Here is a 56,538-nt window from a genome sequence, read left to right on the forward strand (position 1 = left end):
GGCGAGAACGCCGAGTTCATGCGCCAATACCTCAGCGGCGAGCTGGAGCTTGAGTTCAACCCGCAGGGCACCCTGGCCGAGCGCATGCGTGCTGGCGGTTGCGGCATCCCTGGCTTCTACACCAAGACCGGTGTCGGCACCGTGATCGCCGAAGGCAAGGAAGTAAAAACCTGGGGCGGCGAGGACTACATCCTTGAGGAAGGCATTTTTGCCGACCTTTCGATCGTCAAAGCATGGAAGGCCGACGACACCGGCAACCTCGTCTTCCGCAAGACCGCGCGCAACTTCAATCCGCCGGCCGCCATGTGCGGACGTGTCTGTGTCGCAGAGGTGGAAGAGATCGTGCCGCGCGGCAGCCTCGACCCCGACAATATCCACCTGCCCGGTATCTATGTGCACCGGATCGTGCAGGGCGCGCATGAAAAACGCATCGAACAACGAACCACGCGCAAGCGGGAGGACGCATAATGCAGAGTGAAGTCAAAGGTTGGGACCGCAACCAGATGGCCGCCCGTGCGGCTCAGGAACTCGAAGACGGAATGTATGTGAATCTCGGCATCGGCATCCCGACGCTGGTCGCCAATTACGTCGGCGACAAGGACATCACTCTTCAGTCAGAAAACGGCATGCTGGGCATGGGCCCCTTCCCCTTTGAGGGCGAGGAAGACCCCGATCTGATCAACGCTGGCAAACAGACCATCACCGAACTGGCGCGCACGTCCTATTTCGACAGTGCGACCTCCTTCGGCATGATCCGCGGCGGCAAGATCGCGGCGGCCGTGCTGGGTGCCATGGAAGTGGCCGAAAACGGCGACCTGGCGAACTGGATGATCCCCGGAAAGCTGGTCAAGGGCATGGGCGGCGCCATGGATCTTGTCGCAGGCGTAGGCCGCGTCATCGTCGTGATGGACCACACCAACAAACATGGCGAGTCAAAGGTGCTCAAGGAATGTACCCTGCCCCTCACCGGAAAAGGTGTCGTCGATCTGATCATCACGAATCTTGGAGTCCTCGAGGTGGAGCACAAGGGCCTTCACATCGTCGAACTCGCCCCCGGCGTGACTCGCGAAGACATGATCGCAGCGACCGAGGCAACCATTGTCTGATGTCTGACTTTCTGACGATCCAGGGCCGCGTGCACCATTTCGACCTGCGCCCAGGGACCGCGCGCGTGCCGATCGTGTTTGTCAACTCGCTTGGCACCGATCTGCGCATCTGGGACCGCGTGATTGCCGCCCTCCCTGCAGAGTGGACCGTTCTGACCTATGACAAATCCGGGCATGGCCTGTCTCAGGGCGGCGCGCGAACCATGGAAGAATTCGCATCCGATCTTGCGGCACTGATGGACGCAAATTCTCTTGAAGGCGCAATGGTCTGCGGTGTGTCTGTGGGTGGCATGATCGCACAGGCGTTGGCAGCGTCCCGGTCGGACCTGGTCGCTGGATTGGTGCTCTGCAACACCGCACATCGGATCGGCACGCCAGAGAGTTGGGAGGAGAGGATCGCCGCGCTGGACACCACCGGCCTGGAGGCGATGGCTGACGGCATCATCGAACGCTGGTTCTCGCCAACCTTCCGCCGCGATCATCCGCAGGCGACAGCCGGGTACCGGATGATGCTGGCCCGCACCCCGTTGGCAGGCTATCGCGCGGTCTGTGCGGCCATCCGGGACGCGGACCTCACGGAGGCGACGCAGCGCCTCACCTGTCCGACGCTCTGCGTCGCGGGGACTGACGATCGGGCAACCCCGCCCGATCTCGTTCAGGCATTGTCGCAGCTTATCCCCACTGCAGGTTTCACCTGCTACGACAATGTGGGCCACCTGCCCTGCATTGAGGCCCCTGATAGGCTCGCACGGGACATCCAGACCCATATGGCGGCCCTGCCATGATCTCGGTGTTCGAACACCCATGGCTGGGTGGGCTGTTTGGGGATGACGAGGCTGCCGCCCTCTGGTCGCCAGAGGCGCAATTGGATCATTTCCGCGCATTCGAAGCGGCCCTCGCACGTGCGCTGGAGCAGAGCGGACTGGTTCCGTCAGGGCACGGAGCGGCGGCGGCCTCGGTCATCGAGACCGCAGATATCGACCTGCAAGGCCTCGCACGGGGTACTGGTACCGATGGCTTGCCAATCCCAAATCTGGTCAAGCAACTGCGCGCTGTGGCAGGCGATTATCGTGCCGCCGTTCACACCGGAGCCACCTCGCAGGATGTCATGGATACCGCGCTCTCGCTAACGCTAAAAACCTTGACCGACCTGTTGCAACTCCGGTTGAAAGAGCTCGATGCAACGCTTGGCGGACTGACTCAAACCCAAGGCACAAACGCCCTGATGGGCCGCACTCGTATGCAGGCTGCCCTGCCCATCACCGTCGCGGATCGCCTTGCGTCCTGGCGGCAACCGCTGGCATCCCATGTCGCCGCTCTGGAGGGCTTGCGGCCACAAGTTGAGCGATTGCAGCTTGGTGGCGCAGTCGGAACGCGTGGCGATTTCGGTGAAGCGGGGCCACAAATTGCCGCGCAGATCGCAAAGGAACTTACGCTTATCGATGGCCCTGTGTGGCACACGGACCGCTCGGGCGTTGCGGCCTATGCCGGTTGCCTGTCGCTGATCACTGGCAGCCTTGGCAAGATCGGACAGGACGTGGCGCTGATGGCGCAACAGGGCATCGACGATGTCACGCTGACGGTAGGCGGTGGCTCCTCGGCCATGCCGCATAAGTCCAATCCAGTTCTGGCAGAGCTTCTGATGACGCTGGCGCGTTTCAACGCGACCCAGCTTTCAGGGGTGCATCACGCGCTGGTGCATGAACAGGAACGCTCCGGTGCGGCATGGATGCTCGAATGGATGATCTTGCCGCAGATGTCTGTAACAACCGCCCGCGCGCTCACAGCCTCACAGGCATTATGCGCGCAAATCAGAGCTGTTGGGAAGGCATGAAACAAACTAAATTTCAAACCCTATGCGGGTATCGAGAGTTTACACAAAAAGCATCCAGGCCGAATAAAGAGCCAGAGAAAGGGAAGCCCGGGTGCCGGGCTTGAAAGGATAGAGAGAGCCTCATCCGGGTCCGGCGTGACAAGGAACCTGACCATGGCCAAGACCACGACCCGACCGAAACCTGCCACGGCGAAGAAAACCGAAGCGACAGGATCGGCAACGCCTGACGGCGCTGCCGACATCCGGATGATCCCGCTCGACCAGCTGGAGCCGAGCCCCCTCAACGTTCGTAGAGTCGCGACAAGCGCCAGCGACGACGCCGAGCTTCTTGCCAGCATCCGCGAGACCGGTATCAAGCAGAACCTGGTGGTACATGCGCTGTCTGAGACACGGTTTGCCGTCGATGCGGGCGGTCGCCGCCTCAAGGCACTGAAGCAACTCTCCGAGGACGGCGTCATCCCCGTCGAACATCCTGTGCCCTGCCTCGTCGAGGATGAGCGCAACGCCATCCTCACCTCCGCCACAGAAAACCTCCAGCGTGCGGCGATGCACCCGGCGGACCAGTTCGAGGCTTTCGACAAGATGATCGGCGAGGGCCGCAGCGAGGACGAGATCGCGCTGAAGTTCGGCGTCTCCGTCGACCTCGTTCGCCGACGCTTGAAACTCGCCCGCGTGGCTCCCGAGATCATCGAGCAGTTTCGCGTGGGCGACCTGACCCTCGAATGCGTGATGGCCTTTACGTTGACTGACGATCACGATCGCCAACTGGCGGTCTGGAACGCGGTGAAGGGCGGCTATCACATCCATCCCCAGAGCATCAAACGCCAGCTGACCGAGACGGCGCATTCGGCGAACTCAGGCCTCGGGCGCTTTGTCGGCATCGAGGCCTATGAGGCGGCGGGCGGTGTTCTGCTGCGCGATCTCTTCGATGATCGTGCCAGCGCCCATATGGAGAACCCCGAGCTCCTGGAGCGTCTCGCCATCGAGAAGCTGCAGGCTGCGGCCAAACCCTTCGAGGCGGCTTGGAAATGGGTCGAGGTGCATCTTTCGGTGGACTACGGCGCGTTTCGCAGTTTCGGGCGGATTTATCCGCAGGACATAGCGCCCGACCCGGGCCTGCTTGCCGAAGAGGAACGTCTGATCGCGCGCGAGGAAGAACTGGCGGCGCAGAATGACGGCGAGGATTGGACCGACGTCGAAACTGAGGAATACTACGCCATCGAGCCGCGCCTTCGCGAGATCGAGGCCCTTCAGCGCGAACGGCAAGCTTACGCAGACGAAGATCGCGCTATCGCCGGTGTCGTTCTGACCATCGGTCATGATGGGGTGTTGCGCGTCGAGAAAGGCCTCGTGCGACCCGAGGATATTCCAGCCGCGCCCGAACCGGACGATACCACCGCAGATGCGGATGGCGCCCCCTCCCCTGCCCGCCCACAGGTGACGCCGCCGACCTCCTCTACGCCGTTGCCGAGCTCCGACCCGGCCGCGACATTGCGAAAGGCCGACGGAATTTCGGCGAGCCTCGCCGACGATCTGCGGGCAACCCGTCAGCACATCCTGCGGGCGCATCTGGCGGCGGATTTCGAGGTGGCGTTCGACGCGATGCTCTATGCGCTCTGCGAACAGGCTTTAGGGCGGTCCTACACCAACGAGGCGCTCGACATCTCGATCCGTCCCTTCCAGGCGCAGAACCGCGAGGTGCTGCATACAGATACGGTCGCCCAGAAGATGCTCGAGGCGCTGGAACAGGACCTCGCCACCGACTGGATGAAGCTGGAGAAACCCGATGACTTCCGGGCAATGTCAGCGCTGCCGATCGAAGACAAACAGGCGCTTTTCGCCTGGGCGACGGGTCTGGCGGTCAAGCCACAGCTCTCCTCCGACAATCGGCCTTCCCCGATCATCGAGGAGATTGGCGCGCGGCTGGATGTCGATGTGGCGGCTTGCTGGCGCCCGACTGCTCAGAATTACTGGGGTCGGGTAAACAAAGGCCATGCAGTAGCCATGGCGCGCAAGCTGATCGGCGACGACTACGCCGAGGAGCGCAATCGCGAGCGAAAGGGCGATATCGCGGCCGCGATGGAGCGGGCGTTCGCGGAAACAGCCAGCGAGACGGAAGGTTTCGACGCGGCGACGGTCGCTAGGACGACGCGTTGGCTGCCCGAGGGGATGGTGTTTGCCGGTGCGACGGAGGCCGACGCCAAAATGACTGGCGATGCGCCCGAGGCCGAGGAAGGCGACGTGCCCGCGGCAGATCCTCTGGCCGAGGTGGAGAGCGATGAACCATCGTCCTTGCCCGCATTTCTCAGCGGGGATGCGGCCTGACGAAGCAAGCACCGGTCCGATTACCACATGAGCCCTGGGCCGTCCTCACATCGAGGGCGGCCCTTTCCGGCTGACGGGTTGCCTACAGCCGATATCGGATCGGCTGGCCCGTCCCGGAGATATCCCATGACCACCGCACTCGATCTCGATCCCGTCCAGGAAGCCGCACGCATCGCTGCGCAGAACGATGCGTTTCGACGTTCCATCCTCGGCACTACCCCTGTCGCGGATGCCCCGCAGGGCCAGTTCGTGATGACACGCGGCGTCGCGGCGCTTGGCCCCGACGCCCAACTGGAGCTCACCCGCCGCGTTGCCGCCTTCGACGCTTTCAATGCCGACAGCGACCCGCAAGGATGGCACGAGATGGGCGTCATCGACCTCGAAGGCACGACGGTCTGGTTCAAACTCGACCTCTATGACGTCGACTACACGTATGGGTCGCCAGAGCCCTCTGATCCTGCGCAGTCGCGCCGGGTTCTGACCCTGCTTCTGCCGTCGGAATACTGACGGCTCCAATCCCCACTAACCGCCCCGGATCGCCCTTGCACAAAGGGCGGTCCTTTCGGGCTGGCGGGTTCCAAAGGGCGCGATGATCGCGCCTTGCCTGCCGCCGGAGACCAAAGATGGCCAAGACACTCGAGTACCAGATCACCCTCTATCCCGCACATCGCGATGGCGCCTTCGTCGTCACCCAGTTCCAGATGATGGGGAGCTACCCCGAAAAGCGCATCCAGGCCGCGGGCATGGATGACCTGGTCGACAAGGTGACGCAGTTCGCAATGGAGCATGGCGAGAGCTGCAGCGCTTCGGTGCGTTGTCTCGCCCCGCGCAAACCGCCTGGGTTCAAGCGCGCGACCGAGAACCTCTATTTCAACCTGGTTGACCGGACGGCTGAGAAACGCGGCGACGCCGCGGCCTGAAGCCCCCCACAGGAAACCTCCGGGGCGCGCGGCCTCGCGTAGCGGTCGCCCTCCCCTTCCCTCAATTCCAAAGGATCAAAGACATGACACAAGTGAATGATTTCTACGCGCAGATGCTCGAATCTCAGAGACGTGCTGCAGAACAGCGGGTCGAGACCCGCGCCGCCCTTCTCTCCGAGTTGCGCGCCCTCGGCGTGACGAACATCGAGGTGCAATACGAAGGCTACGGCGATTCCGGCAATGTCGAGGACGTTGTCGTGACGCCTGACACGATCACCCTCACGGAAGAGCTACGGCGGCGTGTCGAGGACTTTGGCTGGGATTTTGCCTATGCGCTCAGCCCCGGATTCGAGAACAACGAAGGCGGCTATGGCGAACTGACTTGGGCGCTCGAGGCGGACAAGATCGATGTCAGCCACTCGAACCGCTATATCGAGACCAACACCACCGAACATGAGGGGCACTGACATGGCACATCCCCTCCACCACGCAGAAAGCTCAGCTCGCCGTTTTGGCGGTGTGCCAGAGGATTACCAGCATGTGCATGACTGGTTTGACTCATCAAAAGAGCACCTAGGTCTCTTTGTTCACAGAGCCCAAAAACATCATACAGTCGGGATCTATGATGCCGAACGTCACTTCGGCCACAGCCTGACCAACAGCGCGGGCCGGGTCGTCCCGATCCGCTGGATCGGTGAGCAACATGTGCGCGAGGACTGCCAGGGGCGTATCCCGTCGCTTGCGGACTGGCTCGGGCGCATTCAGCCGGAACCATGGATGGCCAATGGCCGGATCGACAATGACCCGACACAGATCGGCAGCGATCCTCGCGCAGTTTGGGTCGCAGCGGTCTCCAATCACCAGACCATTCTCGGCTTCGAGGATTGGCTGCTGAAGGTCTCGGTCGAGCACGTCCAGCATCGCGAGAACCGCGCCGCCGCCTGATCCATGGGGGCAATGACGCCAACGCCCCTCGGAAAGCACTCTGATCGATCCGCTCGAGCCACTACCGGCCGGGCGGGTCGATTTCGTTTCAAGAAAGGACATCGATATGCACGACCCTGTCTATGAGGAGGCCCACCGCGGCCACACCATCAAGATCTACCACGACCCCGACGCTGAGAGCCCGCGGGAGTGGTCCAACCTCGGCACGCTGATTTGTTGGCACCGCCGATACCGCCTGGGTGACAGCCACTCCTTCGACAGCCCCGAGGCGTTCTTGCGCGATCTCGCCGGCATCTCGGAGCAGCGTGACCTCTCGATGGATCGCCTCCAGGAACGCGCCGAGCGTAACGCCATCCTGTTGCCCGTCTTTCTCTACGATCATTCCGGCCTCGCGATGAACACGATCGGGTTCCATTGCCCGTGGGATTCCGGCCAGGTCGGTTACATCTACGTGACGCTCGAAGCGGTTCGGAAAGAATTCGGCGTGAAACGCGTCACCAAGGCACGGCGCGAAAAGGCCGAAGACATCCTGCGCGGTGAAATCGTTAGCTACGATACCTATCTTGGCGGGCGGGTCTACGGCTATGTCATCGAGCATAACGGCGAGGAGCTCGACGCCTGCTGGGGTTTCTTCGGGCATTATGAGCTGGACTGCCTGTTCGAGGCGCGAGCATTTGTAGACCATCTTATTTTGAGAGAGGTACACAGACCCGCCGCCGAACAAGGCGCAAGTCCACCCCCGAGTTGAAACGCGCGCAATACTCATATATCTTATCTATGCATATTTTGGAGATGAGCATGGCAAGCACAAGCGTGACACTTGGCCCCCATTGGGATGAATTCATCGCCCTGATGCTTAAGGAGGGGCGTTACGGGTCAACCAGCGAGTTGATCCGTGCCTCTCTGCGCCTGATGGAGGAGCAGGAAGGTCAGCGCGCGCGTCTTCGGGTTGCGTTGATGGAAGGCAAGCGCTCGGGCGACGCCGGACCGCTTGATATGGATGCGATCAAGCGCGAGGCGCGGAGCCGGTCCGGCGCTTCTGATGCGTGAAATCCATCACTCCGAGGCGGCAAAATCCGATCTCGTCGACATCTGGATCGAGACATATCGACAGTGGGGCGAGGCGCAGGCGGATCGCTATCTCGACGACATCGAGCATGCCCTGAAGGGGCTGATCGCCAACCCCCAATTGGGGTCTGACTGTTCCGATCTTTTGCAGGGTGCACGCAAATTGATCACGGGTCGGCACCTCGTTTTCTACGAGGTGGATACGGATAGAATTTTCGTAATCCGGGTCCTGCATCAATCCATGGACGTGCCGCGACATTTGCGGCCGTCCTGACACCGGACCATTCCAATCGGGGCTTTGCCATGAAAGAGCGAAAGGCAGGGCGGGAGGGGTGACCCCTCCCGGGTGAGAGAGTGCGCGCGGGGCTTGGGGCCAACCCTCAAACCCGGAGATTGCCGATGAACGCTCACCCCCATTCCGTTCCGCTTGCGCCCGAGGCCGAGCCCCCTGCCCTGCCGGATACCTCGCGCTTCGCCCACAACCTGATCCAGGCTGGAACTGCCCTCGTCCCCTTGTTCGAGGCGGGAAAGCCCATCGACGCCGCCGCTCTTCGCGCCGCGATGGGGGAGGCCTTCGGCGCCAGCGACACCAGCGGCGCCTGGGTCTGGAAGGACGCCTATGAGGCGACCGAGATCGCGCAGATCCTGATGCTTTCGCGCTACGGCGCATTGATGCAGCGCCAGGCCGCCTCACCGCAGGCCTTCCTCACCATGATCGAGCGCCTCGCCAGTCTGGCCCCGTCCCACACGCGGCGCTCGGAAGACAGCGTCCGTCTGCAACAATTCTCGACCCCTCTGCCCCTTGCGGCCATCGTGGCCCAGGCGGCGGGGTTCCGCGCTGAAGATCTGGTGCTCGAGCCCTCTGCCGGCACCGGCATGCTGGCGATCTTCGCCCGGATTGCAGGCGCTCGACTGGCGCTGAATGAACTCGCCGACTCCCGCCGGGCCTTGCTGGGACATCTGTTCCCGGAGGCTGTCCTGTCTGATCACGACGCCGCGGCGATCGACGACCGCCTCGACCGGTCGATTTCGCCCTCGGTCATCGTGATGAACCCACCCTTCTCCGCGGCCAACCATGTCGAGGGCCGGTTTCGGCAGGCGACCAGCCAGCATGTGCTTTCCGCCCTGGCGCGCCTCGCGCCGGGTGGGCGGCTTGTCGTCATTACGGGCGAGAGCTTCCGCCCCTCTTTGAGCAGCTTCCAACCGACGTTCCAGCGGATCACCTCAAGTGCCGATGTGGTGTTTTCCGCCGCCATCAACGGCAAGGTCTTCGCGCGGCATGGCACCACGATCGACACGCGGCTCACGGTGATCGACAAGCGCGCGGCGGGCGAACCAGAGAACGCACCGGTCGATATTGAGGCCGCCTATCATCCGATCTGCGCGACCACAGCCGATCTCCTCTGCGCGGTGCTGACCCATTGCCCGGAGCGGTGCAGCCCTCCGTCCTGCCCCACCAGCGCGGCATTGGCTGTGCCGAACCACCAGACCCGCACCAACCTGCATGCCCTGCGTAATGCCGCCCGCCAGGAAACCCGCGCCCTCGCCGTGGAGCGCGCCAAGCACCCGTTTGACGACATCGAGACGGCACCGCTCGACTACCTGCCGAAAGTCTGGAGCGAACCCGACGGCACGCTGCAGGACACGGTCTACGAGGCCTATGACCTTCAGGCGATCCGGATCGACGGCGCAGCGGAGCATCCGACCGCACTTGTCCAATCCGCCGCCATGGCATCGGTCCCGCCGCCCGTGCCGACCTATCGTCCCATCCTGCCGAAGAGCCTTGTGGCGGACGGCCTTCTCTCCGCGCCGCAGCTCGAAAGCGTCATCTATGCGGGTAATGCCCACGAGACGCATCTCAAAGGCTGGTTCAAGCACAGCGAGATCGAAGGCCAGTTAATGGCGGCTTCCGAGGGTGACGAAAGTGCCTTTCGCCTGCGCAAGGGCTGGTTCCTCGGCGATGGCACGGGTTGCGGCAAGGGGCGGCAGGTCGCGGGCATCATCCTCGACAATTGGCTGCAGGGTCGCCGCCGGGCGGTCTGGGTGTCAAAGAGCGACAAGCTCATCGAAGATGCGCGGCGCGACTGGATGGCGCTCGGCGGGCGCGAAAGCGATATCGTGCCGCTCTCGAAGTTCCGCCAGGGCAGCGACATCCGCCTGCCCGAGGGTATCCTCTTCGTCACCTACGCGACGCTGCGTTCGGCGGAACGCGAGGGCAAGGCCTCCCGCCTTGAGCAGGTGACGTCCTGGCTCGCGGACGGGTTCGATGGGGTGATCGCTTTCGATGAAAGCCACGCCATGGCGAATGCCGCCGGAGAAAAGTCCGACCGCGGTGACAGACGCGCGTCCCAGCAAGGTCTTGCCGGACTCGCTCTGCAGAACGCCATTCCGGATGCGCGGGTTCTCTATGTCTCGGCCACCGGGGCGACGGTCGTCGGCAATCTCGCCTATGCCTCCCGTCTTGGTCTCTGGGGTACCGGGGATTTCCCCTTCGTGACGCGGGCCGAATTTGTCGCCGCGATGGAGGCCGGGGGCATTGCTGCCATGGAGATGATCTCGCGCGATCTGAAGGCGCTTGGTCTATATCTCGCGCGGTCCCTCTCCTATGCCGGGGTCGAATACGAGATGCTGGTGCATGAGCTCTCACCCGCACAGGTCGCGATCTATGACAGCTACGCCGATGCGTATCAGATCATCCACACCAACCTTGAAGCAGCCCTTCAAGCGTCTGGCATTGCCTCCGAGACCGGCACCTTGAACGCCCAGGCGAAATCCGCCGCGCGGTCTGCCTTCGAGAGTAACAAGCAGCGCTTCTTCAACCATCTCATCACCGCCATGAAGTGCCCCTCGCTGATCCGTGCCATCGAGGCGGACCTGGCGGCAGGCCATTCGGCGGTGATCCAGGTGGTGTCGACCAGCGAGGCGGTGATGGAGCGCCGGCTCGAGGATATCCCGTCGTCGGAGTGGGACGACCTGCAGGTCGATTTTACGCCGAGGGAGAACATCATGGACTACCTGATGCACAGCTTCCCGACGCAGCTTTTCGAGCCCTACACCGACGAGAATGGCGATCTGCGCTCGCGCCCCGCCCTCGATGGCGCTGGCAACCCGATTATCTGCCGAGAGGCGGAGCGGCGGCGGGAAGATCTGATCGAACATCTTGGGGCGCTGGCCCCGGTGCAGGGCGCGCTCGACCAGATCCTCTGGCATTTCGGCGGGGAGGCTGTGGCCGAGGTCACCGGACGCAAACGCCGCATCGTGAAGACGCGTGAGGGGCGGCTCAAGGTCGAGAACCGACCTGCCTCCTCCAACCTCGGAGAAACCCAAGCCTTCATGGATGATGCCAAGCGCATCCTGATCTTTTCCGATGCCGGTGGGACAGGGCGCAGCTATCACGCCGATCTCGGGGCAAAGAACCAGCGCTTGCGCGTGCATTACCTGCTTGAGCCCGGCTGGAAGGCCGACAACGCGATCCAGGGGCTCGGGCGCACCAATCGCACCAATCAGGCGCAGCCGCCGCTCTTCCGCCCCGTCGCCACAGACGTGAAGGGGGAGAAGCGGTTCCTCTCCACCATCGCCCGCCGCCTCGACACGCTTGGTGCCATCACCAAGGGGCAACGCGAGACCGGCGGTCAGAACATGTTCCGCGCCGAGGACAACCTCGAGAGTCCCTATGCCCGGGCGGCGCTGCGGCAGTTCTTCTACAAGCTGCGCGCAGGCAAGATCGAGGCCTGCTCTTACGCCAGGTTCCAGGAGATGACCGGGCTGACGCTGGATGAGGCGGATGGCACCATGAAAGAAAACCTGCCGCCGATTCAGCAGTTCCTGAACCGCTGCCTCGCGCTCCGCATCGACATGCAGGACGCGATCTTCGAGGCCTTCGGCGGGTTCCTTTCGGCCATCATCGAGGACGCGCGTCAGGCAGGCACGCTGGATGTCGGCCTTGAGACCCTGCGCGCCGAGAAGTTCGAGATTGTTGATCGCAAGGTCATCTTCGAGCATGAGGCGACGGGGGCAACAGCCACTGCGCTGACCGTGGAGCGTACCGATCGCAACGATCCGCTCACTCTGCCCAGGGTCAAAGCCATCTGCGCCGATACAAAAGGCTCGACGCTCTGTTGGAACAAGACCTCCAAACGCGCGGCGCTGATGGTGAAGGCGTCGGCTTTCATGGATGAGGACGGCGTGCCGATCCTGCGGGTGAAGCTCCTGCGGCCCATGGCGACGGAGATCCTCGCCCTCACCGAGTTTTCGAAATCGCACTGGGAAGAGATCGATGATGCGATGTTCGAGCAGCTCTGGCAGGCCGAGGTCCAGGCAGTGCCGGAGTTCACGACCTCGAAGATCACGCTGATCTGCGGCCTCCTTCTGCCGATCTGGGACCGGCTGCCCGCCGACAACATGCGCATCTATCGCCTCCAGACCGAGGACGGGGAGCGCGCAATCGGTCGCTTGGTCAGCCAGGCGCAGCTTCTCAGTGTCTATGCGCGGCTCGGACTCGATTGTCAGATCGAGATGACGCCGCAGGAGGTTTTCGCAGCGGTCATGGACGCGAGGACGACCCTGGGCCTGCTCGGCGGCTACCAGCTGCGCCGGTCACTGGTCATGGGTCAGCCGAGGCTTGAACTCATCGGCGCGTCGGGCGCGGCCCTGCCCGGTCTGAAGGCCTTGGGCTGTTTCACCGAGGTGATCCAATGGAAAACGCGGGTATTCATCCCTGTGGACAGCATTGACGTGCTGGCGCGGGTTCTCGCGGAGTATCCTGTTGGCGCCAGTGCAGCGGGGGCCGCCGCATGAGTGCGCGGCGCAGTATCGCGGACCTCTCGGCCGATCTGGCAGACCGGGCCGAGAGTTTCTGTCGCCAGTATTTCCCCGAGGGGTGCAAGCAGGGCAACTATTGGCAGGTTGGCGATACCTCGGGCGCAAAGGGGCAGAGTCTCGCCATCCGGCTCGAGGCGGAAGGCGGGCGCAAGGCCGGGTCCTGGCAGGATTTCGCGACGGGGCAATATGGCGACCTGATCGACCTGCTGCATGAACGGCTTGGGTCGGTCACGCTCAAAGAGACGCTTAGGGAGGCCCGGTCTTTCCTCGGCGAGGCCCCCTGCCCTGTCGTATCTCGTGAAACCCAAAGGGCTGAGCGCCCGGATGTGGACTCAAGCAAACGTATCGCGCAGGCGCGAAAACTCTTTGCCGTTGGCAAGCCGGTGCTTGGCACCCTGGCAGCCACCTATCTGCAGGGGCGCGGGATCACACGGCTTGGACCTGCCCTCCGTTATCACCCGCGGGTCTTCCTGCGGCAGGGCGAGGACGATCTCGATCCGCCGCAAAAATCCCCTGCCCTGCTGGCGAAGATCACCGACAATCGGGGCCAGATCACCGGATGCGCGCGCACCTATCTCGACCCGTCCACCGGCGGTTTGGCTGTGATCGAGAGCCCGAAACGGATCCTCGGGCAGCTGCACGGCCATGCCATCCGCTTCTGGTCCGGCTCATCTCGCAGCGATCTCATCGTCGGAGAAGGTCTCGAGAACACCCTCTCGGTTGGCACGGCTCTCCCCGAGTTCGATCTCGCCTCCTGTCTCACTGCCACCCATCTTGGTCTCTTCATTCCGCCGCCGGGGATCAAGCGCATCTGGATCGCGCGGGACAATGACGAAGTTGGACGGAACGCATCAATGAGATTGCGTAACCAACTGGAATCGCTTGGAATGGCCTGTGGCGAACTCGTGCCGCGTTTGGGCGATTTCAACGACGATCTGCGGGCATTTGGCAGAGATGCGCTGCGCCGGTCCCTGTTAGAGGCCATGAAAGCACAAGGTCTGGAGATCGAGGACGGGTGACCGCCAACTTCCTCAGCGAAGTTTGAAAGGGCAAAGGTTCCGTGGGTTAGATCTGATCCCGTTTGGACTAGGGGAGCGATGGACCAGCGGGTCGGAGCAGAGTGCTCCTCGCCCGGGCAGCAATGCGCCCCGCACCAGAAAATTCCCCTGAGCCTTCGGCTCATTCCTCGCGGGAGCAATTTTCCGGCCCGCGGCGCATTCTCCGCTGCGCTCCGATCCTGACGGATGCGGCCCGGTCGCCGCCGGTCCTGTTATCGCCCCATCCAAATCGGGTCAGATCAAACAGAGGAACCAGACAATGCCCCATCAGACAGATATCCAAGAGGAAACCGGCGTGACCTCCGCCATCCTCGACCACCTGGCACTTCACGGCGCGACCCCCGGGCCCGGCGAGACCGATCATCGCCCCCTGCCCCAGCCCGACGAAGTCCAACTCGCCATGGCGACGCTCTTTGACACCACCATCGGCCTCCTCACGGGCAGCCAGTTGGAAGACAATCTCGAAGAGATGCTCTGGTCCCTCACCTCGATCTTCCATCGTCGGCTCACCCATATCCAGAAGCTTCTCGACGACAACGAATTCGAAGTCCGGGAAAGTCTGGCCATCCAGGACGGCTCCGAGGTCGCCTCGGTCGAACTCGAGCGCCTCCAGATGATCGGGCTCAAACTCTGGGACCATCGCGACGCCTTCGAGCAGATGCGCGATCTGGCCGTGGACCACTTCTCGGCCGCCACCGGGTCTCCCTGGCTCCCCCGCACCGGATCCAAGGTCTCGCATCGCGGCCTCACCTCTGCCGTGGTGGACAGCCGGGCCTATCTCTCGGCCAAGCGCCGCAAGGAGACCGAGGTGCACTGCCCTGAAGGCACGCGGATCGCCTTCTCGGGCGGAGACTATCAGGCCTACGATCTGATCTGGTCCGTCCTCGATGCCACCCACGCCAAGTATCCCGACATGGTGCTGCTGCACGGTGGCACGCCCAAAGGTGCCGAGATGATCGCGGCCCGCTGGGCAGATACCCGTGGCGTCACCCAGGTGGTCTTCAAGCCCGACTGGAAGAGCCACGGCAAGGCAGCTCCCTTCAAGCGCAACGACAAGATGCTCGAGACCATGCCGCAGGGTCTGATCGCCACCCCCGGTTCGGGCATAACCGAGAACATCGTCGACAAGGCCCGCAAGCTCGGGATTCGCATCAAGAGGATCGGGGCTTAGGCCCCGGTTCACGCGCCGCGCAAGAGATCCTGCACAACGGAAGGCTTCTTGGCAATCAGGGCCAGCAGAACCTGTGCCGGGCCTGTCGGCTGCCGGCGCCCGTGTTCCCAGTTCAGCAGCGTGCCTTTCGCGACGCCAATGCTCTTGGCGAACTCCGCCTGGGACAGGCCCGTCCGTTGCCGGACTTCGGCGACATCGACTTCCGCGACGAAAACTTCATGGACCTTCGCGCCGGCCAAGTCGCCATCTGCGAAGGCTAGCGCCTCCTCCAGCCCCTTGGTGATGGATTCGAATGCACTCATGTTGCGTCTCCATATTTTGCGACAAGCTCCTTGCTCATCTCTACCGCCGCGGCCTGCTCAGACTTCGACAGGTTGGCTTTCTCATTCTTGGCAAAGACCGTAATCAGAAAGATCGGCATATGGGTCCCGCCAAAGACATACACCGTCCTGAAGCCGCCGCTCTTGCCGCTCCCCTCTCTCGGGATGCGGACCTTCCGAAGTCTGCCGCCAAGAGAAACGCCAGCTTCCGGATTGGCGGCGATGAAGTCGATCGCGGCTTCGCGCTCAGGGTCCAACATGATTGCCTTGGCGCGCCTCTGGAATTCGGGCAGTTCGATCACTGTCTGTAATCGCGTCAATGTCAGTTCCATATAGGTTTCGGCTGCATATGTGTCAATGACGTATAGCATGGGCACTGGAAGGGCAAGCCGGCGACGGTTGCCAGAGCTAGGCAGTATGCCCTGTCCGTTGGTAGCGGCGGCCCTTGGCCAAATATCCTGTCGCATTTTCTGACCAAACCAAACAGCCGGGCTGTCATTTCGGGCGATTGGATGGTTGCGGTGTCTCGTGGCGACCCGGCCTTTGGTTCGATGCTCTGTTCGCCTTGAGCACTCATCTGCATCGTGGGTGCTTCAGCAAAGACAATCGGCACGGTAGTGACCCTGGGGGATGCGACTTTGACGTATGGACTATGTCTAGTCTCCGGTGAGTTAGAAAAGAGCCAAGGCCCTCGCGGCATTCTCCCTCAGCTGTTCACCCACCTTCATTCGCGGCCACCGCACTTTTCCCGGTGTCTGAGTTGCATGACATGCTGGTCGCAGATGTCGTCCCGTCCACAAAGGTTGTCGCCGATCTTTTTCCCCTGCCCCTGCGGGTCATTCCGCGCGGAGCAAAAAGACCGGCGCCTGCCCCTCTCCGCTGCGCTTCGCCTTCGGTGTGGCCGGGCCTTGGCCAGCTGCAAGGTGACCATCATTGCAACGCAAACAAGGAGAAGAGCAATGACTACGAACTGCATCAAATTCACCAGCGCCGACATCGAAACCGCCAAGGGCGTCGGCTCCATCTCGACCCTGACCTTCGACCTCGACATCACGGTCGAACCCGTCGCGAGCTCGAACCCGATGGCCCCCACGCACCGCGTCCTCGGCCGCTCCCCGCGCGGCAAGCTGGTCGAGTGTGGCGGCATCTGGAAGAAGCAGAACAAGGAGACCGGCGCCGATTACTACACGCTGACCATCCGCGACCACGGCTTCAACGCCAACCTCGGGAAGGCCGCGAACCAGGACGATCTGTCCCTGCAGGCCGTCATCCCCTGGGGTCCCAAAGACGCCGCCTAAGCCAAGGGCCAGACCGCTTCGGCGGTCTGGCTTTTTCTCGTTTCGAGGTTTTTGCACGCGTGCAAAATCAACTCGGCGGCTCAGGTTGCTGTCCGTATTTTCAATCGGTGTAGCCCATATTGTGCGCCGGAAATCCTGTAGGCGTACAATATCTGTACATTTCCTCAAAAACCGTGCTATTTACAACTCGGAGCGATTCCTTGAGAGAGTCGAAATGAGAGCGGTGTAATGGGCGGCAGTATAGAACAGTTCCTTCAAGAGCTCGAGCGGGGCCTTGGCCGGACCATGGTCTCGGTCAACAAGGAGTTGACGATGCGTGAGCGCATCAAGCGCTCTTGGTCGATGCGCCAATGTGCTCGCTTCCTGAACATTAGCCATCAGCATCTGACGAAGTTCGCTAAGGACAATGAGGATTTTCCTGCCGGCAAACATGTAGGGCGCGAGCGTGTTTTCACCCTGACGGAGCTGATGCACATCCGGGCTTTGATGGCTGCCTCAGCAAAGCGGCCTGAGCATTTTCTTGCTTGGCGCAAACTCGACGATCCTTTGCCCATCATTTCATTTGCAAGTCAGAAAGGTGGAACTGCGAAGTCGCTTAGTGCTGCGCACTTCGCTCAGTACCTGAGCCTGCACTACGGCATGCGAGTCGGCGTCATGGACGCTGACCCCCAGAGCACGATCACGCTGTACTTTGTCGGCGGCGAAGAAATGCCAACTTTGCCAGATGACGAAACTCCGACGATGGTTGACTTCGCGGGGCTGTTTCAGACCGACGAGTCCATCCCTTACACTGACTATGATGCGGAGACGCTTGACGGGTTCTTCAAGAAAACCTCCTGGCCGGGCGTGCGGCTAGTACCTGCGCATGGCGAAACCTCCGAAGGCGAAATTCAGATCGCGAGGTTGTTGCGAGCGGGCACCCCGGAAAAGCGGTTCTACAGGTTTCTAAGAGATTCCATAGATCGTTGGAAAGAGGGGCATCCACCGGTCACCCGTCCAAATGAGCTTGTGAGCAACGGTAAGGTCGACCAAGCGAAGCTTGAAAGTGCCCTTAACGAGACCTTGGACTGCATCATTATCGACTATCAGCCTGCGCTGACACTGTTCCAGCTGAACAATGTGATGGCGTCTACTTCGTTGATTATCCCGCAGACGATGAAGGGGTTCGACATTGCGACCTTGTCCACCTTTGTGACTGGTCTCCTCTCCATGCTGCGCCACATTTTCGCGACGGATCGGATCGATATGGGCGGTGCGGCGCATATGCTGTTGCCCACGATCGTTCAGAGAACAAATGAGCAAGATCTCACACAGGTCGGCAACCTGCTCGAAAACTGCCCAGATGAGGTGCTGCCGGTATTCTATCTTCGCTCCGATGCTATTTCGAACGCGTCGGACGTTTATCAGTCCGTCTACGAGTACGACCCAGATACGCCAGGCAAGCGAAAAGGCATCAACAGGTTCATCGAGAATGCTGACGCAGTGAATGACGCCATCGTCTCACGCCTCTGGCCTGGTCTTGAGCGTGGCTATGCCGAGGATTGGATGCAAAACTTCTACAATTTCGAGGAGGAAGCCGAATGAAGCGAACATTGAGCAGCTCGGTCCTCAAGAAAAAGTCTGCGCGCCCAGATGAGGATGTGTCTGCGGCTCCTGGATCTGGTGCAAGCGAACAGGTCCACGAAGACGAAGCGAAACTGGTTGGTGGGGTTAAGCCAAGACTGGGCGGCTCTGGCAGTGCTTGGAAGGCCGGAGCACTTTCAGACGCCAGCCAGATGCTTCACGTTGAGCGCGCACAGGTCGTGGAGCGCATTCTCGCGGGTCGACATGAGTTGCAGATTGATCCGTCTCAGATTGTGGACGTGATTGGATCGGACCGGCGTGAAGATTGGCGCGACCAAGAGGCATTCGAGAAGCTCAAAGAGAGTATCGAGAAGAATGGTCAAGATACGCCCATTCATGTTCGGCCAGCGGATCCTGACTGGCGACCGGATGAACGTGAGCCCGAGAACGTAGAAGGCGTGACATTCCAGTTGATCGTGGGTCGGCGACGCCATGCGATCCTTGAAGCTTTGGGATTGCCTGTCCGAGCCATTCTGGTTCCACAATCCCATCGGGGTTCCCGTGAAGAGCAGTTCGAGATGCTATTCATGCGCTTCCGGGAGAATGAGGAACGTGAAAACCTGAGCGCTTTCGAGCGTCTGGTTTCGATAGGCGAAATGTTCGAGCGGCTACAAGACGCCAAACCGGACGAGAAGATAACTGCAACCGAGTTCGCCAAGCGTGTGGGTGTCCATAACAGCGCGGTATCACGTGGTCGCGCTGTCTATGCGGCTAGAGGTGAGATTTTGCACGCGTGCAAAAATGTCTACGATCTCAGCCATCGTGACCTAGAAAAGGTTCTTGGCGACCTGACTGAAAAGCCGTCCAAGCCTGCAAAAAAGAAATCGCAGAGCCCAAAGAAACTCACGGTACAGCGCAAAATCGGTTCGCGGAAATTGAGTGTTACAGGGCAGGGCGGGAAGCTCTCAGTCGCTGCCACGGGGCTAACATTGGACGAGGACATTCTCAAAGGTTTGAGTGATGTCATCGCTGAGTACTTGGAGAAACACGGATCGAAGTAAGAGGCAGGAGCCGCGGAGACGGTGGTCTTCGATCCAAACGAGGTAAGAAACAGGAGCGGATATGCTTTGAGATAACGGCAAAAGAAAAGCCCCCAAGCTGAGGGCCTGAGAGCTTATCAAGATTAGTTTGGTCGCTATCAAGATAGTTCTCCGGCGAATCACTGTCAACAGCAACGCTCCTGAGCGAAAGGGATTCTTTTGCCCTCCATCAAGCAGAGGAGGCGAGAACTATCCATGAAACATACAGGTTGGCGCAAGCCGACACCGGGTCTTGGCATTGCAGAGCAGCTTGCCCAAGCCGGTGAACAGGTAGCTGTACCCAAAACACGGGCCTTCGTGGCCGTGAAACGGGTAGGGGCCTACATTGGCCTCAAGGCCGGAGACATGATGCTCCTCGACACGCTCGGGGCCTTCACCCAGGCCCAGGACTGGGAGGAGGGGCAACGCCCGATCGTATGGGCGTCAAATGCCTATCTGATGGAGCAGACGGGGTTTTCGCTCTCCGCGCTCAAGCGCCATGCACGGCGCCTGGCCGAGATCGGCGTGATCTCCTTCCAGGACAGCCCCAACGGCAAGCGCTGGGGCCGCAGGGACGCCGAGGGGCGCATCGTAGAGGCCTATGGCTTCGATCTGTCGCCTCTGTCGGCGCGCGTCGAGGAGTTCGAGGAGCTCCATGCCGAATTGCAGGCCGAACGTGAGCTCTGCCAACGCCTGAAGCGCCAGATCACCGTGGCACGCCGCATGATCCGCGCGCGGATCGAGGCGGCCGTCAGCAGCGCGCTGCGCGGGCCCTGGACGCAGTTCACTGGGCTCTTCGAGGAGCTTCTGGACCGGCTTCCGCGACGCCATGAAGCGTCCGAGCAGCTCGCCCGACTGCTGACCTGGTTCAAAGAACTTCAGGAACGCGTCGAAGCGGCCTATCTCAAGGCAACAGAGAACGTCCAACCTGTGGAAAATACGCTTGAATCCAATGAACAAGTTCCTGAGAAGACTCAAGAAATGAACCCCAGGGAGGTCATTTCTGACCCCCATATACTAATTACAAACCAACTTGATCCTGTAACTAGTAATTCCTCAGAAAATGAGGAAGTCGCGGCCGTGGTGCCCAATGCTCAACCCGAAGATCAGGTTGATAGGGAGCTGGAAGAATGGGTTGCCGACGTGCGCAAGAAGCGCGCCGCGCTGGATCTGCCCACCGTAATGCAGGCCTGTCCGGAATTCGCGTCCTGGGCCCGCAATATGGGCGGGTTCCTGAAAGATTGGGGCGATCTGCACCGGGTTGCTGGTCAACTGAGGCCGATGATTGGGGTATCCGAGCATGCCTGGAACGTGGCGCAGGACCGATTGGGCAAACAGGTGGCGACAGCAGCGCTGGCGCTTGTATTCGAGAAGCATTGCGCAGGCGAAGTTTCGTCGCCGGGCGGCTATCTGCGCGGTATGGTCGAGAAGGCCGGGGCAGGGGAGCTGCACCTCGAACGCAGCTTCTATGGCAGGCTCAGTGGGCAAGCCGCGTGAGTTGTTGATCAAAAAGGGTCGTTGGCATATATTGCCAACAAAGGAGAGCCGATAGATGGTTACGCGCAATGTCGTTCTGACCGAAACCCAGGACCAACTGGTGCAGGCGTTAGTGGCGTCCGGACGTTACCAGAACGTCAGCGAGGCGATGCGCGCGGGGCTTCGTCTGCTGGAGCAAGAAGAAGCTCAACTCGCCGGTATCCGGCAGGGGTTGTTCGAGGGATTGGCGCAAGCAAAGGCGGGTGAGTTCGCCGAAGGCAGCGGAGAAGACGCGATCCGGCGGGCCTTTCGACAAGCGCGCGCGACTTCATGAGCCGATCCCTTCGGCTGACGCGCCGCACTGAGGCCAGCTTGGTCGAAATCGCTAAGTGGACGATCGAAAAATTCGGGCTCAAGCAGGCTGAACTCTATGAGAACGAGGTGCTCACCCGCTGTCAGGCAATCCTGAACGGTCAAGCGCATAGCCGAAGCTGTGCGGTCTTGATCGATGATGCGGCCGATCTGCGGTTCGCCAGGGCAGGGGAGCATTTCCTGGTCTTCCTGGATCAGCCTGACGAGGTCATCATCGTTGATATCCTGCATTCTCGCAGTGACCTTCCGCGCCATGTCGCGGCATTGGCAGCCCTGAAAAATGTAGAGCTATAGCCCGGCGGCCTTGGTCAGGTTCACCCGGAACCGGTCGCGCCGGCGCTGGTAGCGGCGGGTCATCTCGGCCGAGGCATGCCCAAGCTGCTTCTGAACGTAGCGCTCGTCGACTTCTGCCGAACTGGCGAGCCCGGCGCGAAGCGAGTGGCCGGAAAACAGCGCCAGGCGTTCCTTTTCTGGCAACTCGGAACGGATGCCGGCATCCAGGACGGTGCGTTTGATCAGGCGCGCGACATGTTTGTCGTTCAGTCTGGTTTCGGAGGCTCGTTTGCCATCCCGTGAGGTGCCAACGAAGACCGGACCGAAGTCGATCTTCGCAAAGTGCAGCCATTGCTCGAGCGCATGCACGGGGCAGGTCTGATCCTTGGAGCCGCGGCCGATCTCAACCTCGCGCCAGCCGGTCTTGGCATTAAGCGTGAGGAGGGCACCTTTCTCCATGATCTCGATCCAGCCACCGGAGTCGGGCGTATCGTCCTTGTGCACGTCGAGACTGACGATTTCCGAGCGGCGCATACCCCCGGCATAGCCGATGAGCAGAATCGCACGATCCCGTAGCCCGCGCAGGTCGTATGGCAGGGTGGCGACCATCGCGAGGATGTCCTCGGCCAGGATCGCCTCCTTCTGCACCGGCGGGCGCGCATGTTTGCGCTTGATCCCGGCCAGCACTGTGGCGATGTGCCGGTTCTTGCGATCGAGGGAAAAGCCGCGCTGCGCGTAGTTCCAGGCGAGGCCCGACAGGCGGCGGTCGATGGTTGAGACGGAGAGGGCAGGGGAGGGGCCCGACCCGGAGGCAAGATCCGTCAGGTATAGCCCGATCAGCTCAGGCGCGGGGGGCAGGGGCTCTGCGCCTTTCATCCGGCACCAGCGCGCGAAATGCGCCCAGTCTTTTGCATAGGCCTTCAGCGTGTTGTCCGACGCCGCCGCGCGCGCATAGTCGCGGGCGGTGTCGACCAGCTGATCGAGCGTGCCTGAGCCCGCTACAAAGGACGGAAGGCTCAAAGCCTCGCCGTCAGGACGATCTCTCTCGTTGTCCTCATTGGACGAAGGCCCGATTGGCACGTCTGAGCTCGATTTCTCGGTGTTTTCTGACATGCCGCTGAGCATATTCTTATATGTCCGATAATGCAAATTTATTGGACATTACCGAGAGCGGAAAGCCGGGGCGGTTATCTCGCTATTTTCTGGAATAAAGCGCCGCGCAAGTCTAGGCTTCAGGCATGACTTTTGCCCGGCCGGATCACATCAGCAACCTCGAAACGCTACCCCGGATGCCGTCCTGGGTCACCTCCGCGCGTGCTGAAACCCTTGAAGATGTTGCGTTTTTGTCGGGCGCGGCGCTGAACCACCTGTATCTTGTGTTGGGACGCGAGGACGTGCCCCAAGCCTTGTTGCGGGACCGGCTCGCGCTGCGCGCAGCGGAGGCCTGTGTCGCGTTTTCCGGGCGCCTGGAGAGAGCAGGGGATCTGCGCGACGCGGTGCATTTGTTGCGCTCTGGCGATCTGCCGGGACCGGCTGGCGAGACCTGCCTCGCCTGGCGGCGCGCGGTGGAGCGGCCAGTGTCGACCAAGGCTCTGGGTCGAGCCTTGCCGGCCTCCGAGTCGGGCAAGATCGCGATGTGGCTCAATGCAGGGAAGGGGGCGCCGGTGACTCGGGCCGCGATGGTGCTGGAGGCGGTGCTGACGGAGGCGCCACGCGCTGACGTAGCTTCGCTGGTCATCGCGGATGCGGCTCTCGCCCAAACATTCGGTTGGGATCATCTCGTGCCGTTGTTGGCCGCGGGTCTGAAACGTGCCGACCTGCGCAAGCAGGGCGACGATTTGCGTCTCGCCTGTCATCGGGCACTCATCTTATCGGCGGTCGAGGCTGTGCGTCTCTCCGCCGACCTCGCGCGTCGGGCGGCACACCTGAAAGCCGTCGCGCCGAAGCTGCGGGCCAAAGGGGGCGGCGGCGCGGTCGAGATGTTCCTGACCCGCGATGCCGTCGCTCCCTCGGCGCTACCCCTGCCGGATCGAGCCGCGCGGCGGCTCTGCGACCGGCTGGTCGAGCTCGGCGCGGTGCGCGAGATGACCGGGCGCGACACCTTCCGGCTCTACGGGCTGTAGCGATGGCGAAGGATCGCTCTGACCCTGATTTGGATTGCGAGCTGCCCGACCTGCCGCCAGAGTTGCGCTGGCGGGAATGGATGCGCCGGATCGAGGCGGTGCTCTTCGCCTCTGCCTCCCCCGTGCCGCGTGAAGATCTTGCCCGCGTCGTGGGGCAGGGGGCGTCGGTCGACCTGCTTGTCGAGGACCTTGCCGCCGATCTGGAGGGACGGGCCTTCGAGATTGTACAAGTCGCCGGTGGCTGGATGTTCCGGACGCGGGTTACCTATGCACCTGCGATCCGCGCCGCGGCGGATGTCGAGGATCAGCTACTCGATCTGAGCGAATTCGACGTCGCGGTTCTCGCTGCCATCGCCTACCATCAGCCGATCACGCGCGATGGGCTGAAGGATATCTTTGGCAAGGAGATCAGCCGCGATCTGATCGGGCGGCTGCATGCGCGCGACTTGATCGGGACTGGGCCACGATCGCCACGCCGCGGTGCGCCCTATACCTTCGTCACCACGAAGCAGTTCCTGGTTGCCTTCGGATTGGAGAGTCTGCGCGATCTTCCCGATCGGGAGCTGCTGGTGGATGCTGGGGTAACAAGCTCATAGCCAAAGGATTGCAGGTTCACATCCTTCCCCCGCAACAAATTATCTCGAGAAACCAAATTAATTTCAGTGGCTTGGTGAGCGACGAGAATTTGTTGTTAATTCGGCTCTATCAATATCAATGACTTAGACCCGTAGGTTCAAATCAACTCGCAACCAACTGTGACGGAGTAGAGCAGCGCCGAATCGGCGTCGCTTTCGTGATTGATCGTAGCGATTTAGTTACAATTTCGGTGGACTAAAGAATTTCCTGTGCAGCGTGTGTTCAGATTTCGATCTCGTGATCTCGTGCCTGCTTCGACAGTCTTGTTTATCCGCTGCCGAGCGACACCGCGGGTCACTCGGCTAGAGACTAGACAGCCTTCACGGCGAGGAAGATGTGACGTAGGGAAAGCAAGCCTTAAGGCGGCTCAGCTCATCGTGTGGGACGTCCACAAGCGATTAATTCTTCTTGTGCTCGCCAAGACTGGTCAAAGGTTTGCCCTTTGTTAAGTCGGTTGCTGCGACGACCTTTTCCTTCACCTTTTTGGGCTTCTTCGCTTCTCTATTACCGCGCTTCTTGTCACCTTTTGACACGTTAGATCCTCCTGATCCATATTTCTGTTTCTGATGCCGTTCTCGTCTTTGGTCTTCGTCAGATTGCGATTTGGCGCCCCACGGGCCCTGCCCGTTAGAAGTGGGCGCTCACATCATCCCGCCCATACCACCCATGTCGGACATTTCGGTACCGGCCCCTGCTTTCTCAGGCTTTTGCGCGACCATCGCTTCGGTCGTGATCAATAGCCCAGCGATCGATGCGGCGTTTTCGAGTGCGATCCGGACGACTTTCGTCGGATCAATGACACCGGCCTTCAGCATGTCGACGTACTCCTCGGCCTGCGCGTCGAAACCGAAGCTCCGGCTGTCGTTCTCGATGACCTTGCCAACAATGACCGATCCGTCGACCCCGGCATTTTCGGCAATCTGGCGCAGCGGTGCCTGGATCGCGCGGCGGACGATCTTGATCCCGGCATCTTGGTCGCCGTTCTCGCCCGTCAGCGTCGCCAGCACCTTGCCAGCGTGAACCAGGGCCACGCCGCCACCGGGCACGACACCTTCCTGAACCGCAGCGCGAGTAGCATTGAGCGCATCGTCGACGCGGTCCTTGCGCTCTTTCACCTCGATCTCGGTTGCCCCGCCGACCCGGATCACGGCGATTCCTCCGGCAAGCTTGGCCAGCCGTTCCTGCAGCTTCTCCTTGTCGTAGTCCGAAGTGGTTTCCTCGATCTGCGCGCGAATCTGTGTGACGCGCGCCGCGATCGCATCCTTGTCGCCGGCACCGTCGATGATCGTCGTGTCATCCTTTGTGATCGTGACCTTTCTGGCGGACCCGAGCATGTCCATGGTGACATTCTCCAGCTTGGTGCCCATTTCCACGGAAATCACCTGACCGCCCGTCAGCACGGCGATGTCTTCCATCATCGCCTTGCGGCGATCCCCGAAGCCCGGTGCCTTGACGGCCGCCACCTTCAATCCGCCGCGCAGCTTGTTGACGACCAGCGTCGCCAGCGCCTCGCCTTCGATATCCTCGGCCACGATCAGCAGTTGCTTCTCGGCCTGGATCACGGCCTCCAGCAACGGCACCATTGAGGCGAGCGAGGTCAACTTCTTCTCGTGAAGCAGGACGACGCAGTCATCCAGCTCGACGACCATCTTCTGGGCGTTCGTGATGAAGTAGGGACTCAAATAGCCGCGGTCGAACTGCATGCCTTCGACCACTTCGGTCTCGGTCTCCAACCCTTTGTTTTCCTCGACGGTGATCACGCCTTCCTTGCCGACCTTGGCCATCGCGTCGGCGATCTGCCGACCGATCTCGACTTCGCCATTGGCCGAAATGGCGCCGACCTTGGCAATCTCGTCGCTATCGCCCACAGGTCGGGACATGGTCTTGATCTCGGCCACAACCGCAGCGACGGCTTTGTCGATGCCGCGCTTGAGATCCATCGGGTTCATGCCGGCCGCAACCGACTTCATGCCTTCCCGGACAATCGCATGGGCGAGTACGGTTGCAGTGGTGGTTCCGTCGCCGGCCTCGTCGTTCGTACGCTGCGCGACCTCCTTGACCATCTGGGCGCCCATATTCTCGAAATGGTCCGACAGCTCGATCTCCTTTGCGACGGTCACACCGTCCTTGGTGATGCGCGGTGCACCCCAGGATTTATCGAGAATGACGTTTCGACCCTTGGGGCCGAGTGTGATTTTGACGGCATTTGCCAGCGTGTTGATGCCTTTCAGCATTCGGTCGCGGGCATCGGTACTGAAGCGAACTTCCTTGACGGACATGATGTGAATTCCTGAGACTGAGGTTGATGTGAAAGATTTCGGGCTCAGGCGATCACGCCGAGAATGTCGCTCTCCTTCATGATCAGGAGGTCTTCGCCATCAAGTTTGATCTCTGAGCCGGACCATTTTCCGAACAGGATCCGGTCGCCGGCTTTGATGTCCATCGGGATGCGCTCGCCGTCCTCGCGCCTTCCCCCGGCACCAATGGAGACGACTTCGCCTTCTTTAGGCTTCTCCTTGGCGGTATCGGGAATGATGAGGCCGCCCTTGGTCGTCTCGTCGCCTTCAATGCGGCGAACGAGGACCCGGTCGTGGAGGGGAGTGAATGACATCGACGTGCTCCTTGTCGCGGATTGTCGGGCGTAAGTGCCTTGTTCGAATGCCCGGCTCCGATGCGCGCAAGGCGGCGACAACCTGGTGGGGCTATTCTTCGAGATTGCGGATCAGACCGCCGCGGTATTGCATCACGGGCGTCGAACGGAGTTCCCTCCAGCTATGATCGAATTGATCATTTCGGCGACGGCCCGGTGCCTTTCCATTTCGAGTTCGGTGCCAACGACATTCTCATGGGTCGCCGCGGCGTCGCGAAGAACCCCCACGATCTCGTGCTCCGGCAGCACCCCGCGATCGTTCAAGGCAAGCAGGAGCGCTTCGCAGATTGACAGGGCGGCCTGGCCTGCATGTTCGCTCGCGGTCGACATCTGGCGTCCCTTCCTTGGCATCGTGATCCCCGTGGAAGGCGAGTTTCAGATACATCCGTACTTCTCGCAGGAAGTGCTCTATGCTGGACTGATCCAGAGCAGTGTCCGGACCGATTTCCGCTCCTGGGTCACGGCACGCCGGGAGCCTTCATGACATCAGCCGAACACAGCCCCCTGACACGCAAGCTCTCCGCCTTCGTCGCCCTGTCGGAGGTCGAGCTGGCCGTGCTTGAACGACTGCATGAGCGTCGTCGCTCATTCGTCGCGGGGCGTGACATGGTGCATCAGGGGCAGTCGGCTCAAGCCGCGTACATTCTGTCGTCGGGTTGGGTCTGTTCCTACAAGCTCCAGGCCGACGGGACGCGGCAGATCGTGGATTTCCAAGTGCCGGGGGATTTTCTGGGATTGCGCAGCGTCCTGTTGCGCACGTCGGATCACAGCTTCGAACCCATCGTTGACATCGAGGCCGCCGAAGTGCTGGCGAGCGACCTTATCGATGCCTTCGCGCGGACGCCGCGCCTCGCGACCGCCATACTCTGGGCAGCGTCAAGGGACGAAGCGATGGTCGTGGAGCATCTGGTCGGGATCGGTCGGCGTGATGCGGACGCCCGAATGGCGCATTTCCTGCTCGAACTGGGATCGAGGCTTGCGCTGGTTGGAATAGGCAGCAGGGAAGGATTCGACTGCCCTCTGACGCAATACCACCTCGCCGATACGCTGGGGTTGAGCGCGGTCCATGTGAACCGCGTCCTGCGGCAGCTTCGCGAGAGTGGACTGGTCACCTTTCGGGACGGCCGCGTTACGTTTCACGACTATGGCGGGTTGGTGGAACTTGCCGAGTTCGATCCGGAATATCTGGACCAGACTGGGCCGCTACTGAAATGAGAGGGCCGCCCTCCCTTGCTCGGCAGGCGGCCCCAGTGTTCACGTCAGACGCCGGAGGTTACGCGAGGGCGTGGGTCGCCGCATCGAGTTCCTTGTTGGTCTCGGCGTCGTTCTTCGCGGTGTTGGCCTTCTCGGCTGCTTGGTAGTGCTTCAGCGCCGCATCCTTCTTCGGACCAGCGGGCGCCTTGTCCCATGCGGCCTTCACGGAGGTCATCTTTTCGGCGGTCTTGTTCTGTTCGGGAGTCATTGGGATTGTCCTTTCTGGACGCTCCGAGAATAAGAAGCGTGTCGACATGCCGTCCTTTTTGGGATCGGCACGCCCACACGCTTCTCGGGTACTCGGAAAAATGCACCACCGAATGTTCGGCGGCACGTCTCACCTAAACGGAGTCGGCGCCCCGCCGCACTGACGCAGGTTAGCCCCGACGCCTGCGGCAGGTCGATTACCTCTGCGCTTGTCAAGCCACCGAAGTTTGCTGATGGGAAATCCTCAGCCATCTGTCGTTATCGTTGAGGTAGGTAGAGGCACAGAGGGCCTTGTAGATCGGCACATCGGGTTTTTCTGCCGAGACGCGATAGGTGAGAATGGCGATATCACGACACCGGGTGACGCGCCGCTCGGCCATCGAGACGGACCGCCAGCCGGTTCTCTGTTGAAGATGGGTCCAGATTTGGTCGCCCTGGAGGATCCCGGGCGGATAGGGGAAGACCATGACGGCGTTGGTCGCAGTCGTTGCCCGCGCGTTGTCGGCGCCACTGGTCCAGAAGTGTTCCTCCATTTCCCAGAGAACGCCCTGTTCGCGCGGCGATAGCGTGCCGGACTTGTGTGCCGCATGTGCCGGTCTGCCCATGGTTGCGGTTGAGACGGTCATTCGCCTGACCCCGACCCGCCAACCATGAACATCTGAAACAGTACGAAGATGATCGCGAGCACCGCCCAGATCGCTCCGCTTGTTCCCGGGCGGCCATCGGCCACCGTCGAGGCAGCGCGCTGCAGGGCACCTGACGTCGGTCCTTCGGGAAGCAGCTGGCTCAGGTCTCGTGCAATCCTGCCGTGATCGCTGGCGAGCGCAGGAACGTCCCGAAATCGGGCAAGAAGCGTTCCCAAGCGTGCCCGCGCGGCGTCGCGCCCCAGCGTGACCAGTTCAGCTGTTTCATTCCATGGATCGAGGCCAAGCCGCGCGAGCGTGGAGAGCACAGTCACGGCATAGCCGTTCCGGTCCTCGCCGACCGACGCATAGAGAAACCGATCGAACTCGGGCGGGTGCGGGTTGAGAACATTGGGGTCGGCCATTGCCAATCCTTTCAAGGTTTGCAGGAACGCAGATCGCCCCCGTTTCCCAAAGGATACGCGCAGGGCGGTCTCCCCGCCCTTACACAGGTCAGTGCGGACGACTGCCCACTCGGGAAGGTAGCCGGTTCGGTGCCCAAGACTAACATGCGTCAGCACCAGTCGGACGATCCCGAGGTACAAGACACTAAATCGTTCGACTGGTCCGTCCCGGACTCCAAGGGGCCGTCAACAGTGGTGAGCGACGGATCTGCCAACATCGCGGAGACCAGGGATGAACATGCGGTCGACCAGATCGACGGTGACATTTTCGAACCCGTTCGCGTTGCCGGGATACCCAGGCAATTTGCCCCCGGGCGACTACGAGGTTCTTGTCGAAGAAGAGCTTCTACAAGGGCTCAGCTTCGAGGCGTATCGCCGGACCGCGACCTACCTGACGGTGCGCGGAAGGGGCGGTCATGCGGGACGGACAGAGTTACGGGCGATTTCCGACAGCGACCTGAAAGAGGCGCTGAGCCGGGATCGGGCCGCGACTGAGAAGAACAATCACGGCGAGGCGGCGCCTTCTCCGCAGGAGGACTTGAAATGAATACTCCCGAATGGCTCAAGCCCGGCATCTATGGTGCGGTGATCGGTGCGGTTTTCGTCGGCGTGGTCGGTTTTACCTGGGGCGGCTGGGTGACCGGCGGAACCGCGCATGACAGGGCAATGGCGATGTCCCAGGACGATGTCGTCGCTTCCATGGTGCCGGTCTGCCTTGAGATGGCACAGTCTGACCCAGCACGGGCCGAAAAGCTTGAAACGATCCGGGCCGCCTCGACCTATCAGCGGCGCGATGCCCTGATGGAGGCGGGCTGGGCGACGGTGCCTGGAACAGATGCTCCGAACCGCGATATCGCGCAGGCCTGCCTCGCAGCCCTTGATGTTGACTCGTTGCCGGAGCGCCCGGAAAGCGCGGTCGATGAAGGATGAACCGCGCCATGCCGATAGCTTCACCCGAGACCACCGACCTCGAACGGCGTGTGCTGGCTCATGAACGGATCCTGCAAGCTCTGATCGCCTACATGGCCCGTACCGAGCCGCGTTTCGTGGACCACCTTCGAGAACGCTTCGTCGAGCCGATGAGTATGGCCAGGCACGAACACGACCACCGCGAAACCGACGACTACGCGGCAGAATTCATTCGCGCCGTGATGCTCCTCGGAGAAGTGCGCGTGCCAAAGGCGAAGGAGCCGGAAATGACCGACATGAAACCCGTGCCGCCGAAAAGCAGAGGAGCACAAGATTCTTCCATGAACCGGCCGACGCAGCGCAGTGGGGTTCAGGTGAGCGAAAGAAACGGCATCTGGGAAGTGCAGGTCGACGGCAAGTTCCGCGGCGACTACCACCAGAAGGAACATGCTCTTGCCGCTGCGGCCTTGCACAAATTGTCGCCCCGATGACCGTTAGTACTCATCCGACAGTCCCACAGGACTTCTCGATCCAGGTGGCCGAGAACGAAGGCATGCCATCGAGATCGAACTCCAGAGGCTCCCCGCCACTGCCCGCTCGACGGTTGAACGGAACGCTGACGCTAGGGTTATCGAAGACCCGCGCGGCAACCCGCGGACTCTGGTCCGTCAAGGAGAAAGCGGCGATGAGGCAACCTCTGGCGAGCCTGATTGCGACTACGGCAGCTATGGCCGGTGTGATCGCGTCATTCGCCTTCCCCGTGCTTGCGCAGGATGGCATCTTCCGCGACACGGGCCAGCCTGATCCCACGATGCCCGGCGCGCGGCAGCACGCGGTTCAGGATCCTCCTTTCGAGACGCTCGTGTTTTTGCAGGGCAGCCGGTATTGCGACACCGACCTTCTGTCGGAGGAGGCGTGGCGCCTTTTCGAGACCACGGACCCCGGATGGTCACGCGTCCAGGCGATCTGCGATTTCGTGCATGGGCATGTCCGTTTCGACTATATGCAGGCGAATGCGACCCGCACAGCCTCTCAGACGCTTGCCGGCCGGGCCGGTGTGTGCCGTGATTTTGCGCATCTCGCCATCGCCTTCTGCCGATGCATGAACATTCCGGCCCGCTACTGCACGGGCTATCTGAGCGATATTGGCGAGCCCGAGCCCTATCCGCCCGGAGATTTCGCGGCCTGGATGGAAGTCTTTCTCGAGGGTCGCTGGTGGGTCTTCGATCCGCGCAACAACACACGGCGCACCGCGAGGATCCTGATCGCGCGCGGCCGGGATGCCGCGGATGTGCCTTTGACGCAGACCTTCGGGCCAAGCACGCTGTTGGAGTTCCGGGTCTGGACCGATCAATTGACCTGATCGGGCCTCAATCCAAGTGGTCGGCCATCAGGCGATCACGGCTCTGATCCTCTCTGAGGCGAGGCTCTGGATTTGCAGGTCTTCCAACGCAGGGGAGGCCGCTGGCGGAACATGAGATCACCGAATTGACCGTAAACAAGGAGGACGCAGATGGAACACCCCAAACTAAAGAGCGTTGCGGTGTTTTCGAGACCGTTCACTGTCCCGGGCTTTGACGAAATGCTGCCGGCCGGAACCTATGACATCGAAACCGAGCTGAGTGCGCCGCCCGATGACCGCAACCCCGATGCCTGGAAGGCCTCGGTTCTGGTAAATCTGCATCCGCGAACTTCACATCCTGGGCTGTCAAGGACCTTGATGGTTTCTCTGGCCGACCTCGATGCGGCCCAGGCAAAAGACGAACTTACCGGGAAAGAACTCACGGAGTTCTTCCTCGAAGAGATGTTGGCCGACCCGATGGTGCAGCTGGTTATGCAGGCCGACGGTGTCTCTGAAGTGCAGCTTCGGCATCTCTACTCAGGCAAACGTTCGTCTGAGGTCGGCTCTGATACCGTGACACCCATCCGTGAAGCTAGAACTCCGCAGGACAAGTCTGCGATTCAGGCTGCGGAGAACGAAGGAATGCCGCCGCGGTCAAATTGAGCCGCGCGCCGTAGTACGCACGCCGACACTTCGGCTCCCGGTCTCCCCCGAGTTGGCCGTGCTAGAAAAAGAGGAAAACACCATGACTGATCATGAGGATGACAGCCCAGAAGATCGAGGTCCTTGGAACACCCGACAGAAGCGTGCTCCACCAGAGATCGATGCTATTCTCCGCCAGGGTCGCGAACGCATGGGTGGCCTGTTGCCAGGTGGGCTGCCGCCCGCCAAGAGCATCGCGGTGGTGGGGGCCGTTGCTTTCTTCGCAGTTGTCGCCTGGTCGTCCTACTACACGGTTCCGAGTGACTCCGTTGCAGTCGTCCAGCGATTTGGAAAATACACCGCTGAGGTTCCGCCGGGGCTTCACTTCAAATTTCCGCTTGGAATCGATGTGGTCACTCTGGTTCCCGTGAAACGTCAGCTGAAACAGGAATTCGGCTTCACAACGCCGGGCGCGAGTGACCCGTTTCAAAGTCCGGTCGATGGCCGTCGCGAAACCGAGATGGTAACCGGCGATCTGAACGCCGCTCTCGTGGAGTGGGTGGTGCAATACCGGATTTCGGAGCCGCTGAAATTCCTCTTCGAGGTGCGTCAGCCGGGCGCGACGCTTCGTTATGTTTCCGAGTCTGTTATGCGTGAGGTGGTTGGCGACCGCACGGTCGACGAGGTCATCACCATAGGCCGACAGGAGATCGAAAGCGAAGCTCTTCTGAAGATGCAGGCGCTGACGACCAAGTACGCGATGGGGATCAGCATCGATCAGGTGCAGCTCAAGAACATCAACCCGCCCGAACCGGTTCAGGCCTCCTTCAATGAGGTTAATCAGGCCCAGCAGGAGAAGGAGCGCCTGATCAACGAAGCGCGTCGCGAATACAACAAAGTCATTCCACTGGCCGAGGGCGAGAAAGACCAGCGCATCCGCGAGGCCGATGGCTATCGCCTGAAACGCATAAACGAGGCTGAAGGCGACGCCGCACGGTTCACCGCGCTTCTGGCCGAATACGTGAAGGCGCCCGAAGTCACGAGACGGCGCATCTATATCGAGACCCTGCAGGATGTGCTGCCAGGGATCGGGTCGAAGATCATCGTCGATGGCTCGACCGCGAGCATTCTCCCGCTTCTGACGCTCGACCGGGCCCGGGAGGATCAACCATGAAGTTGAAATCTGGCATTCTTGCAGGTCTCGCCTTTGCGGTTGTCGTGACCGCCCCGGGCGCCTTCTACACCGTTGGCGAGGTCGAACAGGCGATCATTACGCAATTCGGCAAACCCGTTGGAGAACCGATCACGACAGCCGGCCTCAAGCTGAAACTCCCCTTTATTCAGGAGGTCAATCGGATCGATCGCCGGGTTCTCGAGTGGGACGGCAACCCTTCGGACATGCCAACCAAGGATAAGCTCTATATATCCGTGGACTTGTTCGCCCGTTGGAAAATTACAGATCCGTTGCAGTATTTCCTGCGCCTGCGCGACGAGCGCAGCGCGCAATCGCGGCTCGACGACATTCTGGGCAGCGAGACCCGCAATGCCGTCGCCAAGCACGAGCTGATCGAGATCATTCGAACAACGAAAGGCAGGGTGCCGCTGCGGGACACGCTCCTGACGGATGAAGAGCGCGCGCAGGACATCGGTGCGCTGGTCCCCATACAAAAGGGCCGGGCAATGGTGGAGCAGGAGATCTTCGCGGCTGCCGCAGAGAAGGTCCGTGTCTTCGGGATAGAACTCCTCGACATCCGCTTCAAGCGGATCAACTACAACGAAAGCGTGCGTCCGAAGATCTATGATCGCATGATCTCGGAGCGACGACAGATCGCCGAGCGTTTCCTGTCCGAAGGCAATGGCGAAGCCGCGCGTATCCGCGGCAACCGCGTGCGCGACCTGAACAAGATCCAATCCGAAGCCTACCGGGAGGTGGAAGAAATCCGGGGCCTGGCAGATGCCTCGGCGGCGGACATCTATGCAAGAGCCTACAACATCACTCCCGAGGCCGCTGAATTCTACGCGTTCACGCGAACCATGCAGGCCTACAAGGATATGATCTCGGGCGGAACGACACTTGTTCTCACGACCGACAGCGATCTCTTCGGATACCTGAGGGCAATGGAAGGAGAAACGTCAGGCACAGGGGCTGACCCTGCCCGTGCAGGGGCCGAAGCGTTGGTCGAACGATGATACCAGGGAGACAATAGCGATGACCGACGATCCGGTTGACCTCGATACAAGGCGAAGCGCCGAAGGCCGGATCGCGGCCGACATCCGGCGACACTCCCTGAAGGATTTCGAAGCCGATCAAAGAGCGCTCCGTTTGCGGCAGGAAGAACTTGAAGTACAGCTCCTCGCCCAACCTGCCGCCAACTGGCACGAGGCAGCGCTCAAAGCGCAGTATCTGATACGGCGCTACTCGGAAACCGCCGAAGCCAGTGATGCCCGGCGACAGGAACTCATCGAGCGCACGCTTGGTGATCTGGCACGGCTGATCGAAGAGGATGGGGCAGGTCAATGACCAAGCTCGTGGATCAGGACAATGGGCCTGCGCGGGCCATCGACGATGTACCGAAAGAACATCTCTGACTCAATTGCGGCACTCCGCTTCCGAGCGAAGGTTTCTTGCTATAGCTCTTGACTCTTCTGGGACCATCCAAGACGGCGCCTTCATCACTTGTCTCAGAAAGGAAAGAACACCGGAATTGTCAGAACTGCGGCGGCTCCCACGATGATGTTCATAGGAAGGCCGATCTTAATGAAGTCCGTGAACTTGTAGTTGCCCGCACCATAGACCAGTGTGTTGGTCTGATAGCCGATCGGGGTCGCGAAGCTTGCGCTCGCTCCGAACATGACTGCGACAACGAAGGGGCGCGGATCAACCCCGATCTGGACCGCCAGTCCGATCGCCAGAGGGGTCACGACGACCGCGACCGCACTGTTGGTGACCGCCTCCGTCAAGGTCGAAGCGAGCAGATAGACCGCGGCCAGGGCGATGATCGGGGGCATGTCCGCAAGCGGCGGGGCAATGGCACCGACGATCAAGGCAATCGCGCCCGAGTGCTGCAGCCCCGCACCGACCACCAGCATCGAGAAGATCAGAACGAGCACGCCCGCGTCGATGGAACTCCAGGCCTCATCGTTGTCGATGCAGCGCAGGACGAGGATGAAGGCCACGGCGACGAGGGAAACAAGGCTGATGTCCGCCACACCGATGGCGGCCAGGGCCACCACCGCAAACAGCGCCGCAAGCGCGAGCGGGGCCTTGCCGCGTCGAAAGGGGCGCCCTCCGGCCATCGTGACGCCAGCCAGGTCCCCGGCCTCGATCAGGCGGTCGTAGCTTTCGTCGGTTCCCTCCAGTAGCAGTTTGTCCGCTGGTCTGAGGAGCGTGGTCGAGAGGTCGGGGCCAAGGCTTTCCCCATGGCGATGTGCGCCCAGGACACGCATGCCATACCTGAACCCGATGGTCAGTTGCGCGATCCGTACACCGCGGCTGCGATGCGATAGTGTGACGATCGCCTCTGCGACTGTGGTTTCTACGTTTTCCCTGGCTGTCGGTCCTTGACGCAGTCCGACATCCCATCCTTTCCTGTTTCTTAGCGTCAGAAGTTCGGAGGTTCGGATGACCGCGATCAGCCGGTCTCCAGCGACGAGGATGTGATCGAGCACATCGTCACGCCTAACCTCTGCACCGGAACGTATTCCGACCACCGTCACTCCCGGACGGGTCAGATCGTCGATATCGCCCAAGGAGTGGCCCAGCCCCCAGTAATCATCCTTTGGGCGCAACTCGGTCAGGAAATCCGCCTCACCTGCCGCACCCAGATCCGTCTGATCCTTGCGGTTGGGAAGCAGAAGCGGTCCGAGTAGCAGCAGGGTCAATCCGCCGGTAGCCGCGGCCGCCAGACCGACCGGTGTGATTTCCAGAATTGAGAAGGGCGCCAGCCCGATCTCTCTGGCAACGCCATCGACCAGCAGATTGGTCGAGGTTCCGATCAGCGTGCAGGTCCCGCCGAGCACCGCCATGTAAGAGAGCGGGATCAACAGACGCGTCGCTGCGACGCCGAGGCTTTGGGCCAGTCGTATGGCGACCGGGATCAGTACCAGCACGACAGGTGTGTTGTTCATGAGCGCCGAGGCCACGAGGGTCGAAGCCAGAAACACGCCGGTAGCCGCAATGGGACGCTGGCCGGCGGCGGCGACGACACGATTTGCCAGTGCATCGAGCAGCCCGGTGCGCACGAGGGCGCCGCTGAGGATAAACATCGCGGCGATCGTGATCGGTGCGGGATTCGAAAAAACCGACAGAACAGTGTCTTGAGGCACCAGTCCAAAAACGACAAACAATGCCGCGACCGCTGCGGCCGTCACCTCGGGGGCGAACCGCTCGTAAAGGAAACCTGCGAAGAGAACCAAGAGAAGCGCGAGCGCAAGATAAGGCTCATAGGGGATCAGATGTGTCATTCCGGGTTCTCCAGTGGATTGACGGCGGAGGAGGTTCTGACGTCGCGCAATATGTGGTCCGTCGTTCTGGCTCTGCTCCAAAAACCGGCGCAGGGCGCTCCTGGATCGGCTGCCACGGATCGGATTTGCAGCAGTCATTGTTTGATTGCCGCGTGGCGCACCTCTACCGTCAAGCTTAGCAGAGCGTTTCCCGGCCCCGTGAAGCTCCCGGCGACCGGGACGACCTGATGAATGCCGCGGGCTACGGCGACGGGAATGAGGTTCTTTGATCCGACGCTTTGGTTCGTCGGGTCGAACGCGACCCACCCGGCACCGGGAATGAAGACTTCGGCCCAAGCATGGGTAGAACCCGCCCCTTCGGACCCGACAAGGCGCGTTTCGGGATCAAAGAGGTAGCCGGAAACGATGCGGACCCCGAAGCTGAGCATGCGCGCGGCTTCGGCAAACAACACCGCAAAGTCACGGCATGAGCCCCAACCGCGGGAAAGTGTTTCCAGCGGCGACTGTGTCCCTTCCATCTCTCGCCCCTGATATGCGATCTGCGTCGACACCCCGTTGGCGATATCCTTGAGCAGAGACAACGTATCCGTGGGGCGCTTAAGGATGAAGGCCTCGACCCAGCTGGAAAACTTGCCGTCAGGGTCGGGATATTGTGGTGCCGTCAGGGCGCCGAGGTCGGCCCAATCGTCGCCTGAATAAAGGAAGGGAAAGCTGATTGCCTCCGCCGCTATGGCGAATACCGGCCAGACCGCGGCGGTCAGATCGACCGTTGCACGGCTTTCGATGATCAGATGGTCGCTTGGCTGATTAAACTGTGCCGTGGCGACCGCATTGCCCGCAACGTCATGGGCCCAGGTGATATCGGCATGGGGCGTGAGGGTGATCTCATGCGACACCAGCCGCAGGTCCCGGGCTTCGCGCGGGCGCAGCATCATCCGATGAGGTCCAAGCAGAACGGGTTCGCCGTAGCGGTATTCGGTCTTGTGATAGGTCGTCAGCGTGGTCACGTTAGGTGCCTTTCGGCTGCAATGCGGTCACCCGGCGTCGGGTCGATTGAGTGGCGACGGTTGGTCAAGCGGTCAGTCGGGCGGGATCGGGAGCGCAGAACTGTCGATTTCGGCTGCCGTCTCGGTCGACACAAGGGGGCCGAGAGCCAGGTTCAGGTCGTGAGATCCGCCGTCGAGCGGCAGGAACACCACAGGCCCGGCCATAATGGGGTGGCCATCCAGCGTCGCCCTCGGATGATCCGCTCTCTCGATCTGGACCCTGCACGACGTGCCCGCCACCCTCAGCGTCATGGAAAACCCCGGCCAGTCGGGTGGTATGGTGGGGGCGATCCGCAGGTGGTCGCCGGTCCGGGTCACGCCGAGGATGCCTTCGACGGCCGCGCGGTGCATCCACGCGGCCGAGCCCGTGTACCAGCTCCAGCCGCCGCGTCCGATATGCGGTGCAACGGAATAGACATCGGCGGCCACGGCGTAGGGTTCTGTCCTGTAGCGCTGTACGTCCTCAGGCGTCCGGGCGTGATTGATCGGATTGAGCATCGCGAAAAGCTCCGCAGCGCGCGCTCCATTCCCCAGTTGCGCCCAGGCCAGAATGGCCCACATCGCGGCATGGCTGTACTGCCCGCCATTCTCGCGCAGCCCCGGCGGATAGCCGGCGATGTAGCCCGGATCCTGCGAGCCCGAGTCGGGACCGATCCCGAAGGGCGGCGTGAACAGCCGCGCCAGATCGTTTTCGCGATCGACCAGAAGGCTGTCGACGGACTCCATCGCGCGCCGCGCGCGGTCGGGATCTGCCTGTCCGGACAACACCGCCCAGCTTTGCGGGATCGAGTCGATGCAACAGGCCGGAGAGCCGGCCGCTCCCAGCCATGTTCCGTCATCGAAGGTCGCGCGGCGGTACCAGTCCCCATCCCAGGCATGGGTCTCCATGGAGAGGCGCAGCGTTTCGGCCTGCTCGCGCCAGCGCTGTGCCCGAGCCGGATCGCGCTTTTCCGCAAGCGGCACGAAGGCGCCGAGCGTCTGCAGCAGCAGCCAGCCCAGCCAGACGCTTTCGCCGCGGCCGGCGGCGCCGACGCGGTTCATCCCGTCGTTCCAGTCACCACTGCCGATGAGCGGCAGGCCGTGCCGCCCGGTCGGGCTTAGTGCCCGGTCCAGCCCCAGGGCGCAGTGATCGAAGAGCGACGCGCCGAGGTCCGCATCGTCGGGCAGGAAGAACGCGTCGTGCTCGGTCTCTCCGAGGCGATGTCCTTCGAGGAAGGGCACCTGTTCGTCCAGTATCGCCCTATCGCCCGTACTCGTCACATAGGCGGCGACAGCATGACCGAGCCAAACGCAATCGTCGGAAATACGCGTCCGCACCCCCTGGCCGGTGTGCGGCAGCCACCAGTGCTGCACATCGCCTTCCGGGAACTGGCGGGCGGCGACCCGCAGCAGATGCGCGCGGGTGCGGTCGGGGCGCGTCAGCATGAAGGCCATGTTGTCCTGCAGCTGGTCGCGGAACCCGTAGGCGCCGCTTGCCTGGTAGAAGGCCGCACGCGCCTCGATCCGGCAGGCGAGCGCCTGATAGGGCAGCCAGCCGTTGACCATGATATCCATCGCCCGGTCCGGCGTCTCGATCCGGAGATCGCCCAGCGTGTCGTCCCAATAGGTCTGTACTGCGGCCAGTTCGGCCTGCATGTCGGCGGACCGCAGCTTTCTCAGCAGGGGCACGACCGCCGCCGCGTCTGCGCATTGGCCGAGGAGATGGACGAGCTCAATGCTCTCGCCAGGGGCCAGGGTCAGGGTCTTCATCATCGCGAGGCAGGGATCGAGCCCCGCTCCGACCCGCCCCGACATGACGGCGCCCCGGCGTAGTGCGGCGGGATCGGCATGGCTGCCGCCCGAGCCCAGAAATTCGGTGCGATCTCCTGTCCAGGCCTCGGCCGGACCGGAAGGCGCGCTGAGCGCCGCGAACATCACCCGGCCGGGAAAGGCGGTGTTCCACGGACTCTGAACCAGAAGCGCGCCGGTTTCCGGCTCGTGCGAGGTCACGAGGAACGGGGCCGAGGCGGCGCGCGATTGACCCATGACGGGTTCGCTATAGGCGACGACGCTCAACCTCCGGGGCTGCGTCCCGTTATTGCGCAGGAACAGCCGCGAGACCCTGACCGGATCGGCGCGCGGCACGAACTGGACCAATTCGCAGTCGATGCCATTCGCCTGGTGCTCGAACCGGCTGTAGCCGAAGCCGTGGCGCACGATGTGCGGACCGGCCCCTGCAGAAAGCGGCAGAGGGCGCGCAGTCGGTGAAAACAACACGCCGCTGTCGTCGTCTCGGATGTAGATTGCCTCGCCCGGAGGGTCTGCCACAGCATCATTGGACCAGGGCGTTAGCTGGTTGTCGCGGCTGTTCTCGGCCCAGGTAAAACCGCTGCCGCTGGCCGACACCTGGAATCCGAAGTCCGGATTGGCGATCACGTTGATCCATGGGGCAGGCGTGCTGTCCGGTGGGCCAAGGCGGATGACATATTCTCGTCCCTCCCGGTCGAACCCGCCTGTGCCATTGTAGAACTCGAGGTTCGGGCGGTCGGATGGCGGCCTGGCCTCGTCCCGCTGCGGGGCGGTTCTGTCACGTCTGTTCGCGCGCAGTCGGAGCGCATTGGCGGGTTGCGGGGTGGGGCCAATCTGTCGCGTGTCTGCGGTCATGGTGTCAGCCGTAACAGGATCGGCAAGAAGGGCGTCGAGCTGTTCGCCGATCATGCCGCGCCGGGCCAGCATCACAACCCGCGCCGCAGCCAGGAGAAGCGCTCGCGTATCTGGTGCGATCAGGTCGGAGCGCAGCGCAAACACGGCGCCCCGGGCCGGTCGCGTGTCGTCGCCGGGACGGGAATGGCTGCTGCGCAAGGCGATGTCGATGGCGGTCTGCAGATCCTTGACATAGGAGGCCGGGTGCTCGTTGAGGATCACCAGATCGACCGCAAGCTGCCTTCCCAGCCAGTACTCATGGGCCTGTAGCAAGGCACGAACCTGTCCGATATCGGCGGGATCGTCGATGCGCAGCACCACGATCGGCAAATCGCCGGAAATCGCGAGCGGCCAAAGGCCGGATTGACGTCCGGCGCCCCGTAACAAGGTGGCAGACGGCAGGCGGAATCGGCGATCATGATAGAGGACAGGGGCGGCGAGGCGTTGGAAGTCGGCGGCTTCGGTCGGCGAGATGCCTAGATGGCGCAGTTGCACCTGAGCCTGGGTCCAGGCCAGGGTCCGTGCGCGGTCATAGGCGCTGCGGTCGTGATGCCGGTCGATCAGATCCATCAGCGCTTCGCGGCTGTCGGCAGCCACCATCCAGACCAGGATCCGTGCGGTGCGCCCAGGCGCGATCAGGAGCCGGTTGCGCAGTGCGAAAACCGGATCCAACACCGTGCCCGTGGTTCCGGCGAGAGGCGCCGGATCGGTTATGGCGCGCGGCTGGGCCTGGTCATGATCGCGGCCGAAAGCGCCGTTGCGATCACTGTCATATTGCAGCGGCGCGACGGTCGTCCCCTCGACCACGGAGAACTGCGCCACCCAGATTTCCGGTTCCTCCGGGCTGCGCCGCCTGCGCCATGCAATCAACGCGCCGTATTCGGGCAGGAACTCGGTCTGAACGAACATCCGCGAGAAGGCCGGGTGCGCCTGCTCGGAGGCCGGATCCGCCAGCGTCAATTCGACGTAGGAGGTTACATCCAGTTCCCGGGGTTTGCGCCCGCCATTGGTCACCGACAGGCGTCGCACCTCCGCATCCGCCTCGCCCGAGACGAGAATATCCAGCACCGCTTCGAGCTGGCCGGTCCGGGCGGTGAAGGTCGCGTGATCCTCGAAGAACTGCACGTCCTGCGCGTCGGCGGTATCAGGCGCGCCAGGTCCGAACCTCTGGTCAGAGCCGTCCGAGAGATTCCGGATGTGGAGGATGGCGCCATGCGGATCCCGGGTCGCGTCCTCGCGCCAGCGGGTGAGCGCAATATCGCCCCAGCGGCTGTAACTCCCGCCCGTGGCGGTCAGCATAACCGCGTAGCGTCCATTCGACATGAGATGGGTGACCGGGGGGCCGCCCGGGCGGCCGGCAATCCGGCGGCCCCGGTCCGCTTCGGACGGCGTCGGACCGCCGGGCCTGGCGTCCTCAAGCGGCGGCAAGGCGCGGTCGATATCGCGCGGCAGCCGTTCCTGGAGCAGCAGTTCGCTGGCATGGATCATCGGTTCATGGTGGAACCTCTGGCGCATCAGGCCGCCGGTCAGGGCGTTGGCGATGGCCACGATGGTCATCCCCTGATGATGGGCCATGTAGCTTTGCACCACGGCAACGCGGCGGCCCGGCAGCACACGGTCGGGGGTGAAGTCGAGTGCTTCATAGAAGCCACAGAGCCCAAGCCCACCTATAGCCTCCAGGTCCTCGTAGTTCCGCCGTGCAGCACCGGGATTCAGCATCGCGGCCAGCCCGGTCGCATAGGGCGCGATCACCAGATCCCCGGCAAGTCCGCGCTTGAGCCCAAGCCCGGGCACACCGAAGGTGGAATACTGGTAGTTGAAATCCACATCCCGTGCGTTGAAGCCGGATTCCGAAATGCCCCAAGGGACGCCTTGCGCCCGTCCGTAGGCGATCTGTCTCTCGACGACCAGTCGACAGGTGTGACCCAGCTGACCGCCTTCGGGTTCTTGCATCACCAGTCCAGGCATCAGGTATTCGAACATCGAGCCGGCCCAGGAGACGAGAACGGCGCCGCCACGGGTTGCGGTGACCGTCCGCCCCAGACGGAACCAGTGACGTAGCGGCAGATCCTGTTTGGCGACGGCGAAGAGACTGGCCAGACGCGCCTCGGAGGCCAGGAGGTCATAGCAGGACGGATCGAGACTGTTCTCGTGGACCGAGTAGCCGATGGACAGCAGCTTGCGCTCGGGGTCGAGCAGGAAGCCGAAATCCATGTCCACTGCGAGCCCGCGGGCCTGCGCCCCCAGCCGACGCAATTCCGCGGCCAGAGCGGCATGGTCGGCCTCAGTTGACGCGGCATCTGTCGCGGCTTCGGCCAAGCCGGCGCGAAGCAAGGACAGCCATCGGGGCGCATGCGGGGGCATAGCCGCCGGAGGCGGAGTGGCGTGTTCGGCCTTGGCCGCCAGGCGTTGCAGGAAGGGCCAGTTCACTTCAGCCTGTTTCAGGCCATCGCGCAGCGATCCGATCGCCTCGGAGCAGGAGTCACTGAGCGGGGACATTAACCGCTCTGCGTCACGCTCCACCAGGTCAAGAAGATCGGTCAGCCCCTGAGATCTCTGACGTGGCGTCGCGCCGGAATGCGCGGCCCAGTCCTCGCAGGCGTTGGCCAGTGCGATCAGGTGGCCGGCCAGATTGCCGCTGTCCACCGACGAGACATAGGGCGGGTCGAGAACCCTGCCGTCTCGCGTGTCGTACCAGTTGTAGAAATGCCCCTTTACCCGCGGCAGCGCTTGCATCGTGCCAAGGGTCGCGGCAATCCGGCTGGCCGCCTGACGCAGGCCGATCCAGCCGAAATCGCGGGCTGTGACAGTGGACAGAAGATAAAGCCCCATATTTGTGGGCGAAGTTCTGTGCGCGAGCGTCGCGTGTGGCTGCTCCTGAAAGTTGTCGGGGGGCAGATGGCTGTCTTCTGGCGTGACGAAGGTCTCGAAATAGTGCCATGTCCTGCGTGCGATCAGGCGCAGTTCCTGGGCGTCCTGCGGGGTAAGGGCGGCGTCGGGTTGTGCGCGGGAAGGCTGACTGACCCGAAAGGCGATGAGCGGCGCGGCAAGCCAGAGGGCTGCAAAGGGCAGGATCAGGGGGAGCGCACCGGGGGCGGCCAAGCCGGCCAGGCCTGTGGTCGACAGTCCCAGCAGGATCCCCGGCGCCATGGCACGGGAAAATCCCCGCAGATCGGGGCGCGGAGCGGCCGAGACCGAGGCCGCCGTGGTCCATTCCAGGAGATGCCGCCGTGAAACCGTCAATCGCCAGAGTGTGCGGGCGATGGCATCGAGCGCGCGCCAGGCGGCGTCGGCGAGAAAGCTGACCGCCAGCCCGGTTTGCAGCACGGCAAGCGACAGGTCTTCCTGCATCAGGCGCAGGTGGTTGCCCATGTGAAGGCGGCGCTGATGCGGAACTGCGGAAAGGGCTGCGTGCAGGAAAGCGGGCAGGCTCATGGCGACCAGCGCAAGAGCCGTCGCCAGCAAGGCCGCCGGGCCAGGCAGAAGCCACCCCAGTGTCAACAGGACAAGCGTGGCCGGGGCCAACAACGAGCGGCGCAACGTGTCCAGCACCTTGACCCGTCCCAGCGCGCCCAGCCCGCCTTCCCGGCCAAGCCAGGGCAGGAGTTGCCAGTCGCCGCGACACCAGCGATGGATGCGCCGCGCAGCGAGGTCCTGTCGGTCGGGGAAGGACTCGATTAGTTCCACGTCCGAGACGAGCCCGGCCCGGGCGAAGATGCCTTCAAGCAGGTCATGGCTGAGAAGGGCGTTTTCGGGCACGCGCCCGGCCATCGCCGCCTGGAAGACATCGACGTCGTAGATGCCCTTGCCGGTAAAGGAGCCCTCGCCGAAGAGATCCTGATAGACGTCCGACGCAGCAGCAGCATATGGATCCATCCCGCCCGGACCCGAGGTCGCGCGCTGAAATGCCGTGCCGTGCCGTTCCGGTGTCAGGGCGGGGGTGATCCTCGGCTGTAGAATGGCGTGACCGGCACTGACCCGGCTGAGGGCCGTATCGAAGATCGGCTGGTTCAGCGGGTGCGCCATCTTGCCGATCAGCCGCAAGGCCGCGTCACGCGGCATCCGGGTGTCGGAATCGAGCGTCAGGACGTAGCGCACCCCGGGGGGCACGGCCGGCACATGACCGTCTGCCGTGCGGTATTCGGTATCATCAGCACCGCGCAACAGACGGTTGAGTTCGTGCAGCTTGCCGCGCTTGCGTTCCCATCCCATCCAAATCTGTTCGGCGGCGTTGTAACGGCGGTCACGATGCAGGTGCAGAAAGCGGGCACCGGCGGGACCCGCGCCGTAGATCCGGTTCAGTCGGGCAATCTCGTCGTCGATCAAGGCAACCAGCGGCGCATCCTCCGGCATGTGCTGTCTGGGGGCGTCCAGCCCATCGGTCAGGATGGCAAAGGTCACGTCGCCTTGGGCGCCCGAGAGATAATGAACCTCCAGCCCTTCGAGCTGTTCGCTCAGGTCTGCGCCATTTGTCAGCATTGTCGGAACAACCACGAGCGTGCGCAGTGAAGACGGCACGCCGCTCTCAAGCGCCAGTCCCGGCAGTGCCGTGGCAGGTACGGTCCAGGCCACCATGCGATCAACGATAAGTTGAGCGACGGCACTGGCCGGGATGACCGCTGCGAGAAACCAGAGCGCGAGCACAGTCCACGACGCGGATGGGCCGGAAAGGGCCACCAGACTCCATGCGCTCAGCGCGAGCAGCCCAAGAGTGACACAAAGAATGCTGCCAAGGTATCCTGCGAGACCGGGTCGGACCTGCGGGCGATGCCGTCCCCTGTAACGATAGCCGATCTGGCGCTCGAAGGCCGCCCGGCCCTCGGCGAGGAGATGCCAGCCCGGATCGCTCCTGCGCAGGATTTCCGCCTCGGAAATCAGGTCGCCATCCGCTTCCGGCGCAGCCCCCGCCGTCGCCAGCACCTGCTCGGCCAGATCCAATTCGCTGTAGTCACTGTGACGAGCGAGATCCTCGAGGGCATCGCGATAGAGGTTGCGGCTGGCGAAATCCATCGCGGAAAATCCCGGATGCTCCCGCAGCTTCGCATCGACCAGGCTGACACTTTCAAAGAGCTCTGGCCAGTCCGTCTCTGCGATCGTGCGCAGGCTGGTGATGACGTTTCGAACCGTGACGTTCGAGGCGCCCTGACGCTCCTGTGCATGCCGGACCGCCAGGTCGACATTCGACCCCTGCTTGGCCAGCCGATCCTCCAGCCAGCCGATGGCCGGGGTCGTGACAGGGTCGCAGTCGCGTAGCCGTTTCGCCAACTGGGCGGCAAAGATCTCAGAAAGTGGCTCGGACGCGCCAATATCTGCAGGCATCCCGGTCTGGTCGGCCTCCAGGAGCCGATCTGCAAGGGTATCCGCCGAGAGGCGCATCCTGTGACCGAAGGTGATCTGGTCGGCCAACCGCCGCAGGTTTTCCAGAAGGACGAGGCGGAGCGTTATCGGAACCGCCCAGAGCTCCCCTATGGTCAGGGGCTGGAACTGATGATAGGCGCGCAGAAAGCGGGACAGTGCGGGGGCGTCGAGATGGCTGTCCGTATGGGCGACATAGGCCCAGATCAATTCGAACACTCGCGGATAGCCGTGAAACGGCCCTTGGGCGAGTTTCGGCAGAAGCCTGTAGTAGCTGGGCGGCAAATCCGTACGGCAGTCGCGCACCTGCGCCTCGACCCTGTGAAAATTGTCCACCAGCCATTGGGCGGCGGGGACAATAGGTTTTCCCGACGCCAACTCTGAGAGACAGGCCTTGCGAGTGGCCCTCAGAGCCGTCGCATTGTCGTCCAGTCGCTGGCGCAGTGATGCGACACGCGGTGAAGAGGCGCAGATACGCTGCACCTCGGCCAGGCTGGCGGCGTGTTGCTCCAGCCTTTCGATACCGAAAAGCTCCGCGCGCACCGGCGCGACGCTCTTCCAGGGTGAGGTGCGGGTGCCGCGGAGGTTGAGTCGAGGTAGCGTCCAGGCCCTCATGCTAGAATCCTGTCGGCAAGCGGGCAATTTTTCCGACTTGCCGCATGGATGCACGCTCTGCGGCCAGGCCCAGGCGATCACACAAGAAGAGTTGGGTCAGGCCTTTTTCCCCTTCGGCTTTGTGTCGATCGTCAGGCCCTTGCTGAAGGAGGGCGCCGGAACCGGTTCAGCCTTCTTCTGCTTCGGCTTCTTGTCTTCTCGGCCGCGACGGCTTTTGCCCTTCGCCATGGTGTTCTCCTAAGTGGCTTGTGTACGTGGAAAATTCTCTCGCCTCGATGAGGCGAAGACCGCATGCGTCGCGGGCTAGGATTCCGAGGGCCACGCAGGTCCGCATCGGTGCAATTTGAGAGTATCGCCGAGGTCGGCCGCTTCCATGCTGATCCAGATCAGCGTTCAACGAGGAGTTTTTCTGCTGCGTGTTCCTCTCGCAGCGAGACCGGTTTTCAGTCGTGCCGAATTACCGGGGTGGGGAAATCGGCCTGGCGCATGTCGCCTCCGGCGGACGGTCGTCACGATCACTGCGGCCAATTTCGTTCCCGGGCCGCCCCTGAACGCAGAAGACATGGATCGCCGTGGCCTTCTCCCAAAAGGTTCGTTCGGCATGCATCACGCGCGGTGTCGCGGTCGGAAAGGTCACGCCCTCGATCAGCCCGTTCGCGTCTCAGGCGACGCCCCGCAGGCGCGCCGGTTCGCCCGTCGACCTCGCGCCGAATTCCAGCATGACGCTGGGGGCGACATAGCCTGAGCCAGAAAAGGCGGCCTCGTAATCGATGAAAAGCTTGTCGCCATCTGTCCGTGTCGAGGCGGGGAGCCCCTGCGCTGCAATGGCGTCTTGAATCAAGGGCTGCGTCGTTTCGACGACCCATTTCGGTTCCGTCGCAGATTTTTTCTGAATGCGGAATAGCTCAGCCGCAGGGCAGACTTATGCTGCGAGCCCGGCGAAGATCTGGAAAGCCGTTTCCCCGTTGGCCAGGATCTGCCCCTTGCGGATCATGTGAGCCGTCTCGATCCCGGCGATGGTGGCTGCGGCCGAGTGAACGGCCTTGAACCCCATCATCGGGCCGGTAATCCGCTTGATGAAGCGGTGATCCTGCTCGACAATGTTGTTCAGGTATTTGACCTGCCGGATTTCTATGGTGCGACCGCTGCCGGTGAATTTCAGGATCGTGTTCACCGCCTGAAGCCCTCCCAGATTGGCACCACTTTTGTCTATGACGACGCGCTCGGGCACGCCATTGGCGCTTATCGCCCGCCTGAAGAAGCTCCGCGCGGCGAGCAGATCGCGCCGCTCGGAGAGCATGAAGTCTAGAGTTTGGCCGTCACGATCCACAGCGCGGTAGAGATAGGTCCAACGGCCCTTCACCTTGATGTATGTCTCGTCCATCCGCCAGGATGGGGCGGTCCGCCGCTTCTTCGCTTGCGCCCGAGCTGCGATCAGCGGAGCGAACTTTACCACCCAACGGTTCAGCGTGGCATGGTCGACCTTCACCTCACGTTCGGCTAGGATCTCCTCCAGGTCGCGGTAGGAAACGGCGTAGCGGAGGTAGAAAAAGACCGCGTGCAGGATCACCGATTTCGGATAATGCACGCCCTTGAACTCGATCACGCCAATCGCCTCTCACCAACTCCCTTACAACGCTGGAATATCATGCGCGCCCCGAAAGTCGAAAGTTTGCGACAGTACCAAAAAAGGTCACAAGGCATTCTTCGTAGTCGGGGTCGTTCTCGAAATCAGTCATCCCTGATCCATCTTCAGCCGAGGAGCTTCTCCAGCTCTTCCCCTTGGGCGGAATGCTTCTTGGGGTTTTCTGCTGTCAGCTTGTTCACGTTGATGAGCTTCCATCGGACCGCTGGAAGCTCGGCCGCTTGAGGGCGGTCGATCGCGTCGAAGTCCGGATCGCCGTCATGCAGGGTTCGCAGAAACCTCTTCGCGCCCTCATCCAAGCGGGATTGGATATCACCGATCAGGCGGTCGCGCGTTGAGACCAATTCCGCAAGGTCGACCGCTCCCTTCGTCATGCCCTCGAATTCCCGGGCATAGGGCTGATCCAGATCGATCAGGTTTGGGTTCAGAAGTTCGTGCGGCGGGCGGGGTGAACTCGCAACGTAGATCAGAAAAGTGCGGAACAACTCGTCCGTGAAGCCTTCATTCTCGTAGAGCAGCTTGACGTCGTAAAGGTCTCGCGGATGCTGGCGATCAAGGGCCGCATGGAGCTTGCCGCCGAACAAATCCTCGAAGGATACGATGTTCATCGTCGCATATCCGAACGCCTCCTCGACGGCTTCGGAGACTTCGCGTTGTTCCGGATCATGCACGACGCCCCGGGTGACGGGGGAAGTTTCGATCTTGATTTCGGCTGTGCCGAGGCGGGCGAGCGCACGCGTGGCGCCGCCGCCACCGCCGGCAATGCGCTGCGCTTTGGCGCCGGTGATTCCGCTTTCGATGGCGGCGGCAATCCGGTCCATCGCGTCGTTGATCTCGACGAGGCTTTCGGCGCGGTCCTTGACAGGCAGATAGGTCAAATCGATATCGACCGAGAGGCGCGGAAGGTCGCGATAGAAGAGGTTGATGGCCGTCCCACCCTTGAGCGCAAATATTTTCTCCTTTGCGACATACGGCAGTATCCGCACGAGCAGCGCCACTTGGGCGGCATAGTCCTCACGCGCCATGACCACGTTCCTTTCCTACAAACTCTTCGGGCACCATGATCCTGTAGCGCGGATGTATCTTGCCGCCTTTGACCAATGCGCGATCGCCGCTGCCGAGGTCGAACTCTTCCGGATCGAGTCGCTTGCGCCAGGCATGGTCGTGGCGGTCGGCGAACACGAAGAACAGGCGTTTGACCTTGATCTTCTTGCAACTTCTGAGCAGTGCCGAGAGGGTTCTTGGGCGCAACGTCGTCAGGCTTTCGAACACCATGTCGAGGTTGTGAAAGCTCTCCGGATCCGGCAACTCGTCCAGCGCCTCAAAGATCGCGCGTTCCGGCGAGGACATCACCAGTTTCCAGTCCCATGGCAGGGACGATGCTGTCTCGTTGAGATTATTTCGCGCGTCATTGACGCCAAACTCTGGATCGGAGAACAGCGATACGCTGCGTGTGCGGAGTTCGGCGTTGAGCGGCAGCTTTTCGAGCCAGTTGGGAATTTTTGACCCGTAGAGCCAGACTGTGCTCTTGTCGCCGAGTGAGAGATAGTGCGCATAGCCTTGCAGGTCCAATGCCGTCGCCCCCCCGACATGGACAGGGTAGTGCATGACGTGCTGGAGCGAGAGCAGGCAGGTCTTCCAATCGAGCGTATTCGTGGTGGCGCTGCCTGGTGAGGGACGGCGGAAGACGCCGCGTCCAAGGCGTTCTAGCCAGCCGCGTTGGACATAGGCGTACGACGAACGCCGGCCTATCCCGTGGTGCTCCAGCCAGGCGGAGTCCACGAGGAACCCCGTGGGGACAGCCTCAAGAAGGCTCTTTAGTTTTTCGTGTTCTTGTCCACTCATGGGCGACATAATGATGTATTTTTAAAGATGCCGCCACTTGTTTCTGTGATAACCTGTGAGATAGTCCGTCAAGGATCGACAAATTCTGGAATTTTCAAAGAGACTGGTGGTTGTCAGCTCTGAAGCTCACCAGCAAAGCAGGGCGTGGATGCCCTCGGAGGGCTGAGAAGACATCCGGCCATTCGGATCGAACAGTCGAAGCTATGTGCCCCTGTCGAAGCCGCTGCGCCAAACCAGAGTCAGGTTTCACTTTCGATTGTGGCGTTCTTTTGCCCATACAAACATCGCACCGACGGCAGCATTGGCTTGCTGCACGCTGAACACTTCCGGTTCGAACGCGCCCGCCCATTGCTTTGTATCGCGATGTTCCGGGTGGTGTTTGTCGGTCAGCGCGTCGAGAAACTCTTCGTAAGAGTAGGGTCCTCCACAGTCCTCTGGCGGGCAGGCTCGCTCTCCGTCAACACAGGCGGGAAAGTCCAGATCTGGTCTTCCGGTTGGTTTGCTAATCTTCTCAACGGTGACGAGATGCCGCCAGCCATCGCCGAAATCATAAGTGTATGTGAACTGACTGCCTTTCTTGACCAGCTTTCCAAGAGTAAACCTCTTCTCGTCCTTCCGCCCATCGGTAGGGTCCCAGCTGTCGTCACTTTCGTCGCGGGCCTCGAACCTGTCTTCGCCAATCTCGAACTCATGCAAATGATAGTCTTGCCAAGGCATAGCGCCCTGGAGAACGGAATGCAGGATGTCCAAGCTGATGTCATTCGGCACGAGGATACGGCGCCAGATGGGTGGTTTGATGCCAACCAGTTCGATTTTCAGCTCAATCAAAGTGTGTTCCGCCTGTCTCAATGGCCCTGCCGTTGAAGTAACTTTTGATTTTTAAGTTGAAGCATTCAAGGGGAACATTGGCCCCTCCTGCCCTTTGGCCAGGACCGCGCCCTACTCGGTCGGCTGCGCGCAGCCGCCCTCCCCGAGCTGAAACGCCGCCTCTCCCTGCGACGTGCCGCTGGCCCGGCCGTCTCCTCCGGAGCCAGCCCGACCAGCCGTCGCATGGTCGTGGCAACGCTTCATCTCGGCCGTTCCGGTTACGGTCACTGGGGCGGGGGTGTGCCCTCAACGGTGCGAACAGATGTATGTGGCCATCGGCCCAATCAAGCATAATGCATGGGAAGTGCTTCAACCATGACGTTAGTCGTTGCAAAGATGGCTGTGCAAAATAGTGTGGTTCGGAGAGGGTTCCGATAATGTCTTCAATAATCAAGTTTTTCCGAATTACATTCTTTCTCGTCCTATATTTTTTCTTATGCATGGTCGTGGTGACCACAATGCTTCAGGGTTGGCCGATTGGCGGCCAGATGTTGTTTGCATTTGGTGTTCCCGTCATTCTGGTCTGGTGGCAAGAAAAACGGAGATCGCGGAAAGTCGCTGCAAAGGCGCAAGCTGAGGGGAGTTCCGAAAATCTACCCCCCCGACCTGAGCCGGTGCCGCGCCCAAGTGCCTACGACAAGCGTATCGAGCGTGAGCGCGAACGAACTCGCGAAGCCAACGCGTCCATACAGCCGGCTGCCGTGCAGGCTTACTCCCCACCAAAGCAGGACTACGCTGAAATCGTTCGGGCTGGAAAGTCTGCGGCGCCGGCACTTGCCGCGGCCGCTGAACGAAATCAGCCCTCGCGAATGGCATCGAGCGTATCGTCCCGACCAACGAAAAGCGGGTGGGTCCCGTCTAGCGAAACAGCTAGCGTGGCCGGCCGCAACATCGGCGGGATGGTCTATGTCGGCACGCCCCCCTTGCTGAACACCTACGGGTATCGTGACAAATGCCGAGCCTATATCGATCCGTCCCTGTCGGTCGCGCGCTCTGGAGCCGACAAAGCTGGAGAAGGTATGCCCTACTGGCCTGGGTACTCGGATATCTCACCTCAGTGCCGGGCGACCTACCTCGACTGGTTGGCCAGCGGGCGAAACGATGCCTCCTACAACCCCGGCTACATGTTCCTGTACTTCTACGGGCTAGAGCGTCGCTTCTTCGTTGATCAGTCCAATGAAGACGCAAAGGATATCGTCCAGGAAGTTCGGCGGCTGCAGTCACTTTACCCTGACAACCACTCCGTCAGGCGCTATTTGGGTGAGTTCCTCGACATAGCGATGCTTGCCGAAACCGACCTCGACGCTATCGAGCCAATTTTCGAGAAACAGGGCTGGGAAATTCCGTTCTCACTCAAATACGCAATCGGAGGTCGGATCGACAAAGGCGAGAACCTTACAGCTGACTGGTTGCTGAGTTGGTTCATCTGCCATCCCGAAACAAATCTGAGAACTCCCGCGACGCGGTGCCGTGACGAGTTCGTCGTTCTTTTCCGTATGCGGTTTGATCGGCGTTTTCCTGATGGGCTCAAAGTAACCAAACCCCGGAAATCACTCACGGCATCCTATCGAGCCGCTTCCAGCGAGTTTCAGGGGTCCGCCAACCCAACCGTCGACGGCAAGCCGATCCCGGATATTTCCGGCCTGCGCAAGCCGGTCGAGATTGCCCAGGAGTTGGCTGACGAGGTGATGAACGATCTCGACAAGCTCAGTCGCTTCCTGGGCCGAAATCCTGATGGTCGCGGAAGCGTGGAAGCGCATGCCTTGCTGCCCTCTGAACTATGGGATGTTTTCCCATCAGAGGAAATGGACCGCTTGAAGTCTTGGGCAAGCGATATCGTCGATCGCGGGGGATTGGCGCCGCTTGAGGAGGTGATCGGGCGTCTGGAGGGAGAAACGAATGAGAAGATCGGGAAACGGCAGATGACAGGAGCGGCCGACGCGCTCGCTCGCCTTGGTTTCGGTCTGGCGCCCGACCCTAGGTTTGCGCTCCGGTCGCCCAAGGCGGAGGAGCCTGTTGTGCTGTTTCGACTGGGCGAACCCATCGAAAGACTGGAGGAAGTTTCCGACAGCTATCGAAGCGCCTTGATCGAATTGGCACTTGGGTCGTTCGTCGCCCATGCGGATGGTCGCATCGCGGAGCCTGAACGCAGGGCGTTGGAAGAGCAAATTGCTGCCGCGTCCCTCAGCGATCAGGAACGCTGCAGGCTGCGTGCAAACCTTGAATGGTTCCTGGCCGTGCCACCGGACATGACGCTTCTGCGGCGCAAACTGAAGGAGGTGGGCCAAGACAGCCAGGCCGCTATGCGGGCAGCGCTGGTCGGTGCAGCACATGCCGATGGCATTATTCACTCCGACGAAGTCGCAAGCATTGAGAAGATCTACAAGGCTTTGGGCCTTGATCCTGCGCTAGCCTACTCCGACCTGCATGCTGGCGAAGTTGCGGATGGTCCTCGCACTGTTCGTGCGTCGCAACCGGGTCGCCCGGGCGAAGCGATACCCGCGCTTGAAAAGGCCAGCGGACCCAAACTCGACGCTTCGCGGATCGCAGCAATCCGTTCGGACACCGAGCGCGTGTCGTCCGTACTCGGTCAGATTTTCGATGTCGAAGAGGAAGAAAACAGTGCCTCCGGGCCTGCCAGCCAAAGCCAGCTGGCAGGGCTTGACCAGAAACACGGCGCCCTTGTCCTCGAACTTCTGACTCGGGAGCATTGGTCTGAGACCGAGCTCGAGACGATCTGCGCCTCGCATGGCTTGATGGCGTCCGGGGCTTTGGAAGTCGTGAATGAATGGGCTTTTGAATCCTACGATGAAGCGCTTCTCGACGAGTATGATGGATATGACGTGTCTCTGGAGATTGCGGAGGCGGTAAGAGAAAAGATGAGTGTGGAGGGCAGGGATGTCTAAGTTGAAACCACGTGAACGCGATGCAATCGTACAGGCGCTTCGGGCCGGGGTCGTGCCCAAGCTCGGTTTGCGCCATATTCAGGTTGGCCGCGTCCGAGAGATTGAAGAGCTCGTCAAGGACATGGACCGGATATCCGATGGCGGATCGGCGATCCGGTTCATCATCGGGGAATACGGATCGGGCAAGACGTTCTTCATGAACCTGATCCGCCTCGTGGCTCTGGAGAAAGGATTGGTCGTGATGTTTGCGGATCTGGCGCCAGATCGGCGCATTCACGCGACCGGCGGACAAGCTCGGGGGCTGTATGCCGAGATGGCCCGAAACCTCTCGACGCGGACAAAGCCCGATGGTGGGGCATTGGCCAGCGTGGTGGAGCGTTTTGTCAGCCAGGCTCACCGAGACGCTGAAGAACGGGATTTGCCAACAGGGTCTGTCATCCGTGAACGCCTTGGCCACTTCGAAGAACTTACCGGGGGGTTTGAGTTCGCTGAAGTCATCCGTCGATATTGGGAAGGCCATGAAACAGGCGACGACGAGCTGAAATCCGCAGCCCTGAGATGGCTGCGCGGTGAATTCGCGACACGCACCGACGCGCGCAAAGCACTTGGTGTGCGAACGATCATCGACGACGCCAGTGTCTATGACCATCTGAAGCTTATGTCGGCATTCGTGTGCGAGGCCGGGTATAAAGGATTGCTGGTCGGCCTCGACGAGATGGTGAACCTCTACAAGCTCACCTCGTCGCAGGCCCGCAATGCAAACTACGAACAGATCCTCCGGATCCTGAATGATGTGCTGCAAGGTAGTGCCGAGAACCTCGGATTCCTCATGGGCGGGACCCCGGAGTTTCTGATGAACACCCGTCGAGGGCTCTACAGTTATGAAGCCCTCCAGTCGCGTTTGGCCGAGAACACCTTCGCGCGAGAGGGATTGATCGACCTTTCAGGACCGGTTGTCCGGCTGGCCAGTCTGACCCCTGAAGACCTCTTCGTTCTTTTGGCCAATGTCCGGCGGATCATGCAGGAGGATGCCGGAGCTTTACCGGACGACGCGCTCGAGGCCTTCATGGCGCATTGCTCGGACCGGATCGGTGAAGCTTACTTCCGCACGCCGCGCAACACGGTGACCGCATTCGTGAACTTGCTTTCCGTGCTTGAGCAAAACCCCGGTGTCGAGTGGAGCGATCTGATCGAAAAGATCGAAGTTTCCGAAGACCTCGGCGAAGACATGACCGAGGTAGACGAGTCGACTGGCGCACAAGACCCCGGTGACGATGACCTGATCAGCTTCAAGCTCTGACGCTGATGAGCAGTGCGTTCGACAAACTGGCGAGGCCTGTGCAGAAATGGATACGCCAGCAAGGATGGCGCGAACTTCGCGACATCCAGGCGCGATCCATCCGGACGATCTGCGAGACCAATGCCGATTTGATCGTCGCGGCTTCGACGGCGGGCGGAAAGACCGAGGCGGCGTTTCTGCCGTTGATTTCACAGGTGCTTGACGAGCCGTCGGGCGGCACCGGTTTCGACCTGCTCTACATCGGTCCGCTGAAAGCCTTGATCACGGACCAGGCCATGCGGCTGGAGGGCATCTGCCAGGAAGCAGAGCTTCCGGTTGTTCCCTGGCACGGGGATGTCTCGCAATCGATCAAGACGCGCGCGTTGAAATCTCCAAAAGGGATCCTGCTGATAACCCCAGAGTCCCTTGAAGCGCTTTTCATTCGTCGCGGTTTGGAAATTGCCCGCCTATTTGGGGCCACGCGGGCGGTCGTGATCGACGAACTGCATACGGTTCTGGATAGCGAACGCGGTGTCCAGCTTCGTTCACTGCTCACAAGGCTCGAGCTCGCGATAAAGCGCCCAATCCGTCGGATAGGTCTGTCAGCTACGCTAGGCGACATGGACCTCGCCAAGGCCTATCTTCGCCCTGACGCAGCAAGCTCTGTCCAGCTGATCGAAGCAGATGGCGGCGAGGCAGAATTGAAGCTTCAGCTTCGCGGCTACCTCTCAGGCGATGAGGATGAAAACAGCCCATCCGCAACGGACGCGATAGCAGCCCATCTGTTCAAACACCTTCGAGGCAGTGACAACCTGGTCTTCGCCGGAGCGCGCCAACGGGTCGAGATTTACGCAGATCGGTTGCGGGAGCTTTGCGAACGGGAGCACCTGCCACAGGAATTCTATCCCCACCACGCGAGCCTCTCCCGAGAACACCGTGACTTCGTAGAACGGCGCTTAAAGGATCCTGCCAAACCGACGACCGCCGTTTGCACGTCGACGCTCGAGCTTGGAATCGACATCGGTGACGTGACTTGCGTGGCTCAAATTGGCGCGCCATTCAGCGTCGCGGCGTTGCGACAACGGCTTGGCCGGTCAGGCCGGCGTGAAGGACAACCGGCCATTCTCAGGCAGTACGCTGTCGAAGCCAAGTTGACGCCGGAGAGTAGCTTCGTGGATCGTCTTCGCCTCGGCCTGATCAGGTCCATCGCGATGATAGACCTGCTGCTGGAAGGTTGGTGCGAACCACCAAAACCGCAAGCCCTTCACCTTTCGACGCTCGTCCATCAGATTCTATCAGTTATTGCGCAGCGCGGCGGTGCGTCTGCAAGCGCGGTCTACAACGTCCTTTGCCGC

Annotated in this window: 54 protein-coding genes (1 of these 54 only partly in view); 35 read left to right on the plus strand and 19 right to left on the minus strand. The window is 61.6% G+C overall.

Annotated features, from left to right (window positions below; translation table 11 throughout):
- The 15 genes from FGK64_RS20670 to FGK64_RS20740 all read left to right on the plus strand — a co-directional run.
- On the plus strand, positions 1-468 hold a 468-nt coding region (locus FGK64_RS20670; RefSeq protein WP_138865778.1), incomplete at its 5' end, for a CoA transferase subunit A.
- Positions 468-1,106, plus strand: coding sequence for a CoA transferase subunit B (locus tag FGK64_RS20675; protein ID WP_138865779.1), 639 nt, complete (start codon positions 468-470; stop codon positions 1,104-1,106). The genes FGK64_RS20670 and FGK64_RS20675, both read left to right, overlap by 1 nt.
- Positions 1,106-1,891: a 3-oxoadipate enol-lactonase gene (pcaD, locus tag FGK64_RS20680; RefSeq protein ID WP_138865780.1), complete on the plus strand. Its 786-nt coding sequence runs from the start codon at positions 1,106-1,108 to the stop codon at positions 1,889-1,891. The genes FGK64_RS20675 and pcaD overlap by 1 nt, the downstream gene beginning before the upstream one ends.
- Positions 1,888-2,940 (plus strand): 3-carboxy-cis,cis-muconate cycloisomerase, encoded by a 1,053-nt coding sequence (locus FGK64_RS20685; RefSeq protein WP_138865781.1) that lies wholly within the window; start codon positions 1,888-1,890, stop codon positions 2,938-2,940. Before pcaD ends, FGK64_RS20685 begins: the two co-directional genes overlap by 4 nt.
- A 153-nt stretch (positions 2,941-3,093) precedes the next feature.
- Positions 3,094-5,265, plus strand: a complete 2,172-nt coding sequence (locus FGK64_RS20690; protein ID WP_138865782.1) for a ParB/RepB/Spo0J family partition protein — start codon at positions 3,094-3,096, stop codon at positions 5,263-5,265.
- A gap of 126 nt (positions 5,266-5,391) precedes the next feature.
- Positions 5,392-5,772 carry a DUF3768 domain-containing protein gene (locus tag FGK64_RS20695; protein WP_138865783.1) on the plus strand — a complete coding sequence of 127 codons (381 nt, stop codon included), beginning with the start codon at positions 5,392-5,394 and terminating at the stop codon, positions 5,770-5,772.
- A gap of 116 nt (positions 5,773-5,888) precedes the next feature.
- Positions 5,889-6,185, plus strand: coding sequence for a hypothetical protein (locus tag FGK64_RS20700; RefSeq protein WP_138865784.1), 297 nt, complete (start codon positions 5,889-5,891; stop codon positions 6,183-6,185).
- An 83-nt stretch (positions 6,186-6,268) separates the two neighbouring features.
- Positions 6,269-6,652 (plus strand): DUF6878 family protein, encoded by a 384-nt coding sequence (locus tag FGK64_RS20705; RefSeq protein WP_138865785.1) that lies wholly within the window; start codon positions 6,269-6,271, stop codon positions 6,650-6,652.
- A 1-nt stretch (position 6,653) separates the two neighbouring features.
- Positions 6,654-7,130, plus strand: coding sequence for a DUF6915 family protein (locus tag FGK64_RS20710; protein WP_138865786.1), 477 nt, complete (start codon positions 6,654-6,656; stop codon positions 7,128-7,130).
- A 106-nt stretch (positions 7,131-7,236) separates the two neighbouring features.
- Positions 7,237-7,878: a hypothetical protein gene (locus FGK64_RS20715; protein ID WP_138865787.1), complete on the plus strand. Its 642-nt coding sequence runs from the start codon at positions 7,237-7,239 to the stop codon at positions 7,876-7,878.
- A 50-nt stretch (positions 7,879-7,928) separates the two neighbouring features.
- Complete coding sequence (locus FGK64_RS20720; RefSeq protein WP_045684278.1) at positions 7,929-8,180, plus strand: type II toxin-antitoxin system ParD family antitoxin; 252 nt, start codon at positions 7,929-7,931, stop codon at positions 8,178-8,180.
- Complete coding sequence (locus tag FGK64_RS20725; RefSeq protein WP_138865788.1) at positions 8,173-8,472, plus strand: type II toxin-antitoxin system RelE/ParE family toxin; 300 nt, start codon at positions 8,173-8,175, stop codon at positions 8,470-8,472. Before FGK64_RS20720 ends, FGK64_RS20725 begins: the two co-directional genes overlap by 8 nt.
- 125 nt (positions 8,473-8,597) lie before the next feature.
- Entirely contained in the window at positions 8,598-12,995 is a 4,398-nt protein-coding gene (locus tag FGK64_RS20730; protein WP_138865789.1) for a strawberry notch-like NTP hydrolase domain-containing protein, read from the plus strand.
- Positions 12,992-14,038, plus strand: coding sequence for a DUF7146 domain-containing protein (locus FGK64_RS20735; protein WP_138865790.1), 1,047 nt, complete (start codon positions 12,992-12,994; stop codon positions 14,036-14,038). Before FGK64_RS20730 ends, FGK64_RS20735 begins: the two co-directional genes overlap by 4 nt.
- A gap of 298 nt (positions 14,039-14,336) precedes the next feature.
- Positions 14,337-15,248: a DUF2493 domain-containing protein gene (locus FGK64_RS20740; protein ID WP_138865791.1), complete on the plus strand. Its 912-nt coding sequence runs from the start codon at positions 14,337-14,339 to the stop codon at positions 15,246-15,248.
- Between the two features lie 8 nt (positions 15,249-15,256).
- Here FGK64_RS20740 and FGK64_RS20745 read toward each other — a convergent pair whose 3' ends face one another.
- Both FGK64_RS20745 and FGK64_RS20750 read right to left on the minus strand, forming a co-directional pair.
- Positions 15,257-15,550, minus strand: coding sequence for a helix-turn-helix domain-containing protein (locus FGK64_RS20745; RefSeq protein ID WP_138865792.1), 294 nt, complete (start codon positions 15,548-15,550; stop codon positions 15,257-15,259).
- Positions 15,547-15,900 carry a type II toxin-antitoxin system RelE/ParE family toxin gene (locus FGK64_RS20750; protein ID WP_246057847.1) on the minus strand — a complete coding sequence of 118 codons (354 nt, stop codon included), beginning with the start codon at positions 15,898-15,900 and terminating at the stop codon, positions 15,547-15,549. The genes FGK64_RS20745 and FGK64_RS20750 overlap by 4 nt, the downstream gene beginning before the upstream one ends.
- Positions 15,901-16,527: 627 nt before the next feature.
- Here FGK64_RS20750 and FGK64_RS20760 point away from each other — a divergent pair.
- From FGK64_RS20760 to FGK64_RS20785, 6 genes are all read left to right on the plus strand, one after another.
- Complete coding sequence (locus FGK64_RS20760) at positions 16,528-16,866, plus strand: DUF736 domain-containing protein (protein ID WP_008335659.1); 339 nt, start codon at positions 16,528-16,530, stop codon at positions 16,864-16,866.
- A 228-nt stretch (positions 16,867-17,094) separates the two neighbouring features.
- Entirely contained in the window at positions 17,095-18,450 is a 1,356-nt protein-coding gene (locus FGK64_RS20765; protein WP_171054176.1) for a nucleotide-binding protein, read from the plus strand.
- The gene (locus FGK64_RS20770; RefSeq protein WP_138865794.1) at positions 18,447-19,490 is read left to right on the plus strand and encodes a ParB N-terminal domain-containing protein; all 1,044 of its coding nucleotides are present in this window, start codon (positions 18,447-18,449) and stop codon (positions 19,488-19,490) included. Before FGK64_RS20765 ends, FGK64_RS20770 begins: the two co-directional genes overlap by 4 nt.
- A gap of 234 nt (positions 19,491-19,724) precedes the next feature.
- Entirely contained in the window at positions 19,725-21,005 is a 1,281-nt protein-coding gene (gene repC, locus FGK64_RS20775) for a plasmid replication protein RepC (protein WP_138865795.1), read from the plus strand.
- A gap of 55 nt (positions 21,006-21,060) precedes the next feature.
- On the plus strand, positions 21,061-21,318 hold the full coding sequence (locus FGK64_RS20780) for a type II toxin-antitoxin system ParD family antitoxin (RefSeq protein ID WP_138865796.1): 258 nt from the start codon (positions 21,061-21,063) through the stop codon (positions 21,316-21,318).
- On the plus strand, positions 21,315-21,650 hold the full coding sequence (locus FGK64_RS20785; RefSeq protein WP_138865797.1) for a type II toxin-antitoxin system RelE/ParE family toxin: 336 nt from the start codon (positions 21,315-21,317) through the stop codon (positions 21,648-21,650). Before FGK64_RS20780 ends, FGK64_RS20785 begins: the two co-directional genes overlap by 4 nt.
- Here FGK64_RS20785 and FGK64_RS20790 read toward each other — a convergent pair.
- Entirely contained in the window at positions 21,645-22,754 is a 1,110-nt protein-coding gene (locus FGK64_RS20790; protein ID WP_425456649.1) for a tyrosine-type recombinase/integrase, read from the minus strand. The genes FGK64_RS20785 and FGK64_RS20790 overlap by 6 nt on opposite strands.
- Positions 22,755-22,867: 113 nt before the next feature.
- Here FGK64_RS20790 and FGK64_RS20795 point away from each other — a divergent pair, with 113 nt between their 5' ends.
- Both FGK64_RS20795 and scpB read left to right on the plus strand, forming a co-directional pair.
- A complete protein-coding gene (locus FGK64_RS20795; protein WP_138865799.1) occupies positions 22,868-23,752 on the plus strand; it encodes a DUF1403 family protein in 885 nt (294 codons plus the stop codon).
- Between the two features lie 2 nt (positions 23,753-23,754).
- Positions 23,755-24,348: an SMC-Scp complex subunit ScpB gene (scpB, locus tag FGK64_RS20800; RefSeq protein ID WP_138865800.1), complete on the plus strand. Its 594-nt coding sequence runs from the start codon at positions 23,755-23,757 to the stop codon at positions 24,346-24,348.
- Positions 24,349-24,786: 438 nt separating this feature from the next.
- On the opposite strand, the gene FGK64_RS22780 is transcribed toward scpB, so the two are convergent.
- The 4 genes from FGK64_RS22780 to FGK64_RS20815 form a co-directional block, all read right to left on the minus strand.
- A complete protein-coding gene (locus FGK64_RS22780; RefSeq protein WP_281280431.1) occupies positions 24,787-24,921 on the minus strand; it encodes a hypothetical protein in 135 nt (44 codons plus the stop codon).
- Positions 24,922-25,029: 108 nt separating this feature from the next.
- Entirely contained in the window at positions 25,030-26,667 is a 1,638-nt protein-coding gene (gene groL / locus FGK64_RS20805) for a chaperonin GroEL (RefSeq protein ID WP_138865801.1), read from the minus strand.
- 44 nt (positions 26,668-26,711) lie between these two features.
- Positions 26,712-26,999 (minus strand): co-chaperone GroES, encoded by a 288-nt coding sequence (locus FGK64_RS20810; RefSeq protein WP_138865802.1) that lies wholly within the window; start codon positions 26,997-26,999, stop codon positions 26,712-26,714.
- Positions 27,000-27,131: 132 nt separating this feature from the next.
- Entirely contained in the window at positions 27,132-27,368 is a 237-nt protein-coding gene (locus tag FGK64_RS20815) for a hypothetical protein (protein WP_138865803.1), read from the minus strand.
- Between the two features lie 150 nt (positions 27,369-27,518).
- Here FGK64_RS20815 and FGK64_RS20820 point away from each other — a divergent pair, with 150 nt between their 5' ends.
- Positions 27,519-28,253, plus strand: coding sequence for a Crp/Fnr family transcriptional regulator (locus FGK64_RS20820; protein ID WP_138865804.1), 735 nt, complete (start codon positions 27,519-27,521; stop codon positions 28,251-28,253).
- A gap of 58 nt (positions 28,254-28,311) precedes the next feature.
- Here the strand turns inward: FGK64_RS20820 and FGK64_RS20825 are convergent, their stop codons facing one another.
- From FGK64_RS20825 to FGK64_RS20835, 3 genes are all read right to left on the minus strand, one after another.
- Positions 28,312-28,500, minus strand: a complete 189-nt coding sequence (locus tag FGK64_RS20825; protein ID WP_062563232.1) for a hypothetical protein — start codon at positions 28,498-28,500, stop codon at positions 28,312-28,314.
- Between the two features lie 211 nt (positions 28,501-28,711).
- Positions 28,712-29,125: a hypothetical protein gene (locus FGK64_RS20830; protein ID WP_246057849.1), complete on the minus strand. Its 414-nt coding sequence runs from the start codon at positions 29,123-29,125 to the stop codon at positions 28,712-28,714.
- On the minus strand, positions 29,122-29,547 hold the full coding sequence (locus FGK64_RS20835) for a hypothetical protein (RefSeq protein WP_138865805.1): 426 nt from the start codon (positions 29,545-29,547) through the stop codon (positions 29,122-29,124). Before FGK64_RS20835 ends, FGK64_RS20830 begins: the two co-directional genes overlap by 4 nt.
- A 271-nt stretch (positions 29,548-29,818) precedes the next feature.
- Between FGK64_RS20835 and FGK64_RS20840 the strand changes: the two genes are divergently transcribed.
- From FGK64_RS20840 to FGK64_RS20875, 8 genes are all read left to right on the plus strand, one after another.
- Positions 29,819-30,133 carry a hypothetical protein gene (locus FGK64_RS20840; RefSeq protein WP_229804748.1) on the plus strand — a complete coding sequence of 105 codons (315 nt, stop codon included), beginning with the start codon at positions 29,819-29,821 and terminating at the stop codon, positions 30,131-30,133.
- Positions 30,130-30,516 (plus strand): hypothetical protein, encoded by a 387-nt coding sequence (locus FGK64_RS20845; RefSeq protein ID WP_088623893.1) that lies wholly within the window; start codon positions 30,130-30,132, stop codon positions 30,514-30,516. The genes FGK64_RS20840 and FGK64_RS20845 overlap by 4 nt, the downstream gene beginning before the upstream one ends.
- On the plus strand, positions 30,513-30,986 hold the full coding sequence (locus FGK64_RS20850; RefSeq protein ID WP_246057850.1) for a hypothetical protein: 474 nt from the start codon (positions 30,513-30,515) through the stop codon (positions 30,984-30,986). Before FGK64_RS20845 ends, FGK64_RS20850 begins: the two co-directional genes overlap by 4 nt.
- A gap of 236 nt (positions 30,987-31,222) precedes the next feature.
- A complete protein-coding gene (locus FGK64_RS20855) occupies positions 31,223-31,858 on the plus strand; it encodes a transglutaminase-like domain-containing protein (protein ID WP_246057851.1) in 636 nt (211 codons plus the stop codon).
- Positions 31,859-32,008: 150 nt separating this feature from the next.
- Positions 32,009-32,500 (plus strand): hypothetical protein, encoded by a 492-nt coding sequence (locus FGK64_RS20860; protein WP_138865806.1) that lies wholly within the window; start codon positions 32,009-32,011, stop codon positions 32,498-32,500.
- 82 nt (positions 32,501-32,582) lie between these two features.
- Positions 32,583-33,653 carry an FtsH protease activity modulator HflK gene (gene hflK / locus FGK64_RS20865; protein WP_138865807.1) on the plus strand — a complete coding sequence of 357 codons (1,071 nt, stop codon included), beginning with the start codon at positions 32,583-32,585 and terminating at the stop codon, positions 33,651-33,653.
- Positions 33,650-34,669: a protease modulator HflC gene (gene hflC / locus FGK64_RS20870; protein ID WP_138865808.1), complete on the plus strand. Its 1,020-nt coding sequence runs from the start codon at positions 33,650-33,652 to the stop codon at positions 34,667-34,669. Before hflK ends, hflC begins: the two co-directional genes overlap by 4 nt.
- 19 nt (positions 34,670-34,688) lie before the next feature.
- The gene (locus FGK64_RS20875) at positions 34,689-35,000 is read left to right on the plus strand and encodes a hypothetical protein (protein WP_138865809.1); all 312 of its coding nucleotides are present in this window, start codon (positions 34,689-34,691) and stop codon (positions 34,998-35,000) included.
- Between the two features lie 161 nt (positions 35,001-35,161).
- On the opposite strand, the gene FGK64_RS20880 is transcribed toward FGK64_RS20875, so the two are convergent.
- The 9 genes from FGK64_RS20880 to FGK64_RS20915 form a co-directional block, all read right to left on the minus strand.
- A complete protein-coding gene (locus FGK64_RS20880) occupies positions 35,162-36,943 on the minus strand; it encodes an SLC13 family permease (RefSeq protein ID WP_138865810.1) in 1,782 nt (593 codons plus the stop codon).
- Positions 36,944-37,077: 134 nt separating this feature from the next.
- Entirely contained in the window at positions 37,078-37,950 is an 873-nt protein-coding gene (locus tag FGK64_RS20885) for a transglutaminase family protein (RefSeq protein WP_138865811.1), read from the minus strand.
- Positions 37,951-38,022: 72 nt separating this feature from the next.
- Positions 38,023-46,641 carry a glycoside hydrolase family 94 protein gene (locus FGK64_RS20890; protein WP_246057852.1) on the minus strand — a complete coding sequence of 2,873 codons (8,619 nt, stop codon included), beginning with the start codon at positions 46,639-46,641 and terminating at the stop codon, positions 38,023-38,025.
- A gap of 96 nt (positions 46,642-46,737) precedes the next feature.
- Positions 46,738-46,869 carry a hypothetical protein gene (locus FGK64_RS22785; RefSeq protein WP_255418378.1) on the minus strand — a complete coding sequence of 44 codons (132 nt, stop codon included), beginning with the start codon at positions 46,867-46,869 and terminating at the stop codon, positions 46,738-46,740.
- A 433-nt stretch (positions 46,870-47,302) separates the two neighbouring features.
- Positions 47,303-47,482, minus strand: a complete 180-nt coding sequence (locus FGK64_RS22640; protein WP_246057853.1) for a hypothetical protein — start codon at positions 47,480-47,482, stop codon at positions 47,303-47,305.
- Between the two features lie 81 nt (positions 47,483-47,563).
- Positions 47,564-48,247 (minus strand): IS6 family transposase, encoded by a 684-nt coding sequence (locus FGK64_RS20900; protein WP_138865813.1) that lies wholly within the window; start codon positions 48,245-48,247, stop codon positions 47,564-47,566.
- Positions 48,248-48,393: 146 nt separating this feature from the next.
- Complete coding sequence (locus FGK64_RS20905) at positions 48,394-49,311, minus strand: nucleotidyl transferase AbiEii/AbiGii toxin family protein (protein ID WP_138865814.1); 918 nt, start codon at positions 49,309-49,311, stop codon at positions 48,394-48,396.
- On the minus strand, positions 49,301-50,131 hold the full coding sequence (locus FGK64_RS20910) for a type IV toxin-antitoxin system AbiEi family antitoxin domain-containing protein (protein ID WP_138865815.1): 831 nt from the start codon (positions 50,129-50,131) through the stop codon (positions 49,301-49,303). The genes FGK64_RS20905 and FGK64_RS20910 overlap by 11 nt, the downstream gene beginning before the upstream one ends.
- Before the next feature lie 246 nt (positions 50,132-50,377).
- Positions 50,378-50,959, minus strand: coding sequence for a plasmid pRiA4b ORF-3 family protein (locus tag FGK64_RS20915; RefSeq protein WP_246057854.1), 582 nt, complete (start codon positions 50,957-50,959; stop codon positions 50,378-50,380).
- 416 nt (positions 50,960-51,375) lie between these two features.
- Between FGK64_RS20915 and FGK64_RS20920 the strand changes: the two genes are divergently transcribed.
- The 3 genes in view from FGK64_RS20920 to FGK64_RS20930 are tightly spaced (at most 5 nt apart) and all read left to right on the plus strand, a layout consistent with a single transcriptional unit that may run on beyond the window.
- Entirely contained in the window at positions 51,376-53,904 is a 2,529-nt protein-coding gene (locus FGK64_RS20920) for a tellurite resistance TerB family protein (RefSeq protein WP_138865817.1), read from the plus strand.
- A complete protein-coding gene (locus FGK64_RS20925; protein ID WP_138865818.1) occupies positions 53,897-55,204 on the plus strand; it encodes an ATP-binding protein in 1,308 nt (435 codons plus the stop codon). Before FGK64_RS20920 ends, FGK64_RS20925 begins: the two co-directional genes overlap by 8 nt.
- A 5-nt stretch (positions 55,205-55,209) precedes the next feature.
- Positions 55,210-56,538 carry the 5' portion of a DEAD/DEAH box helicase gene (locus FGK64_RS20930; RefSeq protein WP_138865819.1) on the plus strand. 849 nt of this gene lie beyond the right edge of the window, so 1,329 of the gene's 2,178 nt are visible here — the first part of the coding sequence; its start codon is at positions 55,210-55,212; its stop codon lies beyond the right edge, outside the window.

The organism is Arenibacterium halophilum (assembly GCF_005938225.1).
Lineage (GTDB): Bacteria > Pseudomonadota > Alphaproteobacteria > Rhodobacterales > Rhodobacteraceae > Arenibacterium > Arenibacterium halophilum.

What these genes read in the sequence shown, in the direction of transcription:
- FGK64_RS20840 (WP_229804748.1), top strand. Translation starts at nt 29,819, where the DNA reads ATGAACATGCGGTCGACCAGATCGACGGTGACATTTTCGAACCCGTTC.
- FGK64_RS20710 (WP_138865786.1), top strand. Translation starts at nt 6,654, where the DNA reads ATGGCACATCCCCTCCACCACGCAGAAAGCTCAGCTCGCCGTTTTGGC.
- pcaD (WP_138865780.1), top strand. Translation starts at nt 1,106, where the DNA reads ATGTCTGACTTTCTGACGATCCAGGGCCGCGTGCACCATTTCGACCTG.
- FGK64_RS20815 (WP_138865803.1), bottom strand. Translation starts at nt 27,368, where the DNA reads ATGTCGACCGCGAGCGAACATGCAGGCCAGGCCGCCCTGTCAATCTGC.
- FGK64_RS20850 (WP_246057850.1), top strand. Translation starts at nt 30,513, where the DNA reads ATGAACCGCGCCATGCCGATAGCTTCACCCGAGACCACCGACCTCGAA.
- FGK64_RS20875 (WP_138865809.1), top strand. Translation starts at nt 34,689, where the DNA reads ATGACCGACGATCCGGTTGACCTCGATACAAGGCGAAGCGCCGAAGGC.
- FGK64_RS20745 (WP_138865792.1), bottom strand. Translation starts at nt 15,550, where the DNA reads ATGAGTGCATTCGAATCCATCACCAAGGGGCTGGAGGAGGCGCTAGCC.
- FGK64_RS20820 (WP_138865804.1), top strand. Translation starts at nt 27,519, where the DNA reads ATGACATCAGCCGAACACAGCCCCCTGACACGCAAGCTCTCCGCCTTC.
- FGK64_RS20735 (WP_138865790.1), top strand. Translation starts at nt 12,992, where the DNA reads ATGAGTGCGCGGCGCAGTATCGCGGACCTCTCGGCCGATCTGGCAGAC.
- FGK64_RS20740 (WP_138865791.1), top strand. Translation starts at nt 14,337, where the DNA reads ATGCCCCATCAGACAGATATCCAAGAGGAAACCGGCGTGACCTCCGCC.
- FGK64_RS20825 (WP_062563232.1), bottom strand. Translation starts at nt 28,500, where the DNA reads ATGACTCCCGAACAGAACAAGACCGCCGAAAAGATGACCTCCGTGAAG.
- FGK64_RS20925 (WP_138865818.1), top strand. Translation starts at nt 53,897, where the DNA reads ATGTCTAAGTTGAAACCACGTGAACGCGATGCAATCGTACAGGCGCTT.
- FGK64_RS20730 (WP_138865789.1), top strand. Translation starts at nt 8,598, where the DNA reads ATGAACGCTCACCCCCATTCCGTTCCGCTTGCGCCCGAGGCCGAGCCC.
- FGK64_RS20830 (WP_246057849.1), bottom strand. Translation starts at nt 29,125, where the DNA reads ATGACCGTCTCAACCGCAACCATGGGCAGACCGGCACATGCGGCACAC.
- hflC (WP_138865808.1), top strand. Translation starts at nt 33,650, where the DNA reads ATGAAGTTGAAATCTGGCATTCTTGCAGGTCTCGCCTTTGCGGTTGTC.
- FGK64_RS20910 (WP_138865815.1), bottom strand. Translation starts at nt 50,131, where the DNA reads ATGAGTGGACAAGAACACGAAAAACTAAAGAGCCTTCTTGAGGCTGTC.
- FGK64_RS20790 (WP_425456649.1), bottom strand. Translation starts at nt 22,754, where the DNA reads ATGCTCAGCGGCATGTCAGAAAACACCGAGAAATCGAGCTCAGACGTG.
- FGK64_RS20920 (WP_138865817.1), top strand. Translation starts at nt 51,376, where the DNA reads ATGTCTTCAATAATCAAGTTTTTCCGAATTACATTCTTTCTCGTCCTA.
- repC (WP_138865795.1), top strand. Translation starts at nt 19,725, where the DNA reads ATGAAACATACAGGTTGGCGCAAGCCGACACCGGGTCTTGGCATTGCA.
- FGK64_RS20785 (WP_138865797.1), top strand. Translation starts at nt 21,315, where the DNA reads ATGAGCCGATCCCTTCGGCTGACGCGCCGCACTGAGGCCAGCTTGGTC.
- FGK64_RS20690 (WP_138865782.1), top strand. Translation starts at nt 3,094, where the DNA reads ATGGCCAAGACCACGACCCGACCGAAACCTGCCACGGCGAAGAAAACC.
- FGK64_RS20685 (WP_138865781.1), top strand. Translation starts at nt 1,888, where the DNA reads ATGATCTCGGTGTTCGAACACCCATGGCTGGGTGGGCTGTTTGGGGAT.
- FGK64_RS20675 (WP_138865779.1), top strand. Translation starts at nt 468, where the DNA reads ATGCAGAGTGAAGTCAAAGGTTGGGACCGCAACCAGATGGCCGCCCGT.
- FGK64_RS20905 (WP_138865814.1), bottom strand. Translation starts at nt 49,311, where the DNA reads ATGGCGCGTGAGGACTATGCCGCCCAAGTGGCGCTGCTCGTGCGGATA.
- FGK64_RS20700 (WP_138865784.1), top strand. Translation starts at nt 5,889, where the DNA reads ATGGCCAAGACACTCGAGTACCAGATCACCCTCTATCCCGCACATCGC.
- groL (WP_138865801.1), bottom strand. Translation starts at nt 26,667, where the DNA reads ATGTCCGTCAAGGAAGTTCGCTTCAGTACCGATGCCCGCGACCGAATG.
- FGK64_RS20750 (WP_246057847.1), bottom strand. Translation starts at nt 15,900, where the DNA reads ATGGAACTGACATTGACGCGATTACAGACAGTGATCGAACTGCCCGAA.
- FGK64_RS20715 (WP_138865787.1), top strand. Translation starts at nt 7,237, where the DNA reads ATGCACGACCCTGTCTATGAGGAGGCCCACCGCGGCCACACCATCAAG.
- FGK64_RS20890 (WP_246057852.1), bottom strand. Translation starts at nt 46,641, where the DNA reads ATGAGGGCCTGGACGCTACCTCGACTCAACCTCCGCGGCACCCGCACC.
- FGK64_RS20720 (WP_045684278.1), top strand. Translation starts at nt 7,929, where the DNA reads ATGGCAAGCACAAGCGTGACACTTGGCCCCCATTGGGATGAATTCATC.
- FGK64_RS20880 (WP_138865810.1), bottom strand. Translation starts at nt 36,943, where the DNA reads ATGACACATCTGATCCCCTATGAGCCTTATCTTGCGCTCGCGCTTCTC.
- scpB (WP_138865800.1), top strand. Translation starts at nt 23,755, where the DNA reads ATGGCGAAGGATCGCTCTGACCCTGATTTGGATTGCGAGCTGCCCGAC.
- FGK64_RS20705 (WP_138865785.1), top strand. Translation starts at nt 6,269, where the DNA reads ATGACACAAGTGAATGATTTCTACGCGCAGATGCTCGAATCTCAGAGA.
- FGK64_RS20780 (WP_138865796.1), top strand. Translation starts at nt 21,061, where the DNA reads ATGGTTACGCGCAATGTCGTTCTGACCGAAACCCAGGACCAACTGGTG.
- FGK64_RS20765 (WP_171054176.1), top strand. Translation starts at nt 17,095, where the DNA reads ATGGGCGGCAGTATAGAACAGTTCCTTCAAGAGCTCGAGCGGGGCCTT.
- FGK64_RS20810 (WP_138865802.1), bottom strand. Translation starts at nt 26,999, where the DNA reads ATGTCATTCACTCCCCTCCACGACCGGGTCCTCGTTCGCCGCATTGAA.
- FGK64_RS20855 (WP_246057851.1), top strand. Translation starts at nt 31,223, where the DNA reads ATGGCCGGTGTGATCGCGTCATTCGCCTTCCCCGTGCTTGCGCAGGAT.
- FGK64_RS20725 (WP_138865788.1), top strand. Translation starts at nt 8,173, where the DNA reads ATGCGTGAAATCCATCACTCCGAGGCGGCAAAATCCGATCTCGTCGAC.
- FGK64_RS20860 (WP_138865806.1), top strand. Translation starts at nt 32,009, where the DNA reads ATGGAACACCCCAAACTAAAGAGCGTTGCGGTGTTTTCGAGACCGTTC.
- FGK64_RS20795 (WP_138865799.1), top strand. Translation starts at nt 22,868, where the DNA reads ATGACTTTTGCCCGGCCGGATCACATCAGCAACCTCGAAACGCTACCC.
- FGK64_RS20770 (WP_138865794.1), top strand. Translation starts at nt 18,447, where the DNA reads ATGAAGCGAACATTGAGCAGCTCGGTCCTCAAGAAAAAGTCTGCGCGC.
- hflK (WP_138865807.1), top strand. Translation starts at nt 32,583, where the DNA reads ATGACTGATCATGAGGATGACAGCCCAGAAGATCGAGGTCCTTGGAAC.
- FGK64_RS20695 (WP_138865783.1), top strand. Translation starts at nt 5,392, where the DNA reads ATGACCACCGCACTCGATCTCGATCCCGTCCAGGAAGCCGCACGCATC.
- FGK64_RS20760 (WP_008335659.1), top strand. Translation starts at nt 16,528, where the DNA reads ATGACTACGAACTGCATCAAATTCACCAGCGCCGACATCGAAACCGCC.
- FGK64_RS22785 (WP_255418378.1), bottom strand. Translation starts at nt 46,869, where the DNA reads ATGGCGAAGGGCAAAAGCCGTCGCGGCCGAGAAGACAAGAAGCCGAAG.
- FGK64_RS20835 (WP_138865805.1), bottom strand. Translation starts at nt 29,547, where the DNA reads ATGGCCGACCCCAATGTTCTCAACCCGCACCCGCCCGAGTTCGATCGG.
- FGK64_RS20845 (WP_088623893.1), top strand. Translation starts at nt 30,130, where the DNA reads ATGAATACTCCCGAATGGCTCAAGCCCGGCATCTATGGTGCGGTGATC.